At 62.5% G+C, this 57,671-nt stretch carries 47 protein-coding genes, 1 tRNA gene and 2 pseudogenes (1 of these 50 running past the window's edge); 18 read left to right on the forward strand and 32 right to left on the reverse strand.

The window, feature by feature from the left end; genetic code table 11:
- The first annotated feature begins 25 nt into the window (after positions 1 to 25).
- Complete coding sequence (locus N008_RS00910) at positions 26 to 1,684, forward strand: amidohydrolase (RefSeq protein WP_044013061.1); 1,659 nt, start codon at positions 26 to 28, stop codon at positions 1,682 to 1,684.
- A 180-nt stretch (positions 1,685 to 1,864) separates the two neighbouring features.
- Here N008_RS00910 and N008_RS00915 read toward each other — a convergent pair whose 3' ends face one another.
- From N008_RS00915 to N008_RS00950, 8 genes are all read right to left on the reverse strand, one after another.
- Positions 1,865 to 2,380, reverse strand: coding sequence for a DinB family protein (locus N008_RS00915; protein ID WP_044013064.1), 516 nt, complete (start codon positions 2,378 to 2,380; stop codon positions 1,865 to 1,867).
- 114 nt (positions 2,381 to 2,494) lie between these two features.
- Positions 2,495 to 3,901 (reverse strand): MFS transporter, encoded by a 1,407-nt coding sequence (locus tag N008_RS00920; RefSeq protein WP_052381046.1) that lies wholly within the window; start codon positions 3,899 to 3,901, stop codon positions 2,495 to 2,497.
- 118 nt (positions 3,902 to 4,019) lie between these two features.
- A complete protein-coding gene (locus N008_RS00925; protein ID WP_044013065.1) occupies positions 4,020 to 4,613 on the reverse strand; it encodes an NTP transferase domain-containing protein in 594 nt (197 codons plus the stop codon).
- A 153-nt stretch (positions 4,614 to 4,766) separates the two neighbouring features.
- The gene (locus N008_RS00930; protein WP_052381047.1) at positions 4,767 to 5,963 is read right to left on the reverse strand and encodes an XdhC family protein; all 1,197 of its coding nucleotides are present in this window, start codon (positions 5,961 to 5,963) and stop codon (positions 4,767 to 4,769) included.
- A 175-nt stretch (positions 5,964 to 6,138) separates the two neighbouring features.
- Positions 6,139 to 8,481: a xanthine dehydrogenase family protein molybdopterin-binding subunit gene (locus N008_RS00935; protein WP_052381048.1), complete on the reverse strand. Its 2,343-nt coding sequence runs from the start codon at positions 8,479 to 8,481 to the stop codon at positions 6,139 to 6,141.
- 134 nt (positions 8,482 to 8,615) lie between these two features.
- Entirely contained in the window at positions 8,616 to 9,599 is a 984-nt protein-coding gene (locus N008_RS00940) for an FAD binding domain-containing protein (RefSeq protein WP_044013067.1), read from the reverse strand.
- Positions 9,600 to 9,688: 89 nt separating this feature from the next.
- Entirely contained in the window at positions 9,689 to 10,330 is a 642-nt protein-coding gene (locus N008_RS00945) for a (2Fe-2S)-binding protein (RefSeq protein ID WP_044013068.1), read from the reverse strand.
- A gap of 334 nt (positions 10,331 to 10,664) precedes the next feature.
- Positions 10,665 to 10,910 carry a hypothetical protein gene (locus N008_RS00950; RefSeq protein WP_044013070.1) on the reverse strand — a complete coding sequence of 82 codons (246 nt, stop codon included), beginning with the start codon at positions 10,908 to 10,910 and terminating at the stop codon, positions 10,665 to 10,667.
- A 638-nt stretch (positions 10,911 to 11,548) separates the two neighbouring features.
- Here N008_RS00950 and N008_RS00955 point away from each other — a divergent pair.
- The gene (locus tag N008_RS00955) at positions 11,549 to 12,100 is read left to right on the forward strand and encodes a TetR/AcrR family transcriptional regulator (RefSeq protein WP_052381049.1); all 552 of its coding nucleotides are present in this window, start codon (positions 11,549 to 11,551) and stop codon (positions 12,098 to 12,100) included.
- 82 nt (positions 12,101 to 12,182) lie between these two features.
- On the opposite strand, the gene uvrA is transcribed toward N008_RS00955, so the two are convergent.
- On the reverse strand, positions 12,183 to 14,729 hold the full coding sequence (uvrA, locus tag N008_RS00960) for an excinuclease ABC subunit UvrA (protein ID WP_044013072.1): 2,547 nt from the start codon (positions 14,727 to 14,729) through the stop codon (positions 12,183 to 12,185).
- Positions 14,730 to 14,893: 164 nt separating this feature from the next.
- Between uvrA and N008_RS00965 the strand changes: the two genes are divergently transcribed.
- On the forward strand, positions 14,894 to 15,313 hold the full coding sequence (locus N008_RS00965; protein ID WP_081910530.1) for an META domain-containing protein: 420 nt from the start codon (positions 14,894 to 14,896) through the stop codon (positions 15,311 to 15,313).
- A gap of 168 nt (positions 15,314 to 15,481) precedes the next feature.
- The gene (locus N008_RS00970) at positions 15,482 to 17,938 is read left to right on the forward strand and encodes a TonB-dependent receptor (RefSeq protein WP_044013076.1); all 2,457 of its coding nucleotides are present in this window, start codon (positions 15,482 to 15,484) and stop codon (positions 17,936 to 17,938) included.
- Positions 17,939 to 18,030: 92 nt separating this feature from the next.
- Here N008_RS00970 and N008_RS00980 read toward each other — a convergent pair whose 3' ends face one another.
- The 7 genes from N008_RS00980 to N008_RS01010 form a co-directional block, all read right to left on the reverse strand.
- Positions 18,031 to 18,456: a BLUF domain-containing protein gene (locus N008_RS00980; RefSeq protein ID WP_052381050.1), complete on the reverse strand. Its 426-nt coding sequence runs from the start codon at positions 18,454 to 18,456 to the stop codon at positions 18,031 to 18,033.
- A gap of 303 nt (positions 18,457 to 18,759) precedes the next feature.
- Positions 18,760 to 20,106: a dicarboxylate/amino acid:cation symporter gene (locus tag N008_RS00985; RefSeq protein WP_052381051.1), complete on the reverse strand. Its 1,347-nt coding sequence runs from the start codon at positions 20,104 to 20,106 to the stop codon at positions 18,760 to 18,762.
- A 400-nt stretch (positions 20,107 to 20,506) separates the two neighbouring features.
- Positions 20,507 to 20,594: transfer RNA gene (locus N008_RS00990), tRNA-Ser, on the reverse strand.
- An 81-nt stretch (positions 20,595 to 20,675) separates the two neighbouring features.
- Positions 20,676 to 21,725: an asparaginase gene (locus N008_RS00995; protein WP_044013080.1), complete on the reverse strand. Its 1,050-nt coding sequence runs from the start codon at positions 21,723 to 21,725 to the stop codon at positions 20,676 to 20,678.
- Between the two features lie 225 nt (positions 21,726 to 21,950).
- Entirely contained in the window at positions 21,951 to 22,718 is a 768-nt protein-coding gene (locus N008_RS01000) for a TatD family hydrolase (protein WP_044013082.1), read from the reverse strand.
- A 332-nt stretch (positions 22,719 to 23,050) separates the two neighbouring features.
- Positions 23,051 to 24,229, reverse strand: a complete 1,179-nt coding sequence (locus N008_RS01005; protein ID WP_081910532.1) for a glycosyltransferase — start codon at positions 24,227 to 24,229, stop codon at positions 23,051 to 23,053.
- Positions 24,230 to 24,395: 166 nt separating this feature from the next.
- Positions 24,396 to 25,034 (reverse strand): polysaccharide deacetylase family protein, encoded by a 639-nt coding sequence (locus N008_RS01010; RefSeq protein ID WP_044013084.1) that lies wholly within the window; start codon positions 25,032 to 25,034, stop codon positions 24,396 to 24,398.
- Between the two features lie 75 nt (positions 25,035 to 25,109).
- Between N008_RS01010 and N008_RS01015 the strand changes: the two genes are divergently transcribed.
- Positions 25,110 to 25,490 carry a hypothetical protein gene (locus tag N008_RS01015; protein WP_197062919.1) on the forward strand — a complete coding sequence of 127 codons (381 nt, stop codon included), beginning with the start codon at positions 25,110 to 25,112 and terminating at the stop codon, positions 25,488 to 25,490.
- Between the two features lie 9 nt (positions 25,491 to 25,499).
- Here the strand turns inward: N008_RS01015 and N008_RS01020 are convergent, their stop codons facing one another.
- Together N008_RS01020 and N008_RS01025 are read right to left on the reverse strand one after the other, a co-directional pair.
- Positions 25,500 to 26,630, reverse strand: coding sequence for a glycosyltransferase family 4 protein (locus tag N008_RS01020; protein WP_044013087.1), 1,131 nt, complete (start codon positions 26,628 to 26,630; stop codon positions 25,500 to 25,502).
- Positions 26,631 to 26,844: 214 nt separating this feature from the next.
- Positions 26,845 to 28,236, reverse strand: a complete 1,392-nt coding sequence (locus N008_RS01025) for a polysaccharide biosynthesis C-terminal domain-containing protein (RefSeq protein WP_044013089.1) — start codon at positions 28,234 to 28,236, stop codon at positions 26,845 to 26,847.
- Between the two features lie 318 nt (positions 28,237 to 28,554).
- On the opposite strand from N008_RS01025, the gene N008_RS01030 reads away from it, so the two are divergent.
- The 3 genes from N008_RS01030 to N008_RS01040 all read left to right on the forward strand — a co-directional run bounded on the left by N008_RS01030 (position 28,555) and on the right by N008_RS01040 (position 32,149).
- Positions 28,555 to 29,622 (forward strand): hypothetical protein, encoded by a 1,068-nt coding sequence (locus N008_RS01030; protein ID WP_044013091.1) that lies wholly within the window; start codon positions 28,555 to 28,557, stop codon positions 29,620 to 29,622.
- Positions 29,623 to 29,737: 115 nt separating this feature from the next.
- On the forward strand, positions 29,738 to 31,204 hold the full coding sequence (locus tag N008_RS01035; RefSeq protein ID WP_044013092.1) for an O-antigen ligase family protein: 1,467 nt from the start codon (positions 29,738 to 29,740) through the stop codon (positions 31,202 to 31,204).
- A 129-nt stretch (positions 31,205 to 31,333) separates the two neighbouring features.
- Positions 31,334 to 32,149 carry a class I SAM-dependent methyltransferase gene (locus tag N008_RS01040; RefSeq protein WP_044013094.1) on the forward strand — a complete coding sequence of 272 codons (816 nt, stop codon included), beginning with the start codon at positions 31,334 to 31,336 and terminating at the stop codon, positions 32,147 to 32,149.
- Between the two features lie 122 nt (positions 32,150 to 32,271).
- Here the strand turns inward: N008_RS01040 and N008_RS01045 are convergent, their stop codons facing one another.
- The 6 genes from N008_RS01045 to N008_RS01070 all read right to left on the reverse strand — a co-directional run bounded on the left by N008_RS01045 (position 32,272) and on the right by N008_RS01070 (position 38,132).
- Complete coding sequence (locus tag N008_RS01045; RefSeq protein WP_231569762.1) at positions 32,272 to 33,504, reverse strand: PP2C family protein-serine/threonine phosphatase; 1,233 nt, start codon at positions 33,502 to 33,504, stop codon at positions 32,272 to 32,274.
- 95 nt (positions 33,505 to 33,599) lie between these two features.
- Complete coding sequence (locus N008_RS01050; RefSeq protein ID WP_052381055.1) at positions 33,600 to 34,793, reverse strand: ABC transporter permease; 1,194 nt, start codon at positions 34,791 to 34,793, stop codon at positions 33,600 to 33,602.
- Between the two features lie 2 nt (positions 34,794 to 34,795).
- Positions 34,796 to 35,053, reverse strand: coding sequence for a MarR family transcriptional regulator (locus N008_RS01055; RefSeq protein WP_044013096.1), 258 nt, complete (start codon positions 35,051 to 35,053; stop codon positions 34,796 to 34,798).
- Positions 35,054 to 35,120: 67 nt separating this feature from the next.
- On the reverse strand, positions 35,121 to 35,645 hold the full coding sequence (locus N008_RS01060) for a c-type cytochrome (protein WP_044013098.1): 525 nt from the start codon (positions 35,643 to 35,645) through the stop codon (positions 35,121 to 35,123).
- 247 nt (positions 35,646 to 35,892) lie between these two features.
- A complete protein-coding gene (locus N008_RS01065) occupies positions 35,893 to 37,071 on the reverse strand; it encodes a glycosyltransferase (RefSeq protein WP_044013100.1) in 1,179 nt (392 codons plus the stop codon).
- Positions 37,068 to 38,132, reverse strand: coding sequence for a YbhN family protein (locus N008_RS01070; protein ID WP_081910534.1), 1,065 nt, complete (start codon positions 38,130 to 38,132; stop codon positions 37,068 to 37,070). Before N008_RS01070 ends, N008_RS01065 begins: the two co-directional genes overlap by 4 nt.
- Before the next feature lie 96 nt (positions 38,133 to 38,228).
- Here N008_RS01070 and ruvC point away from each other — a divergent pair, with 96 nt between their 5' ends.
- Positions 38,229 to 38,858 carry a crossover junction endodeoxyribonuclease RuvC gene (gene ruvC / locus N008_RS01075; protein ID WP_044018149.1) on the forward strand — a complete coding sequence of 210 codons (630 nt, stop codon included), beginning with the start codon at positions 38,229 to 38,231 and terminating at the stop codon, positions 38,856 to 38,858.
- A 642-nt stretch (positions 38,859 to 39,500) separates the two neighbouring features.
- The gene (locus tag N008_RS01080; protein WP_044013102.1) at positions 39,501 to 39,719 is read left to right on the forward strand and encodes a KTSC domain-containing protein; all 219 of its coding nucleotides are present in this window, start codon (positions 39,501 to 39,503) and stop codon (positions 39,717 to 39,719) included.
- A 10-nt stretch (positions 39,720 to 39,729) separates the two neighbouring features.
- Here N008_RS01080 and N008_RS01085 read toward each other — a convergent pair whose 3' ends face one another.
- Positions 39,730 to 40,806 (reverse strand): tetratricopeptide repeat protein, encoded by a 1,077-nt coding sequence (locus tag N008_RS01085; RefSeq protein ID WP_044013103.1) that lies wholly within the window; start codon positions 40,804 to 40,806, stop codon positions 39,730 to 39,732.
- Positions 40,807 to 40,869: 63 nt separating this feature from the next.
- Complete coding sequence (locus N008_RS01090) at positions 40,870 to 41,661, reverse strand: PhzF family phenazine biosynthesis protein (protein ID WP_044018150.1); 792 nt, start codon at positions 41,659 to 41,661, stop codon at positions 40,870 to 40,872.
- A gap of 128 nt (positions 41,662 to 41,789) precedes the next feature.
- Here N008_RS01090 and N008_RS01095 point away from each other — a divergent pair, with 128 nt between their 5' ends.
- A complete protein-coding gene (locus tag N008_RS01095; protein WP_044013105.1) occupies positions 41,790 to 42,338 on the forward strand; it encodes an RNA polymerase sigma factor in 549 nt (182 codons plus the stop codon).
- Between the two features lie 52 nt (positions 42,339 to 42,390).
- Here the strand turns inward: N008_RS01095 and N008_RS23490 are convergent, their stop codons facing one another.
- Positions 42,391 to 42,558 (reverse strand): hypothetical protein, encoded by a 168-nt coding sequence (locus N008_RS23490; protein ID WP_197062920.1) that lies wholly within the window; start codon positions 42,556 to 42,558, stop codon positions 42,391 to 42,393.
- Between the two features lie 739 nt (positions 42,559 to 43,297).
- Here N008_RS23490 and N008_RS23495 point away from each other — a divergent pair.
- Together N008_RS23495 and N008_RS01110 are read left to right on the forward strand one after the other, a co-directional pair.
- Positions 43,298 to 44,134, forward strand: a complete 837-nt coding sequence (locus N008_RS23495) for a porin family protein (RefSeq protein WP_197062921.1) — start codon at positions 43,298 to 43,300, stop codon at positions 44,132 to 44,134.
- 71 nt (positions 44,135 to 44,205) lie between these two features.
- Positions 44,206 to 45,183, forward strand: a complete 978-nt coding sequence (locus tag N008_RS01110) for a hypothetical protein (protein WP_044013110.1) — start codon at positions 44,206 to 44,208, stop codon at positions 45,181 to 45,183.
- A 126-nt stretch (positions 45,184 to 45,309) separates the two neighbouring features.
- Here N008_RS01110 and hutI read toward each other — a convergent pair whose 3' ends face one another.
- Entirely contained in the window at positions 45,310 to 46,569 is a 1,260-nt protein-coding gene (gene hutI / locus N008_RS01115; RefSeq protein ID WP_044013112.1) for an imidazolonepropionase, read from the reverse strand.
- Positions 46,570 to 46,847: 278 nt separating this feature from the next.
- Between hutI and N008_RS21145 the strand changes: the two genes are divergently transcribed.
- Together N008_RS21145 and N008_RS01125 are read left to right on the forward strand one after the other, a co-directional pair.
- A complete protein-coding gene (locus tag N008_RS21145; protein ID WP_197062922.1) occupies positions 46,848 to 48,434 on the forward strand; it encodes a T9SS type A sorting domain-containing protein in 1,587 nt (528 codons plus the stop codon).
- Between the two features lie 149 nt (positions 48,435 to 48,583).
- Positions 48,584 to 49,105: a 2'-5' RNA ligase family protein gene (locus N008_RS01125; protein ID WP_044013115.1), complete on the forward strand. Its 522-nt coding sequence runs from the start codon at positions 48,584 to 48,586 to the stop codon at positions 49,103 to 49,105.
- A gap of 82 nt (positions 49,106 to 49,187) precedes the next feature.
- Here N008_RS01125 and N008_RS01130 read toward each other — a convergent pair whose 3' ends face one another.
- Positions 49,188 to 50,726, reverse strand: a complete 1,539-nt coding sequence (locus N008_RS01130; RefSeq protein ID WP_044013117.1) for an aldehyde dehydrogenase family protein — start codon at positions 50,724 to 50,726, stop codon at positions 49,188 to 49,190.
- A 678-nt stretch (positions 50,727 to 51,404) separates the two neighbouring features.
- On the opposite strand from N008_RS01130, the gene pncA reads away from it, so the two are divergent.
- Entirely contained in the window at positions 51,405 to 52,019 is a 615-nt protein-coding gene (gene pncA, locus N008_RS01140; protein WP_044013120.1) for a bifunctional nicotinamidase/pyrazinamidase, read from the forward strand.
- Between the two features lie 101 nt (positions 52,020 to 52,120).
- Here pncA and N008_RS01145 read toward each other — a convergent pair whose 3' ends face one another.
- Both N008_RS01145 and N008_RS21150 read right to left on the reverse strand, forming a co-directional pair.
- Positions 52,121 to 52,924: a class I SAM-dependent methyltransferase gene (locus N008_RS01145; RefSeq protein ID WP_044013122.1), complete on the reverse strand. Its 804-nt coding sequence runs from the start codon at positions 52,922 to 52,924 to the stop codon at positions 52,121 to 52,123.
- 8 nt (positions 52,925 to 52,932) lie between these two features.
- Positions 52,933 to 53,262 (reverse strand): annotated as a pseudogene (locus N008_RS21150) (BLUF domain-containing protein); the annotation flags it as partial.
- A 355-nt stretch (positions 53,263 to 53,617) separates the two neighbouring features.
- Between N008_RS21150 and N008_RS22165 the strand changes: the two are divergent.
- Together N008_RS22165 and N008_RS01160 are read left to right on the forward strand one after the other, a co-directional pair.
- Positions 53,618 to 54,369, forward strand: a pseudogene (locus N008_RS22165) (IS5 family transposase).
- Between the two features lie 72 nt (positions 54,370 to 54,441).
- On the forward strand, positions 54,442 to 55,533 hold the full coding sequence (locus N008_RS01160) for a mechanosensitive ion channel family protein (RefSeq protein ID WP_231569763.1): 1,092 nt from the start codon (positions 54,442 to 54,444) through the stop codon (positions 55,531 to 55,533).
- Between the two features lie 95 nt (positions 55,534 to 55,628).
- Here the strand turns inward: N008_RS01160 and N008_RS01165 are convergent, their stop codons facing one another.
- A protein-coding gene (locus tag N008_RS01165) for a LamG-like jellyroll fold domain-containing protein (RefSeq protein WP_081910538.1) crosses the window boundary here: on the reverse strand, positions 55,629 to 57,671 show its 3' portion. The gene runs 4,179 nt beyond the window's last position; only the last 2,043 of its 6,222 coding nucleotides appear in the window; its start codon lies beyond the right edge, outside the window; its stop codon occupies positions 55,629 to 55,631.

The following is a 57,671-nucleotide window of genomic DNA, read 5'->3' on the forward strand; positions in this document are numbered from 1 at the left end:
CCGTGGCCGCCCGTACCTTCGCTGCATGACCTCGACTCTCCGCTCCTTCGGACTGCTGGCCGCTACGGCCGCCGCCCTGGCTTCCTGCAACTCCGGCACCCGCCAGCCCGCCGACCTCATCGTCTACAATGCCACGGTGTACACCGTCGATTCGGCCTTCAGCAAGGCGCAGGCGTTTGCCGTGCAGGATGGCAAGTTTGTAGGCGTGGGCACGGCCGAGGAAATCCGGGCCAAGTACCAAAGCAAGCAGGAAGTGGACGCCCAGGGCCAGTTCATCTACCCCGGTTTCTACGACGCGCACTGCCACTTCTACCGCTACGCTCTGGGCTTGCGTGATGCGGATCTGGTGGGCACCGGCTCCTGGAAGGAAGTGATACAGAAGCTCCAGCAGCAACGCCAGCAGTACCCGCAGGCCGCCTGGCTCACGGGCCGCGGCTGGGACCAGAACGACTGGGCCAGCAAGCAGTTCCCTACCAAAGACACCCTCGACGCGCTGTTTCCGAACACGCCCGTCTTCATCATCCGGGTGGATGGCCACGCCGCCCTCGTAAACCAGAAGGCGCTGGACTTAGCGGGCGTCACGGCCCGTACGCCCATCAGCGGCGGCACCATCACCAAAAACGCCGCCGGACAGCTCACCGGGCTGCTGGTGGATAACGCCGTGAAGCTGGTGGCCGCCAAAATCCCGGAGCCCACCGCCGCCGAGGCAGAAACGGCGCTGCTGGAAGCGCAGAAGCGCTGCGTGGCCGTGGGCCTCACCAGCATGGCCGACGCCGGCCTGGAAAAAGCCAACGTGGACCGGCTCGACGCCTTACAGCAGCAGGGCAAGCTGAAAGTACGCCTTTACGCCATGCTGGCCCCCACCAAGGAAAACAAGGAGTTCTACCTCAAAAACGGCCCGGTATTCAAGGACCGCCTCACGGTGTGCTCGTTCAAGGTGTACGCCGACGGCGCCCTGGGCTCCCGCGGGGCCTGCCTGATTCACCCCTACGCCGACCGGCCGAAAGAAACCGGCTTCCTGCTGTCGTCGGTGGCCGATTTCCGCAGCCTGGCGAAGGAGCTGGCCGCCAGCAAATTCCAGATGAACACCCACGCCATTGGGGATTCCAGCAACCGCCTGCTGCTGGACATCTACGGCGAGGCGCTGAAGGGCCAGAAGGACCGGCGCTGGCGCATCGAGCACGCCCAGGTAGTGAGTGGGGCCGATATAGCCAAGTTCGGGCAGTACGGCATCGTGCCTTCGGTGCAGCCCACCCATGCCACTTCCGATATGTACTGGGCCGGGGAGCGGCTGGGCGCCGACCGCCTCAAAACCGCCTACGCCTTCAACGACCTGCGCAAGCAATACGGCCAGCTAGCGTTGGGCTCCGATTTCCCGGTGGAGGACATCAACCCACTGTATGGCTTCCACGCGGCCGTGGCCCGGCAGGATGCCAAGAACTACCCGGCCGGCGGCTTCCAGATGGAAAACGCGCTCAGCCGCCCCGACGCGTTGCGCGGCATGACCACCTGGGCCGCCCACGCCGCCTTCGAGGACAAGCAGAAAGGCAGCATCCGCCCCGGCATGGCCGCCGACTTCGTGATCCTGAAAACCGACCTGCTGGAAGCCCCCAAAGAGCAGCTCCGCACCGCCCAGGTCCAGCAAACCTGGATTGCCGGGGAGCGAGTGTTTTCGGTAAAGTAGAAAACTGTCATTGCGAGCAGCGCGAAGCAATCCTTCCTCTCTTAGCCCTGAGCACCGTTTAGCAGCAAGCCCTCCGGCGCTAGGTTCGTAACCTACTGCCGGAGGGCTTGTCAGTTTAGAAAGTGTCTGCCACGAGAGGAAAGATTGCTTCGCGCTGCTCGCAATGACAAACTACTATCATTACCAGCCCTGCTCGTCGGCGGAGGGGCCGTACATGGCGGGCAGCGGGATGTCGAGAAGGCGCAGGTATACCGAGAGCTGGCCGCGGTGGTGGATGCTATGGTTGAGGCCCATGATGCGGATGGCGGCGCCTTTGGGCCGCTCCATCAGGGTTTGCTCGCCGCGGTGCAGGCGGAAGCTGTTGGTCAGCTGCTCGTCGTCGGAGTCTTGGAGGGCCTGGCGCAGGCTAGCGCTGTACTGGTCGAAGCGTTGCAGCAGCTCCTCGGAGCTGGTGGGTGTGGGGCCGGGCTTGGGGCCGTTGGGGTCGAGGAAGTCGCGGGAGGCGTGCTGCACGAAGAGCTGGTTGAACGCCAGCAGGTTCACGATGTGGGAGGCCAGCTGCCACAGCTTCATGCTTTTGGGGTGAGGCGTGAAGTCGGCCTGCTCGTAGGGCACGCGCTCCAGCAGCTTGCGGGTGGTGGCCAGCTCATGGTCGAGTTCGGCGAGGATATTCTGTTGGAGAGAGGACGTGTGCATGAAGAACTGTGGTTGGGTGGCGTGAAAACAGCAACGAGCACCGGGGCGGCCGGTGCTCGTTGGCAAGTACTGAAATTTGCCGGGATTCGGCGGCAGCCAAAGTAACCCTGACCGTTAGTTGCCGCTGAGGCCTTCCGCCAGTTTCGGATCAGCGCCGCTCACATCGTCGCGCAGCTTCTTCCCGCGCAGGCGGAGCAGGAAAATCAAACCCAGCACGAAAAACACGATGAGCGACAGAATGCTGTTGCGCATGGAGCCCGTGAGCTGGGCGATAACGCCGAAAACGGCCGTGCCAATCACAATGCTGAGCTTCTCGGTCACGTCGAAGAAGCTGAAGAACGCCGCCGTGTTGGGCGTATTTTCGGGGATAATCTTGGAGTAAGTGGAGCGCGAAAGGCTCTGCACCGCGCCCATCGTGAGGCCGATGACGGCGGCCAGCGCGTAGAACGACCAGCCCGCCTGCACGAAATAACCGCCAATGCAGATCAGCATCCAGATAAACACAGCCCAGCTCAGGGCCCGGGTGTTGCCGATGCGCTCCGAGAGTTTCGAGAACAGGTACGCGCCCAGAATACCCACAATCTGGAGCAGCAGAATAGTCAGAATCAGGGCCGTGCTTTCAAGTTTCAGCTCTTCGTCGCCAAAGATGGTGGCCACGTACATCACCGTTTGCACGCCCATGTTGTAGGTGAAGTAAGCCAGCAGGAAGCGCTTGAGGTTAGGCAGTTGCTTGAGCTGGTCCCATACTTTGCCCAACTCGCGGAAGCCGTTAAGCAGCCAGCCCGACTCGTCGGCGGCCCCGGCGGGACGGCCAGGGTCGGCGGGCAGGGCGAAAAAGGCAATCTGAGCGAAACCGGCCCACCACAGCCCCGTGAGCAGGAAAGCCAAGCGGGTAGCAAACCCTTCTTCCAGACCTACCGCCTCGTGGCCCATAATCAGCCCCAGGCAAATCAGCAGCAGCAGCACCGAGCCGATGTAGCCCATCGAAAACCCGCGGGCCGACAGCGAATCGTACTTTTCCTCGCTGGAAATCAGGGGCAGGTAGGAGTTGTAGAACACAATAGACCCCGAAAACCCAATGGTAGCCAGCACGAACACGAAGGTGCTGAGCGTAAGCGTATCGGGCGTGAAGAAGAACAGCGCGGCGCAGGAAAAGGCCCCGAGGTAGCAGAAAATCTGCATGAACAGCTTCTTGCGCCCCGAAAAGTCGGCCAGCGACGTCAGAAACGGGCTGATGATGGCAATGAACAGGAAGGCGGCCGAAATGGCGTAGGTCAGCAGCGAGGAGCCGGGCACCTGAAACCCCAGAAAATCCACGGGGCTTTTGCCGCTGTCGGTTTTCGTGACGGCCTTCACCATGGCGCCCCAGTAAATGGGGAAGATGGAGCTGGTAATTACCAGCGGGTACACCGAGTTGGCCCAGTCGTAGAACGTCCAGCCGCGGGTGATGCGCTTATCGTCCTTGGGGATGTGGTACAGGTCCGTACCAGGAGTAGATTGGGCGGCGGTAGCGTCGCTCATACAAGGAGAGATTTAAGGTAGATTCGGGCAAGATAACGGGATTTCGGCGCCACCGTTGCCGGGTAGGCCGCTTAGCAGCACGACAACTCTGGAAAATCAGCCGATACTTTCCCCCCTGCTACTCACCCGCCAGCAGCGCCGCGTACTGCTCCGGCGTGTCCACGTCCACGGCACCCAGCGCGAAGGGCACTGCCGCCACTAGGGCCGCGTGCTGGCGCAGCAGCTGCCCCGCTCCCGCCCCGGCCGGCAACGCCCGCAGCAGCGGCAACGCTTCGGCCGCGAAATATACCGGCACGCCCTGGGTTTCGGCGTAGGCCGAGGCCACGATGGGCCGGCCGGTGCGGGCGTGCGCCGCGTGCAACTCCGCCAGCAAGGCGGGTGTCACGAAAGGCTGGTCGCAGAGCATGACGGTTACGCCGGCCGGGGCCGGCAGCAGAGTTTCGAGGAAGGCGAGGCCGGTCTGGATGGAAGCGCCCATGCCGGCGGCCCAGTCGGGGTTGCGCACCACCTGCAACGGCAGGCCCGCCAGCCCCGGCAGCAGCTCCGGATGCAGGGCGCCGGTGACGACGACCACCGGCGCGCCGGCCGCAGCGGCCACGGCCGTTTCAGCGGCACGGCGCAGCAACGTTTGGCCCTGAAACTGGAGCAGCTGCTTGGGCCGGCCAAGGCGGGATGAGGAGCCGGCAGCCAGTAGAAGAATGGCGTTGGACATTAGGGTGGTAGGTAGCCGGATGAATGGCAATCCGGCAACAAAGCCAGAGGTCTGAAAAAGCAGTAGCGCGAACTTTGCAGTTCGCGCCTCCGGGCCGTTGAACGAATCTGACGGCGCGGGGACGCGAACTGCAAAGTTCGCGCTACTGTGCGTTTACTCGCCGATGGCGCACATGGCATCCACCCGGCCCTCGGGTACCAGCGGGGCGTTGGCGTGCAGAGGCGGGTGAATGGGATGCGGAGAATCGCGCAGGAAGCCGGCGGGGCGGCCCGTGAGCACCGCCTGAATTTCGGCCACGATGGACAGGGCAATTTCCTCGGGGGTTTCGGCCCCCAGGTTCAGGCCGATGGGGCTGTGGATGCGACCCCGCAGCTGCTCGGCGGCGTCGGGCGTGTCCTTAGTGAGGTCTTCCAGCAGCCGCTCGTACTTCTTGCGCGGCCCCAGCAGCCCAATGTAGCGGGCCGTGGCAGCCGGCAGCAGGTGCTGGAGCACGGCGAGGTCGTAGTAGTAATTATGCGTCATCAGCAGCGCGAAGCTGCCGTCGTGAGTCTGCTCGCTCACTTGCGCCAGCGGCAGCACGCGAACTTCATCAGCTTCGGGAAAGCGGGCGGGCTGGGCTTGGGCGGGGCGGCCGTCCACCACCAGCACGCGCCAGCCGAGGCCGGCGGCCAAGCGCACCAGCGGCTGCACGTCGTTGCCAGCTCCGTACACGGTGAGACGCACGGGTGGGCGCAGGATTTCTAGGCTCACGCGCACGGTACCGGCACCGGCCGGGTAGTGCCGGGTAGCCGGCTGCCCGGCCGCCAAAGCGGTGCGGGCATCGGCCAGAATAGCGGCGTACAGGTCAGCAGATTCCGGCAGCGTGCCTTGGGCCATGTTATCCGAAGTCAATAGCAGGCGCTGACCCACGGCTACCTCAGACCCCGAACCAGCCGTGCTGAATACGGTGGCTACCACGGCGTTGGCCTCCACGCCTTCGGCCCAACGGCGCAGCAGCTCCACGGGGTTGTTGGGGTTCTGGAAGTCGAGGGGTTCGAGCAGAATCTGCACGATGCCCTGGCAGCCTAGCGCGGCCCCGAATTGCAGGTCGTCGTCGGGGTCGGTGGAATCGTAGGTGACGACGGTAGGACGGCCCTGCTGAATCACGCGGCGGGCGCGCTGGCGGGCGTCTCCTTCGAGGCAGCCGCCGCTGATGGCCCCGGTCAGGCGGCCTTCGTCGGTGACCAGCATGCGGGCTCCGGGACGGCGATAGGCCGAGCCGGCCACGTCCACCACCGAGGCCAAGGCGCAGGCGCGCCCCTCAGCGCGGTGCGCGTCGTAGGCGATAAGCAGGCGTTGGAGTTCAGTCATGATACACAGCAGTACGGATAGAGAAACGGCGACGTTGGCCTAGAGACAGACAAAAGCACGTCATGCTGAGCTTGTCGAAGCATCTCGCGTGCTGACATTGAGTTACTATTCCAACATCAGCACGCGAGATGCTTCGACAAGCTCAGCATGACGTGCTTTAGATCATCGGCTCTACCTACGCCTGTACTGGTTTCGTGGCCAATACTTTATCAGGCGTAATTGGCAAGCTGCGGACCCGCTTACCGGTGGCGTGGAACACGGCATTGGCTACGGCGGCGGAGACGCCTACCATCGAAATTTCGCCGATACCTTTCACGCCCATGGCGTTGATGTAGGGGTCTTTTTCGTCGATGAATTCCACCGTCATTTCCGGAATGTCGGCGTTGACGGGAATGTGGTAGTCGGCCAGGGAGGCGTTGGTGTAGCGCGAGTAGTTCTGGTCGCGCACGGTGCCTTCCATCAGCGCCGCCCCGATGCCGAAGATGCTGCCCCCGATGATCTGGGAGCGGGCGGTTTTGGCGTTGAGGATGCGGCCGGCCCCGTGCACGCTCACCCAGCGCGTGACGCGCACGGTGCCCAGGTCGGGGTCAACCTTCACCTCGCAGAAGTGCGCCCCGAAGGAGTGCATGGAATGGTCGGCGGCCTGGTCCTTTTTGGCGGGGTCGGCGTTGGCGGCGGCCTGGGCGTCTTCGTAGCCGCTGCCGTAGCGGCCCTGGCCGTTGCCTTCGATGTCGGCCATTTCGGCGCGCTTCATGATGGCGGCAAACTCCTCCCCTTTCTGTGGATTGTTCTTGAGCTGCAAACGGCCCTGCTTCACCTCCACATCGGCCGCTTTGGCGCGGTACAGCGGCGACTTCTTATCCATCACCGCCACCTTAATCAGCTTCTGCCACACGTCCTGCGCGGCCATGTACACCGACGACGAAACCGTACCAGCCGCCACCGAGCCGCCCGAGTTGGGCGCGGTGGGCAGCTTGGTATCACCTAGCTCGAAACGCACCTTGTCCACGGGCAGAAATAGCGCATCGGCCGCTACCTGCGTCATGACGGTGTAGGTACCGGTGCCCAGATCGGTAGCACCCGACTGCACCACGGCGTGGCCGTCGGCGTAGAGGCGGGCGCGAGCCGTGCCCTGGGAGTTGTGGACGGGGTAGCTGGCCGTGGCCATGCCCCAGCCCACCAGCAGGCGGCCGTCGCGGGTGGCGCCGGCCTTGGGGTTGCGCTTGCTCCAGCCGAACAGCTCGGCTCCGCGGGCGTAGCACTCCTTCAGGCTCTTGCTGCTCCAGGCCTGGCCGGTGCTGTGGTCCTTCTCGGCGTAGTTGCGCAGCCGGATTTCCAGTGGATCGATGCCCAGTTGGTAGGCCAGATCATCCAGGGAACTCTCCAGCGCAAACGAGCCCGGCGCTTCACCCGGAGCCCGCGTGAAGGTGGAAGTCATGACGTTGGCGCGGGCCAATTGGTACGAGGCCTCGAAGTTCTCGCACGCATACAGCATATTGATAATCTTGCTGTTCGACTCGGCGTAGTTGTCCCAGGGCGAGGTGGTAGAGGTCTTCTCGTGGATGAGGGCCGTGAGCTTGCCGTCGCGGGTGGCACCCATTTTCAGGGTCTGCTCCTGGTCTTCGCGGTGGCCCATGCCCGTGAACATCTGCGGGCGGGTGAGCGAAAGTTTCACGGGCCGGCCCACCGCTTTGGCAGCCTGCACCGTCAGGATGGTGTGGGGCCAGCTGGAGCCCTTGCATCCGAAACCGCCGCCCAGGTACTTGGTCACGACGCGCACCTGCTCCGCCGAAAGGCCCAGCATGGTGCTGACGGCCTTCTGGGTGCGCGTCACGCCCTGCGTGGCGTCGTAGATGGTGAGGCGGTCGGGGGCTTCCCAGTGGGCCGTGGTGGCGCCGGGCTCCATGGGGTTGTGATGGTTGATGGCGTGGGTGTACTTGTGGGTAAGCTGCACCGGCGCCGCCGCAAACGCCGCCTGCGCGTTGCCGCGCACGGTGTGGGCCGGTGCTTTGCCATCCTGCACTTTCGTGGGGTCGAACAGTTTGGCCTGCGGGTCTTCGTAGGAGGCAATCGGCTTCTCAGCGGCCACCTGCACGCGCAGCAGCGCGGCGGCATACTGGGCGCGCTCCAGCGTATCGGCCACCACAATGGCTACGGGCTGGCCGGCGTAATGAATCTGGTCGGTGGTCAGCGGCAGGAAGCCCATGGGCGCGCCGATGGCCTTCTTACCCTCCGCATCGTTGGGGGTTTTGGCTAGCTTGGGCAGGTTCTGGTGCGTGAGGATGGCCAGTACGCCCGGCTGCTTCATAGCTGCCGAAGTATCGAAACCGGTGATGCGGCCCTTGGCTACGTCGCTGGTTTTGAGCACGGCATGCACGAGGCCCGGCAGCTGGTTGAACTCAGCCGAGTACTTGGCCTTGCCCGTGACTTTATCCCGCCCATCGACGCGGTTCAGGGGCTGCCCCACCGCGCCGGCTTTGGGGTTGGTTTCAAAGAAAGTTGGTTCTGCGGTATCCATGGGAATGAGGTCCGTGAGGGAGAGTAGAGGCGCGATACTTCGCGTCTCAATCGTTGCTGACGCTGGCTGTTGCGGCTTTTCAGAAGCAAGTCGTTCAACGGGGAGACGCGAAGTGTCGCGTCTCTACATTGTTCTTAGCCCGCTACTTTCATCAAAGCCTGCACCAGCGTGTTCTGGGCCAGCTCTACTTTGAACGCGTTTTCCTTGCGGGGCTGGGCGCCACGCATTGCGGCTGCCGCCGCGGCCCGGAACGTGGCTTCGGTGGCCGGCTGGCCGACGAGGGCCTTCTCGGCTTCGGGACTGCGCCAAGGCTTGGTGCCCACGCCGCCCAGCGCCACGCGGGCCGCCCGGATGGTGCCACCCTGCACGTCGAGGCCCACGGCGGCCGAGGCCAGCGCGTAGGCGTAGCTGCTCCGCTCCCGCACCTTCAGGTAGGTGGAGCGACGGGCCTGCGCGGTCATCGGGATGGTCACGGCCACAATAAGCTCACCGGACTCCAACACGGTTTCCTTCTGGGGCGTTTTGCCGGGCAGCAGATAGAAGTCTTTTACCGGCACCTGCCGTTGCTTGCCTTTCTGGTTTTCCAGCGTCAGCACGGCGTCGAAGGCGGCCAGGGCCACGCTCAGGTCGCCGGGGTAGGCGGTGGCAATGCAGCTCTCGGAAGTGCCCAGTACGGCCAGGTTATGGTTGTCGCCTTCCAGAGCCGGGCAGCCGGAGCCGGGCACGCGCTTGTTGCACGGAAACGCCGCGTCGCGAAAGTAGCCGCAGCGGGTGCGCTGCAGAATGTTGCCCCCGATGCTGGCCATGTTGCGCAGCTGCGGCGAGGCCGCCAGCAGCAATGACTCCGAAATGGCCGGAAACTGCTCCAGCACCAGCTTGTTCTCGCCCACGTCGCTCATGCGCTCCATGGCGCCGATGCGCAGCCCGTCCTTGGTCTGCTCGATGCCTTTGAAGGGCAGGGTATTGATATCGACCAGCTGCGGGGGCTCCTGCAGGTTGGCTTTCATCAAGTCCAGCAGCGTGGTGCCGCCGGCAATGTAGGCCGCCTGGGGTTTGTCTTTCAGCAGGCCCGTGGCCTCCTTGGCCGAACCAGCCTGGGTATAGCTAAAGTTGTTCATGGAATTAGTGATGAGGTGATGAAGAGATGAGGTGACAGGCAGCAAGCAGATGACGAGAATTCCCCATCACTGTTTGCCTCATCACTTCATCACGCTTTGCCAGCCACTTCCCGCACGGCGGCCACGATGTTGGGGTAGGCGCCGCAGCGGCAGAGGTTGCCGCTCATCCACTCGCGGGTCTGGTCGTCGGAGCCGGCGTGGCCTTCTTTCACGCAGGCTACGCCGCTCATAATCTGACCGGGCGTGCAGTAGCCACACTGGAAACCATCGTGCTTGAGGAACGCTTCCTGCATCGGATGCAGGTCGTCGCCCTTGGCCAAGCCTTCGATGGTGGTGATTTCCTTACCCTGCTGCATCACGGCCAGCGTGAGGCAGCTATTGATGCGCCGGCCATCGACGTGCACGGTGCAGGCGCCGCACTGGCCATGGTCGCAGCCTTTTTTGGTGCCGGTCAGGTCCATGTACTCGCGTAAAGCATCCAGCAGCGTCACGCGGGGCTCGGCCTGGATGGTGCGCACGGTGCCGTTGATTTTCAACTGCAGGGCCGTGACGCCCTCCACCGTTTTGGAGTAGGCCGTCAGGCGCTCAGCCTGTGCCACCAGCGGCGGGGCCAGTGCCAAGCCCAGGATGCCGCCGGCTTGTTTCATAAACGACCGGCGCGAGCCGTCGTTGGGTTTCGGCTCAGGAGGCGTACCGCCGGCCGGGAAATCGGAAGCAGGAAAATCAGGCATGAGGAGAAGCAATTGGAATAAAAAGTTAGCTAGCCGGCCAGTTGACATCAGCGGTAGTGGCATGGTACAAACCACTCCCCTGCCAACTAGTTTAGATCAACTACATCCCCTGATCTGCACGTGACAACGACTCCGGAACTAGTATATTCCTCTCTACGCACAGCCGAACAACGGTGTTATGTCGCTACACGAATATTCAGCGCCTTTACGGTGGGCTTAAGCGCTGTCTGCGGACAAAGCCAACGGTCGGCAGGCTTCAGGCCCGAATACTGCACACAAAAAAACCCGTCTCTGCAGCAGCAGAGACGGGTTTTCAACCACTTTTCGGAAATGCTTACTTCTGCGGAGCAGAAGTTGTAGCCTCCTTTTTTACTTTCACTTTACGAGCCTTTTTATCAGCCTTTACTTTGCCTTCCTCCGTTTTCACTTTGGTTTGGTCGTCGGCTACCTTCACTTTGGTGGTGTCGGTGGGCTGAGTGGTGGCAGGTGTGCCCTGTACGGGAGCAGGCGTACCCTGGGCCATCAGCATACCCGTGCTCAGTACTGAAAGCAAAGCGGCCGAAATAATGCGCTTCATCATAACTTTTGAAGTTTGGTGAGGCGGCAGTTTACAACATTCACTTTTACCACCCTGGCTCTTTACCATAATAGTACAATTCAGTATTTACCCCAGCGGCAATAAAAAGCCGACCATTCCACGTAGCATACAGACATTTTACTTGTAGCAAGTCTCAATATTAACAAATTGTTAACACAATTTAAAAGACAAAACACATGCCCTCAAAATCCCGTAAATTGCGTTTTCATCTAAATAAAGTACAGATTCATAAACATAATTTCCTGATTGAATTGTCTATCTCGATTGCAAGATTTGTTTTAGCTGATTCACTCAACATTGGCTACAGCTAAATCAATCTGTATAATAATATAAACAGTTTACCAATCATAACAGCCACTAGTAGGAGGAATGTTATTTTTGCACTAGTTGTTCTTCGTTGTCGGTAATGGATGCTACTGAAGCCATCAACAAAGAGCCTGAGCAGACTATTACAGCTTGAAAACTATATTTCAGGGGCTGATAGTTGCGGCCGGAATGCCGGGTATTGCGCCCTACTCTCTATTTTTGGCTTTACCGGCCACTGCCGGGCCGTTTGCATCCGGCTGGTTTCTTCCAGCCGGCCTTAGCCGCGGCCCTTGCCTACCTCACCTCACTGCACTATGAAAAGCTACCAGCGAATTGAGCAAACTGCCTTACAGCTGTTTGCCGACCGGGGCTACGACCATACTTCCACTGCCCTCATCGCCAAAGAAGCTGGCGTGTCGGAGCCGTTGATTTTCAAGTACTTCCAGAGCAAAGACAAGCTGTTTGAGAGCATCATCAAGGATGGCTACAAGCGCATCGTGGAAGCCAACCGCGGCATGCTGACCGAAGACGACGCCTCGGCGCTGGTGCAGAAGGTCATCGACCTGCCCTACAAGCTGGTGCGCGAAGAGCGGGCTTTCTGGACGCTGCAGGACAAGGCCTTCGACAAGGAAGTGGTGCAGAAGCACTTCCAGAAGTTCATGCTGCCCGTGTATTCGCTGCTCAACAAGGCCTTCATCGACCTGGGCTACGCGCAGCCGGATCTGGCCACCTACCACCTCACGCTGCTGGTGCAGGCGCTGTGGCGCCAGCTGCTGCACGAAGAAGACGCCGAGATGCTGAACCGCCTCAACACCTACATCAAGCGCATCTACACGCACCCCAGCCTGGCCGATCTGCACCAGTAGCCGCTCCCCAGGCGCACAAGAAAACGGCCGCTTCCTGACCTTCAGGAAGCGGCCGTTTTCTTGTGGCCTCGTAGCTCCTCCCCTATGGCCGGAACCGCGCCAGATAGGGTGCCGTGCGGCTTTTCTTGGATTTGGCTACTTCGGCGGGCGGGCCGGCTACTACCACCTGGCCGCCTTCGTCGCCGGCGCCGGGGCCCATGTCGAGCACCCAGTCGGAGGCGGCTACTACGCGCATGTCGTGCTCTACCACGATGACGGTGTTGCCGGCTTCCACGAGGCGGTTGAGCTGGGTGAGCAGCCGCACCACGTCGGCGGGGTGCAGGCCGGTGGTGGGCTCGTCGAGGACGTAGAGCGACTGGCCGCGCTGGGCGCGTTGCAGCTCGGTGGCCAGCTTGATGCGCTGGGCCTCGCCGCCGCTGAGCTCGGTGGCGGGCTGGCCCAGGCGCAGGTAGCCGAGGCCCACCTCGCGCAGCACCGTGAGGGCGCGCTGCACGGTGGGCTCGTCCGCAAAGAACTCCCAGGCGGCGTCCACGGTCAAACCCAGCACCTCGGCAATGTTCTTGTCGCGGTAGGTGATTTCCAGGGTCTGGGCGTTGTAGCGGGCGCCGTGGCAGACGGGGCACGGCGCGTACACGCTGGGCAGAAACAGCAGCTCCACCATCACAAATCCTTCGCCCTGGCACTTCTCGCAGCGGCCTTTGGCCACGTTGAAGCTGAAGCGGCCGGCGTCGTAGCGGCGCTTGCGGGCGGCGGGCGTGGCGGCAAACAGCTTGCGCACGTGGTCGAACAGGCCGGTATAGGTGGCCATGTTGGAGCGCGGCGTGCGCCCAATCGGTTTCTGATCCACGCGAACCAGCCGCTTGATATTCTCCAGCCCGGCCACGATGCGGCCACCGACTGAAGGAGTGGCGGCGCGTTCCAGCGGGTCAGACGTTTCATCTTCTTCCGACACCAATTCGTGGCCCAGATGCGCGGCCATCAGCTCCACCAGCACTTGGCTCACGAGGCTGGACTTGCCGGAGCCCGACACACCCGTAACGGTGGTGAGCACGCCCAGGGGAAACTGCACGTCTAGGCCGTCGAGGTTGTTACGGCGGACGCCGGCCAGCTGCAGCCAGCCTTGCGGCTCGCGAGGCGCGGCGGCCGGGGCCGTGGCGGGCGCGGGGTACAGAAAGTGCCGCGTCTGGGAGGCTTCTACGTCGGCCAGGCCTGCCGGGGGGCCGCTGTAGAGGATTTCGCCGCCCAGCTCGCCGGCGGCGGGGCCCACGTCTACCAGCCAGTCGGCCTGGCGCACCACGTCAAGGTTGTGCTCGACCACGAACAGCGAGTTGCCGGCCTGGCGCAAACTGGCCAGCGCCGAAAGCAGGGCTTCGGTGTCGGAAGGATGCAGGCCGGCGGAGGGCTCATCGAGCACATACACCACCCCAAACAGGTTGGAATACAGCTGCGTGGCCAGCCGCAGCCGCTGCAGCTCGCCCGGCGACAACGTGGGCGTGCTGCGCTCCAGCGACAGGTAGCCGAGGCCCAAATCGAGCAGCACTTCCAGCCGGGCGCACAAATCCTGCGCGATGCGGTGGGCTACTTCGGCCTGCTCGGGGTGGGTGGCATCGTGGGTTTGGCGGGCGGCGGTGCCGCGGGCGTAGGGCTGCAGCAGCGCCGCCACGCGCTTGAGCGGCAGGCTGGAGAAGTCGGCAATGTCGAGCCCGGCAAACGTGACGGCTAGGGCTTCGCGCCGCAGCCGCTTGCCGTGGCAGGTGGGGCACTCCTGGCTAAGCATATACTGCAGAGCGCGCTTTTTCATGAGCGGGCTCTGGGTGTTGCTGAAGGTGTGCAGCACGTGGCGCCGCACGCTCGTAAACGTGCCCATGTAGTTCGGCGGCTCCCGGCGCTTCACGGCCCGCTGGGTTTCCTGGGGCGAGTAGCCGGGGTACACGGGCACCACGGGCTGCTCCTCGGTGAACAGAATCCAGTCGCGCTGCTTTTGGGGCAGGTCCTGCCACGGCACGTCCACGTCGTAGCCCAGCGTCACGAGGATGTCGCGCTGGTTCTGGCCGCCCCAGGCCTGAGGCCAGGCCGCAATGGCCCGCTCCCGGATGGTGAGCGTGGGGTCGGGCACCATGCTTTGCTCTGTCACTTCGTACACGCGGCCCAAACCGTGGCAGGTGGGGCAGGCGCCCTCGGGCGTGTTGGCCGAGAAGCCTTCGGCATATACAATGCCCTGTCCGGCCGGGTAGTCGCCGGCCCGCGAGTAGAGCATGCGCACTAGGTTGGACAGCGTGGTGACCGAGCCCACCGACGAGCGGGTGGTGGGCGTGCCGCGCTGCTGCTGCAGGGCCACGGCCGGCGGCAACCCTTCAATGGCATCCACCTCAGGCACGGCCATCTGGTGGAACAGCCGCCGCGCATACGGCGACACCGACTCGAGGTAGCGGCGCTGGGCCTCGGCGTAGAGCGTGCCAAAGGCCAGGCTGGATTTGCCGGAGCCCGACACGCCGGTAAACACCACCAGCGCATCGCGCGGAATATCTACGCTGACGTTTTTGAGGTTGTGCTCCCGGGCGCCGCGCACGCGCACGTAGCCGGCTTTGGGGTCAGGGGAAACGGAATCAGAGGCAGTGGTACGGGCCATGCAGGCAAAGCGGAATGGGTGAGCCCGGTATACCACAGCGGCCCGGCCGAGGTTCGGAAATTACTGCCTCAGGGGCCGGCTCCTGAGGCTTGCAACCTTTCTATGTCCCTCGGACTCCTGTTAATTGGGCACCGGCCTGTTGTTCCACCAGTTATTTCCCTGTTATGCGAAATTTCGTCCTCTTACTTGGTGCGTTGGCGCTGCTCGGCAGCTGCAAAAAAGAAGAAAGCAGCTCCTCCATTCAGCGTACCCGCTGGATGCTGGTGCAGGTGGAAGATTTTCCCGTCACGCTATCCAGCTACTCCCCCACCTTCAGTTCCTACATTCAGTTCAACACCGATAGCAAAACGGAAGGGCTGGCCCCCTGCAACTCGTTTGGGGGCACTTATGTGCTCGGCACCGGCACCCAGCTCCGCATCACACAGCAGGCTTCCACCCGCACCACCTGCGCCGCGCAAAACATCGAAGACCGGTATCTGAACGCCTTGCCGCGCACCACGCGCTACGAAATAAGCGGCCGGGAGCTGCGCCTGTTCGACGCGGCCACTCCCACGCCCATCCTGGTTTTCAGCGCTGCCGATTAACGCCTTTATCAGGTCAGGGCCAGCACTCGCAGCGGTTTGGCAAACGCAAAAACGCTCCGGCCGGACGCCTGCGGCGTCGGGCCGGAGCGTTTTTGCGGCGGTATTTTGCCGTTTTCAAAACATCTTAGCCGCCCTATCATTCGTACGGTACTCTCCAAACCCGTACGTATGCCGCTTCGCTACTTTCTGTCGATAGTCCTCCTTCTTCTGCTACAGCTGCCAGCGCTGGCCCAAAGCACCGGCGTGCTCAGCGGCACCATTCGCGACCGGGCCACCCAGCAATTACTGCCGGGCGTGACGGTGGCGCTGGAAGGCACCAGCCTGGGCACCGCCTCCGACGAGCAGGGCCGCTTCCGGCTCACTGATATTCCGACGGGCAGCTACAACGTGCGGGTGTCGTTTGTGGGCTACGAGCCGCTGCTGCGCGCCAACGTGGTTATCACCAGCGGCAACGCCAACATTGTGAGTTTGCAGCTGGCGCCGGCGGCGCAGGCGCTGGGCGAGGTGCAGGTGACGGCCAGCCGCGCCATCCGGGTGGCTACGGCCGAAACGCCGCTGAGCGTGCAGCGCCTCAATGTAGAGGAAATCAAGAGCAACCCCGGCGGCAACTTCGACATTTCGAAAGTGGTGCAGGTGCTGCCCGGCGTGGGCGGCGGCGGCACGGGTGGCACCGCCGGCTTCCGCAACGACATCATCATCCGGGGCGGCGCGCCCAACGAAAACGTGTACTACCTCGACGGCATCGAGGTGCCCGTCATCAACCACTTCCAGACCCAGGGCAGCGCCGGCGGGCCGGCCGGCATGCTCAACGTGAGCTTTATCGAGGACGTGACGCTGAGCACTTCGGCCTTCGAGGCGCGCTACGACAACACGCTCAGCAGCGTGCTGCAGTTCCGGCAGCGCGACGGCAACCCCGACCGAATCCAGGGCAACGTGCGCCTGAGCGGCACCGAAGTGGCCGGCACGCTGGAAGGGCCGCTGGCCAAAAACACCACGTTTCTGGCTTCGGTGCGCCGCTCCTACCTGCAGGTGCTGTTTAAGCTGATTGACCTCCCCATCCGGCCCGACTACTGGGACTCGCAGTTCAAAATCACCACCAAGCTGGGCCCCAAAACCACGCTCACGGCGCTGGGCCTGGGCGCTTTGGACCACTTCGAGGTGGCCGTGCCGCGCAAGAGCACGCCCGAAAACACCTACACCATCCGCAACACGCCCACCATCGACCAGTGGAACTACACCGTGGGCGTGAGCTTGCGGCAGCTGCTGGAGCGCGGCTACCTCAACCTGGCCCTCAGCCGCACCCAGCTCAGCAACCAAGCCGATTTCTTTGAGGGCGGCACCGCGTTTCAGGGCGACGAAAGCCGGCGCGTGTTCCAGACCCGCTCCGGCGAGGTGGAAAACAAGCTGCGCCTCGACATCAACCGCAGCCTGGGCAAGTGGCAATACGCCTACGGGGCCGTGGGCCAGCTCATCAGCTACGACAACCGCTACTTCAACCGCCTGCGCCAGGCCGTGCTCAACCCCGACGGCTCGGTGCAGCAGCCAGCCGTGAACGTGCGGTTTCAGAGCGACCTGCAGTTTGCACGCTTCGGGGCGTTTGCCCAGGTGACGCGGCCGTTTCTGGCCGACGACCGGCTGACGGTGTCGGCGGGGCTGCGGGCCGATGGCAACTCGTTTACGGAGGGCGGCGCCAACCTGCTGCGCACCCTCTCGCCGCGGGTGTCGGCGTCGTACGCGCTGGCCTCGCGCTGGAACCTCAATGCCAGCATCGGGCGCTACTACAAGATTCCGCCCTCCACCCTGCTCGGCTTCCGCGACAACGCCGGCCAGCTCGTGAACAAGCCCAACCGCTACATCGGCAGCACGCACTACGTGGCGGGCCTGGAGTTTCTGCCCTCGGCCAGCCGCCGCTTCACGGTGGAAGCCTTCTGGAAGCAGTACGACCACTACCCCGTCAACACCCGCGACGGTATCAGCCTGGCCAACCTGGGCGGCGACTTTGTGGCCCTCGGCAACGAGGCCGTGACCAGCACCGGCCGTGGCCGGGCCTTCGGGGGCGAGTTTTTCTTTCAGCAGAAGCTCACGCGCAACCTGTTCGCCGTGACGTCCTACACGCTGTTCCGCAGCGAGTTTACGGGCCTCGATGGCCAGTATAAGCCCTCGGCCTGGGATACGCGCCACTTGGCCTCGGTGCTGCTGGGGCGCAAGTTCGGGCGGGGCTGGGAGCTGGGCGCGAAGTACCGGCTGGCCGGCGGCGCCCCCTACACGCCCTTCGACGACGCGGCCTCGCAGCAGAACTACCTCACCATCGGGCAGGGCGTGCTCGACTACGGCCGCCTGAACACGTTGCGCCTGGGCACCTTCCAGCAGCTGGATCTGCGCCTCGACAAGAAAATCAACCTGCGCCGTCTCACCTTCGACCTCTACGTGGACGTGCAGAACGTGCTGGCCCTGAAGTCGCCGGCGGCCCCCAGCTACACCTTCCAGCGCACCCCCGACAACGCCGACTTCGTGAGCACCGACGGCCAGCCCCTGCGCCCCGATGGCTCCAACGCCATACCCTTCCTGCTCGACAACAACAGCGGCACCGTGCTGCCCACCATCGGCTTCATCGTGGAGTTTTAGGCGGGCCGTTCTGGCAAGCACCTCCCCTCTGGCCCATAGAAAAGCCCGCGCCTCCGATGGAAGCGCGGGCTTGTTAATTCAAAGTAAACCGGCTAGCTGGCCGTTTCGCCGACGGTGGTGCGCAGCATGGAGTACAGCAGGTCGTCGGCACCGCTGAGGCTGCCGGGCAGGGTGCGCAGCAATTCGTCGGGGGTGGCGTAGCCGGCCGCAGTTGGCAGCGCATCGGCCGCCACCGTTTCAAAGGCCATCGACCAGTTGCCGAAGCTGCGGTATGGAATGTCTTTGTCGGCCAGCTTCATCACACCGGTGTGGCGGGCATCGGCCTCCACCTTGTCATAGAGCGCCTGCACGGTGGCTTTGTCGCCTTCCATGATCTGCATGAACTGGCCGCCACCATACACCAGGGCACCCGTTATCTGTAGCTGCTCGTTGTTGCGGCGGCATTGGGTCAAAAGCATCGTCAGCTCATCGTCGCTCATGGACTGCGTGGCGCTGCTTATATAGATGATGTGGTGCATTAGGCAGAACAAATAAAGAGCAGAGAGACCAAGGTTCAGAAAAGCGAACATTGGAGAAACAAGTGTTCTTTATACAAATTGTCCAACAATCGGGTTCATTCATTTCCCACAAAAGCACTGGAACAGCCTTTTTTCGTTGGCCGGCGTGGAGGCTTCGGCTGCTGCTCCACCGTTTATTCGGAACTGTGACTGAGTTTCTTGGCAATCAATTACTCAAAAAAACGCTCATCGCACCGGCAGGCTGAGCTAGGAAAATTTGTGAGCAGGATGGGATGCCGGCAGCCAGATAGAAGCAGGCAGCGGCTACTTCGGGATTTCGGCGGTGTCGGGGCGCTCGACGCGCGGCAACAAGGCGGCCGGCTCAGGCGTCAGCTCTTCGGGCACCGAGCGGCCAGCCAGGGCCAGCTGGTGGCGACGTTCATCGAACTCTCCCTCGCTCTTGGCCACTACCAGCGTGGCAATACCGTTGCCGATGACGTTGGTAATAGCGCGGGCCTCGCTCATGAACCGGTCGACTCCCAGCAGCAGGGCCACGCTTTCCACCGGAATAACCCGGGTAGCAGCCAGCGTAGACGCCAGCACGATGAACCCCGAGCCGGTGACGCCTGCTGCACCCTTGCTGGTGACTACCAAAATCCCGATAAGCGTGAGTTGCTGGGTGAGGGAAAGCGGAATATTGAAGGCCTGGGCCAGAAATATTACGGCAATCGAGAGGTAAATAGAAGTGCCATCGAGGTTGAAGGAATAGCCCGTCGGAATTACCAAGCCAGCTACGGAGCGGGAGCAGCCGTAGCGCTCCATTTTGTCGATCATGCGTGGCAGCGCCGACTCCGACGACGAGGTGCCCAGCACCAGCAGAATTTCCTCTCTGATAAAGCGTAGATACGGCATCAGCCGCAGCCCATAGTAGCGCAAAATCAGGTTCAGCACCCCAAAAACAAACAGAAACATGGTGGCATATACTACCAGCATCAGCTTGCCCAGGGGCAGCAGCGTGGCAATGCCATACTTGCCGATGGTGAAAGCCATACCGCCAAACGCGCCCAGCGGAGCCAGCTTCATGACCATGGCCAGCACCCCAAACATGGCATGCGAGAGTCGGTCAAAAGTCTTCATCAGGGGCTGGGCGTAGTCGCCCATGCGGTTGAGCGCCAGGCCAAACAGCACCGAAAACAGCAGCACCTGGAGGATGTCGCCTTTGGCGAATGCGCCCACTACGTTGTCGGGCACGATGTGCGTGAAAAATTCCACCCAGTTCATTTCGCCGGCTTGTGAGGTGAAGCGGGCGGCTTCCTGGGTCTTTTGCGAATCCTGCAGCACGGCCTGGGCCGTAGCCTGTACGCCCGCGCCGGGCTGGGTCAGGTTGGCCACTACCACCCCAATGCCCAGGGCCAGCGTCGTCACAACTTCAAAGTAGAGAAGTGCCTTTCCGCCAACACGGCCCACCTTCTTCATGCTGCCCATCCCCGCAATACCCAGCACTACTGTCAGGAAAATGATGGGCGTTATCAGCATTTTAATCAAGCTGATAAATGTATCGGCAATGGGTTTGAGGGCGGCTCCAAAGGCGGGAAACAGTGCTCCCACCGCCACGCCCAGCGCAATGGCGGTGAGCACCTGCACAGTAAGATTGGAAAACAGCTTTTTCATGAGGTGAAATGCTTGGAGGACAGTTGGTGGCAGTGGCGGCCCAGCTACATCATGCCTATAGTGCGCCGCCCGCATGAACAACTTATCTTGGGTTCTGGCAGCAGCTGTGGCTGCTATGCCTAGCAGAATTTTGAAGCATAGCCGGCAACTGACGCTTGCCGGTCTTCGGGATAAGACATAATCGGCGCAAGCTGAATGCAGGCGACAACGCCCAGGCGAGCCCGCCAAAAGTAGTGAACCTAACCCGGCCTCACGGCGCCGCCCAGCTGCCGTAGCCCAACTGGCAGTTCTCACCCGTGCGGTTTGGCACGCAGCTGGCCCCCTTGTCAACCGGCTGATGTCCAGCGTATCGAGCAGCAATAAAAAAGCCCCGTTTGCAGCTTGCAAACGGGGCTTTCTGTAGAGAGGATGGGATTCGAACCCACGATGAGCTTTAGACCCATACACACTTTCCAGGCGTGCTCCTTCAACCACTCGGACACCTCTCTGGGTGCGGTTAGGTGGCGCAAAATAACACCCGTTTTTCCGGATACACAAGCCCCGCCCGCAATTCGGGGCCAGAATCTGCCTCAGGCCGGCGTGATTTCGCCGCGCAGGTCGTGGGTGAGCAGGCGACGCGTGTCGGCCACGGGCTGCTCCAGGCCCAGCACGTACATGAGCTTGGTGATGGCCGCTTCGCGGGTGATGTCGGCGCCGCCGAGCACGCCTAGGTCGGTGAGGTAGGCGCTGGTTTCGTAGCGGCCCTGCAGCACGCGGCCTTCCTCGCACTGGCTCACGTTGAGCAGGTATACGCCCTGGTCGGTGGCGTCGCGCAGGCACCTGAGAAACCAGGGGGCGGTGGGCGCGTTGCCGGAGCCGTAGGTTTCGAGCACGGCCCCGCGCAGGCCCTCGGCCAGCAGCTGGCTGCGCACCATGCGCTCGGTGAGGCCCGGAAACAGCGGCAGAATGGTTACGTGCTCGCACAGGCGCTGGTGCACGCGCAGCGGGGCGGCCGGCAGCGGCCGCAGGTGCTTGTCGTCGAAGTCCAGCTCGATGCCGGCACGAGCCAGCGGCGGGTAGTTTTCGGAGCGGAAGGCGTTGTACTGCTGGCTTTCCACCTTCTTGGCCCGGTTGCCCCGAATCAGCACATCGTTGAAGAACAGCCCTACCTCGGGCACGCGCACCGTGCCGGCCAGCGGGTGGCGGGCGGCGGCAAACTCCAGGGCCGTAACCAGGTTGCGGCGGGCATCGGTGCGGATGCCACCCACGGGTACCTGCGCACCGGTAAAGACCACTGCCTTGCCCAGGTTTTCCAGCAGAAAGCTCAGCGCCGCCGCCGAGTAGGCCATGGTATCGGTGCCATGCAGCACCACGAAGCCGTCGTAGCGCGCGTAGTTTTCCTCGATGAGGGCCGCAATGCGCAGCCAGTCCTGAATGCTGACGTTGCTGGAGTCAATCGGCTCGCCGAGGCTTTGCACCTCCACCTGCATGTTGAGCTGGCGCAGCTCGGGCATCTTCTTGCGGATCTGCTCGAAGTTCATCGGCACCAGTTCGCCGCGCTTGTTGTAAGCCATGCCGGCCGTGCCACCGGTATAAATAACGAGAACAGCCGTTTCGGGGCGGGAATCAGAAGAAAGCAAGGGCGGGGCAGGATTGGGTTGGAGGAGCAAGGTAGGCAGGGCGGCGTCATTCCAGCAAAGCCAGTCCGTGCTTACTACAGGGCAGAAATGAGCTACGTGAACGATGTAGAAACGCAATATTTTGCGTCTCGTCGCTGCTGATGTTGTTACGTTAATCGTCTGGAGGTGATGTTCAACGACGAGACGCAAAACATTGCGTCTCTACACCGTTCATTCAGCCTTAGCCTACAGCTTGAACAGCTGCCGGGCGTTGTGGGTGGTGGCTTCCACCACTTCGGCTTCGGTTTTGCCGAGCAGCGTGGCGATGCGCCGGGCAATGAGGGGCAGGTAGGCCGGCTCGTTGCGCTTGCCGCGGTGCGGCATCGGGGCCAGGTAGGGGCAGTCGGTTTCGAGCAGCAGGTGCTCCAGCGCTATGCCGGGCAGCACCTTGTCGAGGCCGACGTTCTTGAACGTAACCACACCCCCGATGCCCAGCAGAAAGCCCAGCCGAATGGCCTCCTCGGCCTCCGCCACGGTACCCGAGAAGCAGTGATACACGCCGCGCAGCGTGCCGTCCTGCCCCGCCTCGATGAGGTCAGTGGTTTCTCGGAAGGCCTCGCGGGTGTGCAGTACCAGCGGCAGCTGATGCTTTTTGGCCAGCTCGATCTGCACGAGTAGGGCCTCCTGCTGCATGCTGAGGGTGGTTTTGTCCCAGTGCAGGTCGATGCCGCACTCCCCTACCGCCGCAAACGGCCGCTTCCCCAGCCAGTCCTCCACCTCGTACAGCTCCCGCTCGAAGTTTTTGGTGACGTGGCACGGATGCAGCCCCATCATGGCATGGCACTGCTGCGGAAACCGGGCCTCGGTTTCCAGCATGGCGTCGATGCTTTCGTGGTCGATGTTGGGCATGATGATGGTCTGCACGCCGGCCTCGAAGGCGCGGTTGAGCATATCATCCTGGTCAGGCTTGAACTGCTCGGAGTAAACGTGGGCGTGGGAATCGGTGAAATGCATTGTTTGGTGCTTGGTGCCTGGGGCTTAGGGCCTAGGGATTGGTGCCTGGGGCTTAGGGACTGGGGTGGAAACGGTGCCGGCTTAGCGGGCGCAAGTTACGGTGGGCAGCCCGGCCGGCCGAACGGCACGGCCGAGGCGCCTCACCCCCCGGCCCCCTCTCCGAAAAGGAGAGGGGGAGCCAGACGAAGAAAGCAAATCAAGAGCCGTATGTGTAGAGCAAGGGAGGATTCATATATCAAGAGCAGAACCGGTGCCCCCTCTCCTTTTCGGAGAGGGGGTCAGGGGGTGAGGCGCCCCGCCTGAACAACTCACCAAGCACTATGCCCTAAAGCCTACCGATACCTTCTCCCCTTCCAGTCAAAGGAGAGCGGCAGCAGGCGGAAGACAGCCAGGGCGGCGGTGAGGGCGGGCGTGTAGAGCTCGAACAGCGGCAGCAGGTGCAGCGGGGCGCGGCGGCCGGCGCGGCGGAAGCAGAGCGCGGCCAGCAGCCCCTGCAGCAGCATTTTGGCCAGCAGCACCAGCCCGGCGGCCAGCGGCCCGGCCAGCCAGCCCAGCGCCAGCAGCGCCGGATAGAAGCCCGCGTAGTATAGCAAGCCGCCTTTCAGCCACCACGGCAGGCTTTCCACGCCCCGGCTCCAGCGGCGGCGCTGGTGCAGCAACGCGCCAAACGTGGGCATGGGCAAACTCTCGGCCAGCACCTCGGGGCGGAACAGAATCCGGTAGCCGAAGCCATGACGCAGCGTGGCGCGGAACAGCTCAAAGTCCTCGGTTACGGAAAACGGCAGCGCCTCGTAGCCGCCGATGGCTTCGTAAGCGGCGCGCGTTACCAGCATGTTGTTGCCCATGGCCGTCACGGGCCGCCCCAGATCCGACACCACCTGCACCAGCCCCAGCGAAATCAGCCAGTCGAGACCCTGCAGCTTATCAAATAGGCGCGGGCCCTGCACCAGCGTGAGGCCCGTCACGGTGCCGATGCCCGGCTGCGCGTGCGCCAGCAACGACGACACCCAGGTGCGAGGCACGGCAATGTCGGCGTCGGTGATGAGGAAAAAATCGGTGGTGGCGGCGTGGGTGAGGTGAGCCAGCACGTTGGCCTTGCCGCGGGCTAAGCCCAGCGTTTCCCGGATGGGCACCACCCGAAACGTGCCGCCGAAGCCCTGCATGGCCTGGGTAGCTACGGCGGCGGTGCCATCGGTAGAGCCATCATCACCGAGCAGCACTTCCAGTAAGTGCGCCGGGTACTCTAGCTGCCGGATGGCCTGCAGGCAGCGCCCGATGGCCGCCGCCTCGTTGCGGGCCGCAATCAGCACACTCACGCGCGGCAACGGCTGCGGCAGCGGCCCCGGCCGGCTCCCGCGCCGCGTGGCCAGCAGCAGCGTAGAAGCCGCCAGAATCAGAAACCACCCGGAAAGAAAAAGCGTGAGGAACAGCAAAGTTGGTGATGAGGTGATGGGGTGATGAGGTGACAGGTGACAGGTGACAGGTGAGAGGTGACGAGGGAAGAACGTCATGCAGAGCGCAGCGAAGCATCTCGCGTGCTGATGTTGTTAAATCGTCGAACGATAACCGCTCCGTAGCCTAGGGTTTAAACCCTGGGCTAGTGAAACAACATCAGCACGCGAGATGCTTCACTGCGCTCTGCATGACGTTCTGAATGTCGTGCTCATCTGCAAAATCTTATAGCAACTCAAACGAATACCCCTGCTCAACACAGGCCGCCAGGTAGCGGGGCAGCACGGCGCGCAGGTTCTGGCGGGCCTTTCGGCTGTCGTGGAACACGACGATGGCGCCGGGGCGGGTGTGGGCCAGGGCGGCGCGCAGGCAGGTTTCGGGCGGATAGGTGGCGTCGTAGTCGTAGGTGAGCACGTCCCACATGATGAGGCGGTGGCTGGGGTGCAGCGCGGCGGCCTGGGCGCGGGTGAGGCGGCCGTAGGGCGGGCGCAGCAGCGGCCGGGCCTCGGGCTGCGGCAGCAGCGCATCCAGCGCCTGCTGGCAACGGCCCACCTCCTGCAGATACTGCGGCAAGGGCGTCCGCCAGCCACTCACGTGGTGGAAGGTGTGGTTGGCGAGGCGGTGGCCAGCGGCCAGCACCTGCCGGGCAATGTCGGGGTGCTTTTCCAGGTTGTCGCCGACGCAGAAGAACGTGGCGCGGGCGTTGTGCCGGGCCAGCTGCTCCAGCACGAAGGGCGTTTCCTCCGGAATAGGGCCGTCGTCGAAAGTGAGGTAGAGCGGCTTCTCCCCCACCCGCACCGGCCCGCGCCACTCGGTGTGCGGCAGCCAGCGTTGCATGATTTCGGGGAGGCGGTGGATACGCATGGGGTTTCTATATTTGAGTGCAACTAATCATGCGCTATGCTACGGCAAAAGTACAGTCACAAAAAAGCTACTGAAATGTATCTCGCCGGCGCAAGCCCGGAAAGCGTAGCTAAGATGCTGCTAGAAGAAGGTGCCTCAGAACAGGAAGCTCCGCAATTGGCTGCAGAGTATTTACGCAGCTTCTTATTGTATCAAGTTGATATTCAAAAGAAACTACTAAAACGTGGCAGTCTGTTTCAAACTATTGGCTTGGTATTCACCATTTGTGGATTGGTTCTTAGCTTTCTGGCGTCCATATCAACTGACACAAACGGGTCCAACATCATTTTCTATGGCATTATCCTTTCAGGGATTGGCATCTGGGTGAAAGGGTTCATCGATAAGCGGCAATCGTCGGATATTATTTCGCAAGTTGAAAACAGCCTTGCCTCTGCAGAAATTTATCGTGCCTCATAGCTCCAGCAGTTACTTCTTCGCCGCCGCCAGCACTGCCTCCCACAGCACTTCGGCGCTGTGCTGCCAGGAGTAGCGCTGCACGTTTTGCAGGCCTTTTTCTATTAGCGAGGCACGTAGCGTGGGCTCCTGGTGCAGACGCACCAGCGCGTCGGTGATGGCGCCAGCATCCTGCGGGTCGGCGAGCAGGGCCGCGCCGCCGGCCACTTCGGGCATGGAGCTGCAGTCGGAGGTCAAAACCGGCGAGGCGCAGGCCTGGGCTTCGATGATGGGAATGCCGAAGCCTTCGAGCAGGGGCACGTAGACGGTGGCGTAGGCGGCGGCGTAGAGCTGCACCAGCTCTTCTTCCGTTACGCGGCCGGTCAGGTGCACGTCGTGGCGGAACTGCAGCTGCTGGTACACGTCGAACATGGGGCCCGCTTTCCAGGCCGTGCGGCCCACGATGAGCAGCTTGGTGGTGGCGCCGGTGCGCTGCTTGAACGCGTCGAAGGCCCGCAGCAGATTCGTCAGGTTTTTGCGCGGGTGCAGGGCGCCCACAAACAGGAAGTACGGTTTGCCGGCCGCGTACCGCTCCCGCGTGGCCGTCTGCACGGCCGGCGGCTGGGGTTGGAAGTGCGCATCGGCCGCGTTGCCGGCCACCCGGATTTTGCCGGGCTCGATGCCGTAGGTGCGCACCAGGTCCTGCCGCGTCGCCTCCGACACCGCCACTAGCTGCGCCGAAGCCCGGGCAAAGCGCGGCGCGAAAAACTGGTAGTACCGGTGTTCCAGCCCGCTCATGTGCTCGGGAAAATGCTCGAAGGCCAGATCATGAAACACCGTGACGCGGGGCACGCGGGTAGCCAGGGTGGTGTAGCCGTCGGGGCTGAGGAACACGGCCGGGCGGTGCCGCCGCAGCCACAGCGCCACGGCCCCCTCAAACCACGCCACCCACAAAAACGGGTGCCGCGCCGACGGCAGCAGCACGTGCGGCACCACATTGGGCCCCGTCAGGTACCGCGCATCAAAGGCCCGGTCAAAGAGCAGGTGAAACGTGTGCTCGGGGTGCGCCGCCACCAGCTGCTTCAGCGTCTCGAACGTGAAGCGCCCAATGCCCTCCAGCTGGCCGCCGGGCAACAGAAAACGGGTGTTTACGGCGATGTGCAATTTGGTGATGAGGTGATGAGGTGACAGGTGACAGGTGACAGGTGACAGGTGACAGGTGACAAAGGTAGCTGTCATCCTGAGCAGAGCGAAGGATCGTATGGGATAAGAAGAGTGGTTTTACCGCTTGCCGTTCAGACGTGATAAGGTCCTTCGCTCTGCTCAGGATGACAGGGTTTCACCCCATCACCACTCACCTCATCACTTCATCACCCCATCACCGCCCCAGCAACTGCCGTAGCTCAGCTACGCGCACGATTCGGGTCAGGAACAGGATGGCCACGAAGCTCAGGCCGGCCAGCACCGACTCGGGGAGCCAGTGCAGCTGCAGGCTCATTTGCAGGCCCGCCCACACGGCGCACAGCAGCCCGAAGGCCAGCGCCAGCCGGGCCAGCCACGCCCACGGCACCGGCACGCCGGTGCGCCGGTGCACCAGCCACAGGTAGCCCACCGACACAAATACGGCGCACACCAGCGTGTTGATAGCGCCGGCCACCGCCCCCAGGCGCGGCAGCAGCACCAGGTTCAGGCCCACGTTCAGGACAATGCTCAGGCCCACCAGCCAGCTCACTGGCCGCTCGTGGTTGGTGCTGGTGAGCAGGGTGCTGTAGATGGCGAAGAAGGCGTGCACCAACACACTCACGAACAGAATCTTGAGGCAGAGCGCCATGCGGGCCACTTCCGGTGGCGTGCTGTGCGTGAACTGCCAGAACAGGATTTCGCCCCGAAACAGCACGAAGCCGCAGATCAGCAGCATGGGCACCGTAACCACGCGCTGCCCGAACCAGAGCAGGTCCTTCTGCTCCTGGGGCCGGCCGGTGGCGTGGGCGAACTTGGCGAAAAACAGCGGCAGCACCGTCCAGAGGTACATCATCATGGTATCCAGCCAGCGGTAGGAAGCGGCGTAGTAGCTGGCCTCCTGCGCCGACACCAGCCGCTCCAGCATCAGCATGTCAATCCGCTCGTTCAGCCCATATACCAGCGTGATGAAGGCCAGCGGCAGACTAGCACGCAGCACCGTGCGGGCCTGGCCCAGCTGCAGCCGAAACCGCACCCGCCCGTAGAGCCGCGCAATGACACCGTAGAGCACCACAAATGTGAAGCCCACCGCCAGCGTGCGGGCGCCCACATAGCGGTCCAGGGAAATGCCGATGGGCACCAGCAGCAGCACCAGCCCCAGCAGCAGAAACTTCTCCAGCACCGACAGCAGCGCATCGGTATTGAAGCGCTGGTGGGCCTGCAGCACGCCCCGCAAAAACAGCGTGTACTGCGCCAGCAGCAGACCGCCCGCCGTGAGGCCGAGCAGCGTGAGCGTGTGGCCGCGGTAGCCCAGCAGCCACCCAATGCCCAGCGTAACCAGCAGAAACAGCCCCGACAGCCAGCCCTTCAGGGGCAGCAGCGTCGGGAAGTACTCGGTGAGGAAGTCGGGGTTGGCGGCGACGCGCTTGGTGGTGAGCTGGGTGGTACCCAGGTCGGATACCTGCGCCAGAATGGTGGCCAGCGTGAACAACGCCGTGAACGTGCCGAACGCCGCGTGGCCCAGCCGGTCCTGCACCAGGCTTTCCACCATCACCCAGCCCGGCTTCACCAGCAGGTTGAGCAGCACCACGAAGCTGATATTTCCGAAAAAGCGTTTGATACAGGCCGGGAATAGAAGATGGGCCGCGAAATTACAAGGAATGTAGCATAGGCTTCCGCCGGTGCCAGACTTCCGCCTGCCCGCTCTGTACAAAAGGCGGAATGCCACCAGCCTACAGATTTTCACCGTCCACTCTATAGTTCTTCCTTTTTGGAAAGCGAGTTGGAGCTGAAGCCGGCACAGGCTGAAGCCTATGCTACATGTAATGCCTGATTACACTAGCTTTGCTGCGTTGTGGTGTGGCCGGCAGGCCGGCAATACCGCAGTAGCTTGTCTTTTCGCCCCTCTATGTCATCCCGCTCCTATTCGCTGCTGGGCCTGTGGCCGGTTATCAATCGTTGGAAGTATCTGGTGCTCGGCGCGGTGGCGCTGGCCTTTGTGGTCAGTGCGGTGGTGGCCCTGCTGATGCCCAACGTCTACAAGTCCACCTCGGTGTTCTATCCCACCAACCCCAATACTACCGACCCCGACCGGATTGTGACGGAGGGCGGCAAGCTGGAGCTAGGCGGCCGCAATGAAGACCTGGACCGGGTCATCACCATCGGGCAGTCGCAGCCGGTGGCCGAGGGCATCATCCGCCGCTTCAAGCTGCACGAGCACTACGGCGTGGGCCAGGCCGGCGACGACATTGCTGACAACGCCGCCCTCAACGAGTTCAGCAGCAACCTCAACATCGTCCACAACGACCGGGACGCCATCGAGCTGACCTTCCTGGACACCGACAAGGTGCTGGCCGCCCGCATCGTGAATGCCATGGTGCAGAGCATCGACTCCGTCAACCAGCAGCTCACGTTTGCCAACCGCCGCAAGGTGCTGGGCCTCTACGACCAGCGCCGCAGCTTCCTGGAGCGCGAGTACCAGAGCACCTACGATAGCCTGCTGGCTGGCCGCCGCCGCTACGGCGTGTATGGCCTGGCCCTGGAATCCCGGTATCTGGCCAAGGAAATCATCGAAACCGAAAACGCGCTGCGCCGGGCCGAAGGCGAAGGCAACAGCAGCAAGGCCGCTGGCCTGCGCCGCGCCCTGCGTGCCCTCACCCGCGCCGACGGCGGCAATATCTTCAACCTGGAAAGCTACACGGCCGGCAACGACCGGATGAACACGCTCTACGCCCGCTTCAACGACATCCAGACCCGCCTCATCAAGGCCCGTGGCGACTACGAATCGGCCAGCCTGAGCATCAGCGGCAAGATTTCCAGCATCTATGTGGTGCAGGAAGCCTACCCCGCCACCCGCAAAGCCGCGCCGGTACGATGGTTTATCGTGCTGTCATCAGTACTCGTGACCTTCGCCTTCGCCGTCATCTTCATCACCCTGCTGGAGCTATACCGCGGCAATCTGTCAATTAAGAACTAGTTATTAGGGCTTATGGAACAGGGCCTGGGGGTTAGGTTATTCATCAGCTTAACGTCCTATCACTGAACCCCAGGCCCTATTCCCTAAGCCCCAAGCCCCAAGCCCCAAGCCCTAAATGAAACCCCTGTCCTCTCTGCGGCCGCACTTCACCGACCAGCGCCTGTTTATGGCGTTTGTGGGGCTGTTGCTGAGCTGTGGGGCGGCGGCGATGCTGCGCTCGTCGGGGTGGCTGGCGTTGCCGGTGGCGGCGCTGGGGGTGGCGGTGCTGCTCGTCGACTGGCGCTGGGTGTACTACATTCTACTGGCCACGCTGGCCTTTTCGGTGGAAGTGGCGCTGCCCGGCGGCCTGAGCATGGACGTACCCTCGGAGCCGCTGCTGCTGGTGCTGCTGGTGTGCTTTGTGGTGAGCGTGCTGCTGGGCCGGAGCCAAGTGCCGGCCCGCGTCTGGACGCACCCGCTGGTGGTGCTGATGGGGCTGGCGCTGCTGTGGTCGGTGGTAAGCACAGCGTTTTCCGTGAACACGCTCAAGTCGGTGAAGTACCTGCTGGCCAAGACGTGGTACATCGTGCCCTTCGTGTTCGTGACGCTGGCCGTGGTGCGCCGCCCCCAGGATATCTGGCGGATAGTAGCGCTATTTGCCGCGGGCGTGTGCGCTACAGTGGTGTACACCATGCTGCGCCACGCCGCCAAGGGCTTCGGCTTCGATTCCATCAACTGGGCCATTCAGCCCTTCTACCACAACCACGTGCTGTACGCGGCCACGGCGGCGCTGCTGGTGCCACTGGCCTTCTACGCCGCCCGCGACGCCACTTCCCGCGGCGCACGCTGGCTCTGGTACGCGGTGGTGCTGGTGGCGGTGGGCGGCGTGCTGCTCTCCTACACCCGCGCCTCCATGCTGTCGTTGGTGGTGGCCGGGCTGTACTACGGCATCATCCGGCTGCGCCTGACGCGGGTGGTGCTGGTGGTGGCCAGCGTGGGCACGCTGCTCACCACGGCCTATTTCGTGCGCGACAACACGTATATGCTGTACGCGCCGGAGTTCGAGAAAACCATCTTCAACGGCGGTAACTTCGAGAAACACCTGGAGGCCACCTACAAGCTGCAGGACGTGTCGGGCATGGAGCGGGTGTACCGCTGGGTGGCGGCGGCCCACATGATTGCCGACAAGCCCCTGACCGGCAGCGGCCCCTCCACGTTCTACCCTGAGTACAAGCGCTACACCGTGCGCAGCTTCCGCACCTACGTGAGCGACAACCCGGAAAAGTCGACCACCCACAACTACTTCCTGCTGCAGCTGGCCGAGCAGGGCGTGCCGGGCTTTCTGCTGTTTGTGGCGCTGGTGTTCACGGCGTTGCTGCTCGTGGAGCGCCTCTACCACCGCGCCCAGACCGCCCAGCACCGCCGCCTCGTGATGGCCGCCGGCTTGTCGCTGGTCATTACGGTATTCCATCTGCTGCTGAATGAATTGGTGGAAGTCGATAAAATCGGCTCCTTCTACTACATCTCCATGGCTATCCTGATCCGGGTGCAGCTGTGGATGGAAGACGACGAGCAGGCCCAAACGGCACCGCCGCAGCTCTAGCGACTTATCCCGCTTGTATGCCCTTATTCTATACATGCCGGGCCTGAGTATAGCGGCAGTTGTCGTTTAGCATGTACCTTCGCCGAGCCGGCAAGGCCTGAAACTATTTCCTTTCTTTTGCGACTGACAATGACGGTTAACGAATTCTTTGAGCTGTTTCTGGACGAACTACGCAGCAATCAGCACCTGACCAGCTACTATAAGTTTCTAGAGAATCCGGCCAGCTTCGAGTTCCGCAAGTCCTACGTCACGCAGCGCCTGCACTACATCCTCGACCACTTGCCCAGCACCGAGGCCGCCATCTGGGACTGCGGCTGCGGCTATGGCACCACGGCTATTTTCCTGGCCCTCAACGGCTACAAGGTGCACGGCACCACCCTGGAGTTCTACTTCAAGCACATTCCGGAGCGCTTGAAATACTGGTCGCAGTTCGGCGACGTGTCGGGCTTCACCTACAGCTACGAAAACCTGTTCGATTCGCCCCCAGCGCCGGCCTCCTACGACCACGTCATCATCCAGGATACGCTGCACCACCTAGAGCCGCTGCAGGATGCGCTGCGCATCTTCCACTCGGCCCTGAAGCCGGCCGGCAACCTGATTATCGTGGAGGAAAACGGCGGCAACGTGGCGCAGAACCTGAAGCTGTACCTGCGCCGCGGCAACAAGCGCATCATCGAAATCTACGACGAGCAGCTGCAGAAAAACATCCTGCTCGGCAACGAGAACATCCGCGACCTGGCCACCTGGCGCCGCGAGCTGGCCAAGCAGCACCTGCACATCTACCCCGCCGACGTGCAGTACATCCGCCTGTTTCCGCCGTTCATGTTCAAAGACGGCAACTCCCAGCAGCTCATGGCCCGCGAAGGCCGCCTCTGGCGCAGCAACTCGTTGCTCAAGGAAAACCTGTTCTTCGGCCTCAACTTCGTGGCGGGGAAGGCGAAGTAAGGCCCCTAAGAGTAGGGCCGCAAGGCCGTCATGCAGAGCGGAGCGAAGCATCTCGCTAGTGTAGTAATTCCACACTGGCGAGATGCTTCGCTCCGCTCTGCATGACGGCCTTGCGGCCCTATTTAAACCGGCAACTCAGAATCGTCACGTCGTCGGCGAACTGGCTGCCGTTGACGTTGTAGGCGTTTTATGGAGGCCAGCAGCGCTTCGTGCAGGCGCTTGAGGGGTAGGTAGCGATTCTGAGCCAGCAGAGCCAGGATGCCTTCTTCGCCGAATTCTTCCTGGTTGGCGTCGAACACCTCGGTCAGGCCATCGGTGTAGTTGAGCAGCAGGGCGCGGCCGGGAATATGCACCTCCCCCACTTTCAGACCCGGCAGTTCGTCCATTACGCCCAGCATGATGGTGCCTTCGCGCAGGCGCTCCACCTGGCCCGAGTCGAACACCAGCAGCGGGTCGTTGTGGCCGGCATTTACGTATTGCAGCACGCGGCTGGCGCGGTCGTAGACACCAAAGAACACGGTGATGAACTTGTCGCCGCCGGCATTGCGGAAAATCAGGTTGTTGAGCTCCTGCGCGATGGTAGCCAGATCAACCTGCTGGCGGAGCAGCGTGCGCAGCCCGGCCTGGAAGTTCGACATCAGCAACGATGCCGCCACGCCTTTGCCCGATACGTCGGCCACGCAGAACAGGAAGCGGTTGGCGTCGATGTCCACCACATCGTAGTAGTCGCCGCCGACGGCCGTGTGGGGCACATAGGACGCGGCCACGGCCACGTGGGCGTCGTTGGGCAGCTTGCGCGGAAACAGCATGGTCTGCACTTCCTGCGCAATTTCAATCTCCTTGCGCATGGCGGCCGCCGCCACCCGCTGCCGGCCCAGGCGGCGGTTGTCGATGGCGCCGAGCAGAATGTTGCTGAGCGTTTCCAGGAACTTGGCCGCCTCGCCGCTGGCGTAGTCCTCGTGCACGTTGCCGATGAACACGTAGGCCACCACCTCGTCGTTGCGCACCACCGGAATCACCGCTTCCAGCATGCTCCACTCCGTACCCAGGCCCATACCGGCCAGGGCAGCCGGCTGCCCACCCGTGCCGCGCAGCACCGATTCGGGCAGCGGAACGCGCCGGAAATCAGGCAGCATTGCCCCAAACGACACCACGCACTGCCACTGGCCCTCTTCCTTCACGTAGAGCACCAGCCGCCGGATGTTGAGCTGGCCGAGCAGCGTGAACTGGAAGATTTTGTAGAGGGCCCCCTCACTATGGTCCTGGTTGATGGCCTGCGTGATTTCCAGCAAGGCCCCTAATTCCCGGTCTTTCAGGAAAAGGCGCTTTTCAGGGGTGAGCGTAGAGTTGGGCATAGTTTGTTGGTTTATATGGCTGAATTGTTAAATGGCTTAATGGTTATTCGTGCAACGGCATGGTAGAACGACCAACCATTTAACAATGCAGCAATTCAACCATTTAAAGGCGTTTTAGGATCGTAGGCGTCGCGGAGGCCGTTGCCGAGCAGGTTGAAGCTGAGCACCAGCAGGCTGATGGCCAGGCCGGGCAGCAGCGTCAGCCAGAGGCCGGCTTCGGTGCCCAGCAGCTGGAAGCCTTCGTTCACCATCAGCCCCCACGACGGGGCCGGCGGCTGCACGCCCAAGCCTAGAAAGCTCAGGCCGGCTTCGAGCAGAATGGCCGCCGCAAAATTACTGGTTGCAATGACAATCAGCGGCCCGGTCATGTTGGGCAGCAGGTGCCGGATGATGAGGCGGCTTTGCGGGAGGCCCAGCACGCGGCCGGCTTCCACGAAGGTTTTTTCGCGCAAGCTCAGCATCTGACCACGCACCACCCGGGCCACGTCCACCCACATGGTGAGGCCCACGGCCACAAATGAGGTCCAGACGCCCTTGCTGTCGAGGGCCAGCGAAATGGCAATGACCAGCATGATGCCCGGAATGCTCCACACCACGGTCATTACGCCCAGCAGCAGCGAGTCGAGCCAGCCGCCCACGTAGCCGGCCACGGCGCCGACGGCCATGCCCAGCACCACCGAAATCAGCACCGCCACCAGCCCAATGCCGAGACTGACGCGGGTGCCCAGCAGCAGCCGGCTCAACTCGTCGCGGCCCGATTTGTCGGTGCCCAGCCAGTAGGTGCGCGGCCCGATGCGCTCCTGCGCCACCAGCTGCTGCAGCTCGGCGCGGGTGCCGGGCTGCCCCGCTACCTCGGCCAGCGAATAGCGGCGGGCCTTGTCGGCCAGAGCTGAGTGGTTTTGGTAGGGCTCGATGAACACGGAGTCGCCCTGGAAGCGGTAGCCGCCGATGGGCACTTCCTGGTAGCGCGGGGCGCGGCCCGAGGCCCAGGTCCGGAAAATGTTGTCGGATGCCGAGCGCAGGGAGTCCCGGATGGGCAGGCGCAGCACCGTGGCTTGGAAGCCGGGCGGCTCTTTCTGCAGCTGCACCAGGCTGTTGTTGGCGTTAGGCGAGTTGTCGGGCAGCACCCAGTAGCCCAGCACCGCAATCAGGGAGCACAGCACAATGAAGCCCAGCCCAGCCATGGCCGGGCGGTTGCCGAGCAGCCGCTGCCGCACATAGTAGCCCGGCGACCGGGCCGCGGCGCCGGCCGTGGTTGCTTGCGTGCGTGTGAGCGTGGAGCCGGCCACGGCTAGCGGGTGTTGTGCTGCAACAGGCCTTCCTTGGAAGCCAGAAACAGGCAATCCTGGCTGAGCGCCCCGAACGAGCTTTCCTCGTAGGCCAGCTCGGTGTCGGGGTCGGGCCAGTAGCTGCGGATGAGGCCGCGCTCGAGCAGGCTGCGCAGGTGCTGGGTCAGCTCGGCAGCCGGCAGGCCGGTTTTCTGGCGCAGGGCGGCAAAGGGAGTGACGAAATACAGCTCGTCGAGAATATCGAATTCGGGGTCAGTCACGGAGAGGAGGGCAAAGGCGGAAACAGGAGCCAAAGGTAGCAGCCCGCCCGCAATTCAGCGGTTTTTGTCAGTCGACCACTACCAAACCTGGGCCGGCAGTTTCGGCGAAGGCATCCTGCGAACGAACATAGAGCAGAATCTGCCGGATTTCGTCGTCGCTGAGCTGGAAGCTGGGCATCTGCTGCTTCTGGTACTGATTGAAAATCTTCACAGCGTACTCGTCGCCGCTGGCTACCACTTTGCTGGAGTTTTTAATCCAGGGAATCAGCCAGCTTTCGGGGCGGCGTTTGGCGAGCCCCGCCAGCGCCGGGCCCACTACCACGTCGTTGATGGCGTGACACTGGGCACAGTTGCCCTTGAAGAGGGCGTCGCCGGCGGCAATGGCGGCCGGGTCGGCGCCGGGCGGCAGCGGGGCGTTTGCCGTAGCGGAGTCAACTGCCAAGGGCGCTTCCGTCGGCTCCAAGACGTCGTTTGCCAGGCTTGGCGTTTCCTCATGCAGCAGCCCGGTCATGCTCAGAATAAACACCCCAATCGTGACGACCAACAGCGCCATAGCCGCCGGAAACACCAGTTCCAACCAGTTTCGGTTCATCGGTATAATGAAATAGGACAGGTAACCGCCGCTTTACCGCTACTATTTTATAGTACTGAGTCGTGAGTATTGAGCATAGACACCTTTGCCAATCCACTGCAAAACAATCAGTTGACAAGTCCAACTACTCAATACTCATATCTAACTACTACATACTAAATAACAACGTGCGACGCAGGCAGCGCACTATTGGCCGCCCTGTTGAAGTACGCTCCCGGCGGCCACAAACCCAACCTAATTCCGGCCTTTATTTCACCGGCCGGCCTTTCCAGACGTAGCCGCCGCGCAGGCCGGCCAGCCCCACCAGCAGCGCATACGGCGCGTAGAGTAGCTGTAGCACCGGCACCCAGCGCAGCCAGCGCCGCTGCCCCAGAAACTGCAGCACCGGCGCCAGAAACCAGTAGTCGGCGCCCAGCTTGAGTGCCCAGGCGGCGGCCACCCAGGGCGCCAGCGCCGGTTGCCAGCACAGCGCCGCCAGGCCGGCGGCCAGCGCCACGTTGGCCAGCAGCACCAGCACCGCCAGCTGTTGCGAGGGCGCGTGCCGGTAATGCCGCCACTTGCTGGCCCAGCGCACCCGTTGCTGCAGCAGCGCCGCCAGCGTGGCCGGACCGGCGGTGCGCACAATGGCGGCCGGGTGCTTCAGAAACCGGATGCTGCCCGGAAAGGCCGCGTGGAGCTTGTGCAGCAGGAATTCGTCGTCGCCGCTGGGCAGGTGCTCGTTGCCAGCGAAGCCCTGCACGGCCGCAAAAGCATCGGGGCGGTAGGCCAGGTTGGCGCCGTTGCACATGGTGGGCTTGCCGGCCGCAATGCCCGCCGCTCCCGTGCCCACCAGCCCGGCAAACTCCAGCCCCGACAACTGCTGCAGCCACGTGCTGGCCCCGGTCAGCAGCACCGGCCCGCTCACGAAGCGCACCTCGGGGCCAGCCTCGGCCAGCAGGGCGGCGTAGCTACGGAGCCAGTCGGGACCCACGCGGCAGTCGGCGTCGGTGCACACCACCCACGGGGCGCGGGCCTGCGCCAGGGCCACCTGAATGGCCGCTTTTTTCCCAACTCCGGCCCCGGGCATGGCCGCCAGCCGGATAAGGCGCAACTCGTAGGATGCAGCGAAATCGGCCACCACGGCCGCCGTGTCGTCGGTGGAATGGTCGTCCACGACCAGCACTTCAAAGGAATCGGCCGGCACCGTTTGGCGGGCCAGCTGCTGCAGCAGCTGCGGCAGATTGGCGGCTTCGTTGCGGGCCGCAATTAGCACCGAAAAGCGCAGCGGTGCAGCCTGCATGTTGTTTCTGACAGGCTGCCACGCCAAGTCCTCCCTCCTATCAAAGCTCACAACCGGCAGCTGCTGCCAGGCCCGGCGGAAGCCCAGCATCCGCAGCGCGTAGAGCAGCGGCGCAGCCAGCAGCAGCAGTCCAGGTAGCGTGCTCATACGGCGGGCGGTGTTGAGGCGGCGGAATCGGCCTGGCGGCGCTTGCGCAGCACTTTCAGGCGCAGCACAAACAGCAGTCCGGTGGCACTGGGCAGGGCAATGTTGAGAATCCAGAGGCTGAGGCTGGCGCTGAGCACCGGCAAGGCCGGCTCGCCCAGCAGCCCAAACAGGTGGGTGGCCGACAGCTCGCGCACGCCCACATCGGCCAAAGCATTGAGCGAGGGCACCAGCGACTTGAGCAGGAACGTGCCCGCCACCGCCGCTGTGCCCGGCCCCAGCGCGGCCTGGGTGCCGTAAGCCTTCAGCAGCAGCCCAAACTGCGCGCAGAACACCGCGTACCGCAGCCCCGACAGCGCCAGCACCGCATGAATGGCCGGCGCCCGGTAGGTGGGCATCACGGCCAGAAACCGCCGAAACCGCCGCAGAGGCCGCACCGCCATCAGCACAGCCAGCAGCAGCCGGGAGCGGTAGAGCGGCAGCAGCACGGCCGCATTCAGCAGCACGGCCGCCACCACGGCCCCCAGCTGGCTGGCCGGGTAGCCGCGCAAATAAAACCGCAGCAGAAAGTACAGCAAGCCCGCCGAACCAGCCAGCACCGTAACCACCAGTTGGGCGTAGCGGCCCAGAAACACGGCCCCCAGCGCATCGAGGCGGCGGCTTTTGAGCTCGATGATGCGGCCGGCGTAGTCGCCAACGCGGTTGGGCGTTACGAAGCCCAGCGTGAGCCCCACCAGCACCGCCCGGAAGCTGCGCCGGAACGATACCGGCTCCAGGTGCCTAGCCAGGCGCCACCATTTCCAGGCCTCCACGCCCCAGTTCACGGGCACCAGCGCCAGGGCCAGCAGCACCGGCCCGCGCCCGCCCCCCGTGAAGGTGGCCGCCAGCAGGCCGCGCCAGGCCGCCGCCGTGGCGCCATCGGCAAACACCGAGTGGTAGAGCAGCCCCAGCGTGAGGGCCGTGATAAGCAGCTTGCCCGCCACCACCAGCCCCTGCCCCCGGCGGGCGGCAGTGGCCGGCTTTTTTTCCGGCTTTTGGACGTAGTTTTGTAGATGCCGGGGCAAGTGGAGGAGGCGCTTTCGGTTGAAGGCGGCAAGTTACCGACGAAAATCAACGCCCGCTTTGCTTCGCCCGGATTCTCTGCCCCGTTTGCCTCGCCCATGATTCTGCCCCTCGCCCCTACCGACCTGCTGCCCAAGATTATCATGGGCGTCGACCCCGGCACCAACCTGATGGGCTACGCCGTGATTGAGGTGCAGGGCCAGCGGGTGCGCATGCTGGAGTACGACGTGATTGACATGCGCAAGCTGGGCACCAACCACGCCCTCAAGCTCAAGCGCATCTTCGAGCGCATGACCGAGCTCATCGACGAGCACCTGCCTGACGAACTGGCCATCGAAGCGCCGTTTTTTGGGGTGAACGTGCAGAGCATGCTCAAGCTGGGCCGGGCCCAGGGCGTGGCCATTGCCGCCTGCCTGGCCCGCCAGATTCCGTACGTGGAATACGCGCCCACCAAGGTCAAGCAGGCCGTGACGGGCTCCGGCAACGCCAGCAAGGAGCAGGTGGCCCACATGCTCCGCCAGACCCTGAAGCTGCCGCCTATCGAAGAGGCGCCCAAGTTCCTAGACGCCACCGACGCGCTGGCCGTAGCCATGTGCCACCACTACCAGAAGGGCAACAACGTGAAAGCCGGCAGCAAAAGCTGGGGCAAGTTCCTAGCCGACAACCCCGATAAAATGGCGGCCACTACGACTATTAAGAAGCCTGTTCGTAAGAAGCCCGCGGCGTAGGGAAGATTTAGCACAATTCAACTTCTCGGACAGACTTTGAGACATGAGGAAAAGGTATTGGCTCCTGCTAGCTTTCTTGGTCGCGTTAGGTTTCCAGGAGTTGGATTCAATTCTATTTGCTAAACCACTCAAAGTCAGCGTTACTGATGATAAGCCCGGCGCCTACGTAGAACTAGAATTGTCCACAGGATGGCGGGATTATCAATATGTTACCGTCACGTATGGGTACCCAACTGGATTATTTGCCAAGGATAAACAGGAGCGCTTAGGTAGGTACACTCTATCGACGTCAGCTGGATATGTCCATTATAGTGACTTTACCCCGGAATGGCATCACCCACAGTTTCTGATCGTGCATACGCGCAATTATCCTGACTTAGTCATTAACCTAGCTCAACATCAACTGGAAGGATCAGTCCCCAATTGACTTGACAGCAGTTGTTACTCAATTAACTACAGCGTTGCCAAAATGAGGAGTATAACTATCAAAAACCTAGATTTAAGCAATGAACTTTGGTTCTTAAGGTTCATAGAATAATTTATAAACATAATAATGTTTCCTTCTGTCACCTTGAAAAGGTACTATTTCCTCTCATCACTCAGACATTCTCTACATTTTACAAAACACCCTTTACCTATTCCATGCAGCGCCGCCCCGTTCGTTCTACTTCCCTGAAAGCCGTGGGCTACGAGGCCGCCACGCAGACGCTGGAAATTGAATACCGCCACGGCGGGCTGGTGCGCTACACCGGCGTGCCGGCCGCCATTCACGCGGCGCTGCTGCAGCTGCCCAACAAGGCGCTGTTTGTGGAGCAGGTGCTGGACCGCAACGACTACGGGCGCGAGCAGTTGCGTAACTGACAACAGCGTGTTAGTCACGCCATTTATAGGCACGCATAAAACTCACCAGCGACTGCATCTCCTTTTCATGTTGCTGCAGCCATTCACGCACATACGGCTTTTCGTCGTCGGAAAGGTGAATAAGATAGGCTAAGGTGGTTGTGTGACCGGCATCCTGCAAAGCGTTGAAGAATGGGGCGTAATGCTGATAAGCAAAGCCCTGAGGCACATCCTTTCCTTTCTTCAAGCTCTGGCAAAACAGCTGAAACTGAAAGCTAAAAGTTTCGACAGGGTTACTGGACAGCTCAGGTGGAAGATTATTCATCGTGCTGAGCATAGATAGCATCAACTCCTGTGTGGCAGCGTTCTGCTTGGCATTTTTCTGCTTTTGCGAACCTTTATGCTTGGCATCTTTCGGATCCACTTCAACCGTGATAATGGTACCTCCATTATCAGTTTTTTTGACTCCGCTGCTCATCAACTTATGCAGCATAGTCAGGTGCTCATACGACCGTTTAGAATTGGGCTCAAGCATCAGGAATGCAACATTAGCCAGCACGGCAGGGATTCTTTTGCCCTCAGTGACCATAGCGTCGGCCCAAGCGCCATTGGAGTTGGCATGGTATGGATTCGCTACTATAGCCTGCTGATAAGACATCAGTGCGTCCGCTGGTTTATTCATGCTTTGTTGCGTGACGCCTAGATTGTAAAGAAGTAAAAAGTTGCCTGGAAACTCTTTTAGCCCCTCTTTGTAAACCTGCTCTGCCTCGGCAGGCTTTTCCAGAGCGTCCAAGCTATTCGCACAGGTGGCATATAGGTTAGGTCCCTTATTGCCAGGGGTGTCCAACGCTTCACGGCACAGCTCTACCGCTTCCTTATACTTGCCAATTTGATTAAATGTCAGAGCTAGTTCCGCTTTGGCGGTTATGTTATTAGGCTGCACAACCAATGCTTGCTGGTATTTGGCTATAGCGGCTTCATACTTGCCCTGGTCGTGGAGCTCTACGCCCTGTTTCACCAAGTCCTGGCTGGAGGTTTGCGCCGACGCGAACTGGCTGGAAAGGCTGAGCCCCAGGGTCAGCAGCAAACGGGTATAGCGGTTAGACATAATGGAAAAAGTATTCGGTGTGATGCTGATTTAAAGTAATAGGGTTGGCCGTCGACAGATTTATTATACCTCAATCTCGCCGCGCAAATACGTGACGGCGTGGCCGCTCATCAGCACCCGCTCGCCGCGCAGCTCACACCACAGGTCACCGCTGCGGGCCGATACCTGGCGGGCGTGCAGGTGCAGCTTGCCCAGCCGCTCGGCCCAGTAGGGCACCAGCGTGGTGTGGGCCGAACCCGTCACCGGATCCTCGGGCACGCCCACCCGGGGCCCGAAAAAGCGCGACACGAAGTCCATCCCGTCGGAGCCGGGGGCGGTGGCAATAACGGCGCGGTATTCCACTTTGATGAGGTGCGCCATGTCGGGCTTCAGGGCCCGCACTTCGGCTTCGGTGGCGAAGACGCAGACCAGGTCGGGGCCGGCTAACAGCTGCAGCGGGGTAGCGCGCAGGCCGTCGAGCAGGCCGTCGGGATGCTGCTGAATGGGGTGCGGCGGCCGGGCCGGGAAGTCGAGGGTGAGCATGCCGGCCTCGGCCTGGCTGACGCGTAGCGGGCCGCTTTTCGAGTGAAACACGATTTCAGCGCCCTCAAAGCCTAAATGCCGATACAGTACGTGGGCCGAGGCCAGGGTGGCGTGGCCGCACAGCTCCACCTCCACGGCGGGTGTAAACCAGCGTAGCTCATATTCGCCATCGGGCCGGGGCACGAAGAAAGCCGTTTCGGCGAGGTTGTTTTCGGCGGCTATGGCCTGCATGGTTTCGGCAGGCAGCCACTCGGTGAGGGGGCATACGGCGGCGGGGTTGCCGGCAAAGGGCCGGTCGGAAAAGGCATCAACCTGGTAGATGGGCAGCGTCATGGGGCGAATGTAGCAGTTTATGCCGCTTTTTTTGGGGCGCACGCAACCCTTCCTGGCAGTGGCCGGTCATGGGGGCAGAAACCGGTTACGCTGATTGTTTATTCGCTATTTCTCCGCCTACCCCGCGCATGCCGCAGCCCCTTACTGATCTACTGGCCGACTGCCGGCGCGGGAGCCCTGCTGCCCAGCGGGCGCTTTATGAGCGGCTGGCCTACCAGTTAATGGGCGTGTGCTTGCGCTACTGCCCTAGCCAGGCCGAGGCGGAGGATGCGCTGCAGCTCACGTTCATCAAAATTTTCACCCGCCTGGATCAATACCGGGAGCAGGGGCCCTTTGAAGCCTGGGCCCGCCGGATTGCCGTCAATACTTCGCTCAATGCCTATCAGCAGCACCGCCAGCGGGCCCCGCAGGTAGACTACGAGGCCGCCGCCAACGTGCCCCACCCCGACGGCACGGCTCTCGACCAGCTCTCCGCCGATGAGGTGGTGGCATTGATCAACACCCTGCCCATCGGTTACCGCACGGTGCTCAACCTATACGCCATTGAGGGCTACTCGCACCAGGAAATTGGTGAGCTGCTGGGCATTTCGGAGGGCACCAGCAAGTCGCAACTGTCGCGGGCGCGGCGGTTGCTGGAAGAACGCCTACTGGCCAACAACAACTTCACTTTGTCATGACGGAGCGCGAATCAGAAGAGTTGTACGAAGAACTACGGCGCAAGCTGGAGGGCTACGGCAGCACGCCCCCGCCCGACATGTGGGCGGCCATCCAGCGGCAGCTGCCTCCGGTAGCGCCGGTAGAGCCTGCCCGGCCACTGCCCCGCCAGGCTTTGCGGCTACGCTGGGCGCTGGCATTGCTGCTGCTGATAGGCGTGGTCGTGGTGGGCGTGCTGGCCATTCGCCCGGCTTCCCGTCCTGAAGTTGCCGCTGTTCCAGCTGCTCCCAATCTGCCAGCTGCTTCTACCAGAAAGAATGCGCCTGGCCGCCTGGCTACTGCGGCAGAGCCCTCTGCGCCAGTTACTGCTGCTCAACCAGATGGGTACGTTTCCTCTGCCAGAAACCCGGATTCTCCCGCCGATGCTGCCAATGGTCATAATGGCTCAGCCGAGACCGAATCAGCAGCGAATGCAACGCAGCAGGCTCCTCGCGCCACGGCAGCGGCTTCTACGGCAGAGGCTGAGGCGGCGTCTGTAGTAGCTTCGCCGCGGGCTGCTGCGGGACGCCGACAGCAGCGTCCCGCCCTGGCTGGTACCGTGGCTTCGGATAACCCACGGACTTCGCGCACCGCAAGCCGGCCTGCTTCGCAACTGCTGCGCGATACGCCACCGTCAAAGCTCACCATTGGTAGCGCCAGCGCAGCACCAAGCCAGCCAACCGTCCGCCACACCGGCCAATCAGCGCCTGCCAGCTCCCCCAGGCTTCCCGCTCGCTCGCTGGCAGCAGCTATACTTCCAGACTCCGCCGTTTCGTCGGCGGAAGCAAGCCGGCTGCCGACCGTTGCGGCCAACAAACCGCAGCCCGGCGCTGCCGCCATAACCCGACTTCAGCCTGATTCCGCTGGAAACCGCCGCCTGCAACCCAGCGAAGGGAGGCAGGCTGATTCCGGCAGTCTTCACGCCACGATACCCGCGCCAGAGTTGGGTATCGGTAGTCGGCAGCCTGCTCCTGAGTTGCGGCTGGCGCTGCTGTTTCCCGTTGGCAGCCTGCTCCCGCGAGTGGCGCAGCTGCCGCAGTTTGCTGCCGAATTGCCGGTCGTTCAGCCGGTGACGATGGCGCCGCAGGTGCCGCGCCCGGCCAGCCGCTGGGCGGTGGAAGTGCTGGCGGGCCCCGCCATCAGCTACCGGCAGCTGGGAGCCACGGACTCCACGAGTCTCAGCGCATTGGAGCGGCCGGCTCTCACTTTTGCTGGCCAGATGCAGGTGCGCTATGCCCTCACGCCCCGGCTGAGTATGAGTGCAGGCCTGGGCCATACTACCTATGGCACCCGCCTGAACCTGCTGCTCCAGTCCCGGCGCGATTCGGCTGGCACCCTGCAATCCGTGCAGCAGCGCGATACCTACCGCTACTTCACCTTGCCGCTGCAGGCGCAGTACCAACTGGGCGGCCAGACGCGGCTCCGCTACGGCCTGACCGCCGGGGCCGCCCTGGAAATGTACGCCGGCGGCCGCACCAGTGGCAGCACCGCCTGCACCTGCAGCCAGCAGCAGACCTGGTCGGCCACGAACAGCCCGTTTCGGCGGCTGGGCGTGAGCCTGACGGCCGGCCTGGATGTGCGCTACGCCCTCACGCCCCGCCTCCACCTGCTGCTGCAGCCCACTGGCCGCTATGCGCTGGTTTCTATTGTGGCGCCGGGCACCGTCGTGCCGGCGCCGATGCCGCCGTCCGGCGGCAATCCTCCTCCTTCTACTACCCTTCCAGCCCGCCACCCGTTTGCGGCCGGCTTGCTCACAGGCTTCTCTTTCGACCTGCGCTAAAGCCCCCCGACTGGCCAGCGGGCCGGCTGCTGCCAGGTTTTATTTCCCCACTATTTCATTGTTCCTGACCTATGAAAATTCGGTTGATGGGCCTCATGGCCATGATGTTGCTGCTGGGCAGCTGTAAGAAAGACGCCGACTTGATTGAAGTACCGAACTGCGACCTGACGGTGCCTGCGCCTCCTGTGCAGCACATTTTATCCAAGTATGCCATGCCCGAGCAGCAGTTTTATATCCGACCGGGTATCGATACTACGATTCGTACGGCCAGTGCCTACCGCATTACCATACCAGCCGGCCTGCGTCGGATCTACGGGCAACCCATGTCCGGCAGCCTGGTGCAGGTGCGGGTGCGCGAGATTACCAAGCGCAGCGAAATGATCTTCTCGCACGCGCCTACAATTTCGGATGGGCGGCTGCTAGAATCGGCGGGCATGTTCAGCATCAGACTTTCGCAGGATGGGCAGCAGGTTGTGCTGGCTCCGAATGCCAGCCTTGATGTTACCACCGTGCTGCCGCCTGCCCTGAGCACCACTGCTGGTATGGGTCTGTTTTCGGCCCTTAGCAGCCCTGCTGACTCCTCCCTGATCGGCTCTTGGTTTCCGTTGCAGCCAAGCAATATCACTCTCTTTCCTGGCTCGGGTACTGCTACCGGGTTTCAGGTATCGTTGAGCGCTGGGCTTTATAACGCCAGTGCCAACCGCCTGAACTGGATCAACTGCGACCGGTTTGTGACGGCCAGCCCGCTCACGACGGTGCAGGTACGCGCCACCCGACCCGGCATCACCAGTGCCAATACCATCGTGTATCTGGCTTTCAACACGCTCAATTCTGCCCTCAGGGTCTATCCTGCCGCTTCAGCTTCTGATACATTTGTGGCCGGCCAGGTGCCGCAAGGGTACTCCGTAACGGCCGTGGTTCTGCACATGGATGGCAACCAACTCTACTTCGGCAAGCAGACCGCCACGGTAGCAGCCAACCAGACCTTTGCCCCCACCCTGCGCGCCGTAACGGAAGCCGAAATGGTAGCTGAAATCCGGGCTTTATAGCATCTATCTGCCAGCAACACTTATCCGACTCCACTTATCCAGCCTACTCATTATCCTCTATTCGCTAATGCCCGAGGGGCGCCGCACATATGCGGTGCCCCTCGTCGTTACATCGGCTACGGTAGACTAATCTAACTTCCCGCCTATCACCACGTGCCGAACCGGATTTTCGCCGAGCCAGTACGGGATTTCCTCGTAGTTGCGCACGTCTAGCACCAGCAGATCGGCGCGCTTGCCGGGTTCTAGGCTGCCGCAGTGCTTCTGCTGGCCAATGGCCCAGGCAGCATTGATGGTGGCGGCGGCCAGGGCTTCGCGCGGCGTGAGCCCCATTTTCAGGCAGGCCATACTCAAGGCCAGCCACAGGTTTTTGCTGGGACAGGAGCCGGGGTTGAAGTCGGTGCTGATGGCTACCGGCAAGCCGGCCTCAATGAAGGCCCGGCCGGGCGCGTACCGGTCCTGGCGCAAAAACAGTGGCACCAGCGGCAGCAGTACCGCCACCGTTTGGCCCTGGGTTTGGGTGGCAATGCGGGCGGCGGCAGCCGGCGTCAGGTAGTCGGCGTGGTCGATGCTGACGGCGCCCAGCGTGGCGGCCATTTCGCAGCCGCCCAGGTCGTGCAGCTGTTCAGCGTGGATTTTCAGGCCGAATCCCAGGGCCTGGGCCTGCGCCAGATACTGCCGGGCTTCCGGCACCGAGAAGGCGCCTTCTTCGCAGAAAATATCCACGAATGGCACGTCTTCGGGGCTCAGTTGCGGCAGCACGTCGCGCACCAGCATCTGCAGGTAGTCGGCGGGGCGGCCCTTGTACTCGGGGCCGGGCACGTGGGCGCCCAGAAACGTGGGCACGACCCGCACCGGCTGGCGGCGGCCGGCCTCCTGCGCCACCCGCACCAGCCGTAGCTCGGTTTCGGCATCGAGGCCGTAGCCGCTCTTGGCTTCCACCGTCGTGACGCCGTAGCGCCGGAAGCCGGACAGATGGTGCAGCGCGTTTTCCAGCAGCTCCGCGTCGGAGGCGGCGCGGGTGGCGCGCACGGTGCTCAGGATGCCGCCGCCACTGGCCAGAATGTCGAGGTAGGTTTCGCCCTGCAGCTTGCGCTGGAACTCATGGGCGCGGTTGCCGCCGAATACGAGGTGGGTGTGGCATTCCACCAGGCCCGGCATCACTACCCGCCCGCCCGCATCCAGCACTTGCGTGGCCGCCGTCACGTGGGTTTCCTCCAGCTCCGACATGTGCCCGAGGGCCACTATCCGGTCGTTTTCGCAGGCAATGAAGCCATTTTCCAGGACGGGCCAGGCCTGCAGTTGCGCTCCGGTGAGCGGGCCTTGGGCCTCGCTGCCGGCCATCGTAAGCAGTTGGCCGCAGTTGCGAATCAGGAGAGAGTAAGGCATTGGCGGAAGGGAGAAAGGCTGGAAAGTGGGCCTGAAATTCAAATATGCACAGTTCTGCCTAACCAGCTGGCGCCCCAGCCTCTGCCTTGACTGTTTCGGATTTTCCTCGTAAATTGACTTATCACTATATTAATTATACAGCACCTTACACTTCAGCTTCTGTATCTATTTGGGAAAAGACAGTATCAATCAACCTGACATCCGGAATCGCAGTTATTCGTATTCAGTGCATTGTTTGCTTATCCTGTCGCATGGTTGCTTCTCCAGCACTTCCCATTATGAAAAAGACTCTACTCGCTTTTCTGTTGTTTATGGGGAGTGGTCAGCTGCTGGCCCAGCTACCTACCAGCAGCTTCGCCGTGACATCAGCCTGCCCGGCCAATGCAGGCAATCCGTCGGTGCTGCAGCAAGTGAATACCGATGGCTCGCTCACGCCTATTGGCACGGTCACCAGCAACGGCACGCCCCTTATCGTCAATGCCCTGGGCTCTGATGACAACGACCGGACAGCCATTTACGGGATGAATGTGGTGCAGCCGGTCACGGTGGCCAATTTCAACACGCCGCCCAACCTCTACCGCATCAGCCTGAGCACGGCCGAGGCCACCAATCTGGGTACCGTAACGCCGCCTGCCACTCCTGCTGATGTAACTACTCCAGCGCAACCCGGCGAATCCGGCTTTGTGGATACGCGCCTGACGCTCAATTTCATTGGTGACGGCGACGCCAGCTCCAACTACTACGTGGCGGGCGCCACGTTCCGGGTATTCTACGTCTTCGACTTCTCAATCCCATTTCCCTTCATACGCCCGGTGCGGGTATCAGACCTGCGGCTGTACGTGGGCGTGGTGGCGCTGCCTTCGTTCCCGGCCACGGGGCCGGTCTGGCGCCGCCTCAATACCTCCGACCCGGCTACGGCGGCCGTTATTGCCAGCTACCAGGCCGAGGTACAGACCTACCTGAACAACAACGGCACGACGCCGGTCCCACAGGGTGGCATTCAGGACTGGGTGTTTGATGTGCGCACCGGCAATCTAGTGAGCTACCTCGGCCAAGACGACCAGTTTATCACCATCAGCACGCCGGGTTCAGCACCGGTGGGCGTCACTACGCAGCCAACCACGCCTATTCCCACGCAGCAGGATATCGGTTCGATGTTTACGGACCGGGACGGCAACATTTATGCAGTAGACGCCGATGGTGGCACCATCTACAAGCTCGACCGGCTGACCGGCAACTATTCCGGCCAGTCGTACGGCGCGGCATTTGGCTGCTCCCGCGGCGACGCCGTGAGTTTGCCCGGAGCGCTGCCGCTGCCCGTTACGCTCACCGAATTCCGGGCCGAAGCGACAGGCCGGGCCGTGCGCCTGAGCTGGGCCACCGCCAGCGAGCAAAACGCCGACGCGTTTCTTGTGCAACGCCGCCACGAGGGGGCCGACTGGCGCACCATCCAGACAATCCGGGCCGGCAACCAATCCACGGGCCAGCGCTACTCCGCCCTGGATACGGCGCCGCTCAACGGGCAGCTCTACTACCGCCTGGCCATGCGCGACACCGATGGCACAGTGGCCTACTCGCCGGTGCAGGCCGTGCGGATGACTGGCAAGCTAGCCCCACAAACCTACCCCAACCCTGCCCCAGACGGTGTGCTGAACGTGCAGCTAACCGAACCCAGCACCACCGAAACCACGTTGGAGTTGCTCAGCACTACGGGTCAGGTAGTGCACCGGCTGCAGCCCGCCACCGGCCTCACCACCATCAGGCTGGATGCGCACACGTTGCCCGGCGGCCTCTACTACCTGCGCGTACGGCAGGCCAGCCAAACCAGCACCGTGCCGGTGGCCCTCACGCACCAAGGTCTCTAACTCCAGCCCTGCTCCTAGTATCTGACAATTTACGCTACGGCGCTTTCGGCCCAACAAACAGGCGGCAGAAGGCGCCGTATTGCGTGCTTTCCTTCGGCTCGTTTGCTGCCAAACCCAACCTAATAGGGCGCGTGGGGGTTAGGAGATACATGCCCGAACCTACTGCCCCGCTCATTCTCACGTTGGCGCTTGATGCTGACAGCCAACGATTCTTTGATGCGCTGCGGCAGCAGCACTTTCCACCGGAGCGCAACTTCCTGCAGGCCCACCTGACGCTATTCCACCATTTGCCCGGCTCCGATTACGCCCGCATCAGCCAGGAGTTGGCGGCGCTGGTGACTACTGAGCAGCCGTTGCCGCTGGCCGTTACGGGGCTCCGGTTTTTAGGCCGAGGCGTGGCTTACTCGCTGGAAAACAACCGCCTGCAGGTGCTGCACCAACAGCTCCAGACCATCTGGCAGGCAAGTCTCACACCGCAGGATCAGCAAAAGCTCAAGCCCCACGTAACGGTGCAGAACAAGGTAGACCCGGCCGTTGCGCGCAGCCTGCACCAGCAGCTGACCGCCGATTTTCAGCCCTTCGAGGCCACTGGCACCGGGTTGCAGCTTTGGGCTTACCGCGGCGGCCCCTGGGAGGCACTGCAGACGTTTGCTTTTGCCGCCAATACATAGAATCACGACACCTGTAAATATCAAAAGGGCGCGTAGCTTGAACTACGCGCCCTTTTGATATTTACAGGTGTGCTGTGGCCGCCTAGATTTTCTCTGGTAGCAGCGTGGCTTCCTCGAAGTTGCCCAGAATCGGCTTGTCGCCTTCCGTTACGGCTTCTACCAGCAGCGCGCCGCCTACGAAGGCGCCTTTCCAGGATTCGCCGAGGCCGCCGAATACTTCCTCCCGGTCGCCGCGGCTGCGGAGCTTGTTGATGCCCATTTTGAAGGCGCGCACTTCCTTGGCCGTGCGGGCGGCCCACTTCTCGTCGTCGGAAGCCAGGGCGCCCACCAGGGCGCCGTTGCTGATGTTCATTTCGCCCACCAGCTCTTCTACCCGGTCTACCAGCACGATGCTGTCGATGGGGCCGAAGGGCTCTTTGAAGTACAGCTCGCTCTGGCGCGGCAGGTTCACGAGGGCGCGGGGGGCGCGGTAGGCGCTCCTGTCCTGGCCGGGCAGGAACAGGCTTTCATCCAGTTTGCCCTCGTAGATGGGCGTGGCGCCGGTTTTGAGGGCGTCGGCGTAGAGGCGGTCCAGGTCTTCGGCCTGGGCGCGGTTGATAACGGGGCCGAAGGCCAGGTCGGGCAGCTTGTCGTCGGCTGAATCTACCAGCGTGGGGTTGCCTACTTTCAGGCCTTTGATGGTGTTCCAGTAGGTTTCCACGAACTGCGGAAACAGGCGGCGCTCCACCACGAAGCGCACGTAGGCCGTGCAACGCTGCTTGCCGTAGTCGTAGCCCTTCTTGAGCTGGTCGGAAAGGCCGTCCCAGTCCGAGAAGTTCCAGATGCCGTAGGTGTTCACGCCTTCCATTTCCAGCATGTAGCGCTTGTGCTCCGAGCTGAGGGCGTCGGCGATGTTGCGGCCGTTGTAGCGTCCCCCCACGAACGAGAGGCAGTCCACGGCGTCATTCTTCACCAGCACGTCGCTGAGTTCCCCACCCGAGCCGCTGACCAGCGTCACGGGCAAGCCGCAGCGACGGGCAATGGCGAAGGTCAAACTCAGGGAGATAAAACCGCCGTCAGTAGGCGTTTTGGCAATGACGGCGTTGCCGCATAGCGCCTGCACCAGCACCGCGTGCAGCAGCACCGACATGGGGTAGTTCCAGGAGGCAATGTTGCTGACCAGGCCCAGCGGCTTGCGCGTGCCCAGCATGCTTTCGATGTTGTCCACGTACCACTGCACGCCCTCAATGGCGCGGTCGATGTCGGTGAAGCCCAGCTTGTAGGTTTTGCCGATTTCCCAGATCAGCAGCTTGCCCACTAGGTCCACGTTGTCGCGCAGCTGGTTGAGGCAGTCCTGCACGCGGCGCTTGCGCTCATCCAGGTCCACGCGGGCCCAGTCGGCGGCTTCTTTTTTGGCGGCTGTCACGGCGCGCATGGCGGTGGCGTGGTCGAGCATGGGCAGGCTGCCGAGCTCGGTGCCATCCACAGGCGAGGTGAACGGGCGGGGTTTGCCGGGCTCCTGCCAGCGGCCTTCCAGCAGGTTGAGGAAGGCACCATCGGCCGCGAATACCTCGGGCGTAACGGCCTTCATCTGGTGCAGCAGGCTGCGGAACTCCACTTGGGGCGAAATGATTTTTGGCATAAGACAGGGAGAGTAGTTAAGTGGTTGGGTGCTGTCAGAACGATGCTTTCAAAAGTAGGTTTAGGGCAATTTGTTTTTGAAGCCATCCGGCGGAACCTCAGACCAAGACTGCCACCAGCCACAACATCCTAAGGTCCAATATACTGCTTTGAAGCTGGGGCTTCGAGGGGCGTCTGGCCTGTGAGGCACTGTACTATGTCAGCGGAGCCTGCAAGCCGCGGGGCGCGCTGCTGCAACTCGGTGGGCACCACGTCCTTTACCGGGTTAGTAACGGTCTTGGCCTGGATGACCTGCTTGAAAGACCAGCGGGTAACTTTCATAGAACGGGGGCCGGCCGCACCAACAGGCAGCGTTTTCTGCGCAATCGTTATCAGGAGAGTTGCCAACGCCCGCAGCAGCCACGTCGGGCCTGCGGCCTTACTCATTGCCAGTAGCCGCCAGTTTGTGGCTTTGCCCGCAACTATAGGCTACCCGCGCAAATGGGCTGTATGCTCGCGCCAAAGCGTCCGAATAGGGGCCTGACTGCAGCAGGATGGGGGTGGTTTCCGTAGTGTAGCCAAAGCCGGAAGCTGATGGCGCGAAGCTTTGTTTTGCGAAGCACCGGCAAGTTCGCGTTACATTTCTGCCGTTTTCTCATCTAGCCGCGGAGCCGGGGCTTCGCACTACCATTTTCTCCGAATGAAAGCTCTCCTGCTGATTGATATCCAGAACGATTTCGTACCTGGCGGCGCGCTGGCCGTGCCGGGCGGCGACGCGGTGATTCCGCTGGCCAATGCACTGCAGCCCCGGTTTGAGCTGGTGGTGGCCACCCAGGACTGGCACCCGGCCGGCCACGGCAGCTTTGCCAGCAGCCACGCGGGCCGGCAGCCGTTCGAGCAGACCGACCTGCACGGCCTGCCCCAGACGCTCTGGCCCGACCACTGCGTGCAGGGCACCACCGGCGCCGAGTTCCACCCTACCCTCGATCAGCACCGCATCGAGGCCATCTTCCGCAAAGGCACCAACCCCGACCTCGACTCCTACAGCGGCTTCTTCGACAACGGCCACCGCAAAAGCACTGGCCTCGCCGACTACCTGCGCGGCCGTGGCGTCCGGCAGGTGTACCTGGCCGGCCTCGCCGCCGATTATTGCGTGTACTTCTCCGCCAAAGACGCCCTGCAGGAGGGCTTTGAGGTGTTCTTCATTGAAGACGCCACCCGCGCCATTTCCGCAGAAGGCTACCAGCAGGCCCGCGCCGACCTTGAGCAACGCGGCGCCCGGTTTGTGACGGCGGCAGTAGCGCGAACTTTGTAGTTCGCGCCCCCGCGCCGTTCGAACGATAAAGCCTCCGCGCCTCTTGCAACTACCCTAACGGCGCGGGGGCGCGAACTGCAAAGTTCGCGCCCCCGCGCCGCTTACTCCTTTTGGGCCACCACCGAGTACACCATCGGCAGCTTGCCGCGCAGGTGCGGGAACTGGTAATGCCGCTCGCCCGCGTCTTCCAGGCCGGCGAAGCAGTTGTAGGGCGAGTAGTCGTACTCATCGAAGTGCCGGATTTCCAGGCCCTGGCCAAGCAGGGCACCCAGCACTTCGCTCAGGCTGTGGTTCCAGGAAACCGAGGTGGTTTCGATGGGCGCGGCGCGGTCGGCGTAAGTGCCGGTTTCTTGCTCCGTGATGGTTTCGCGGTTGAAGTAGGAGTAGTCGAAGCGGGTGAAGTTGTTGTCGAACATCCAGACTACAGGATGAAACTCCACCAGTATCAGACGGCCACCGGGCTTCAGAAAGTGGGCCACCACAGCCGCCCAGCGCTCCATATCGGGCAGCCAGCCCAGCACACCATAGGTGGTAAACACCACATCAAACTGCTGTTGCAGGTGCTGCGGCAGCGCGTACACATCGGCGCAGATGAACTGCGCATCCAGCCCTAGCTGCGCGTTCAGCTCCCGGGCTTTGGCAATGGCCACGTCCGACAGATCCACACCCGTTACGTGCGCCCCCAGCCGGCTCAGCGACAACGAATCCTGCCCGAAATGGCATTGCAGATGCAGCACGCTATGCCCTGCTACGTCGCCCAGCAGCGCTAGCTCAATGTCGTTCAGCGACGAGGCGCCAGCCAGAAAAGCAGGCACACTGTAGAACTCCGACGCCACATGATGGGTGGTTTTCGTGTTCCAGAGCGTGCGGTTGATGTCGGAGTAGTTAGCGGGATAGTCGGGCATGGGAAGTGTTAGGCATTGGCGGTATGGACAATAGCGAATTCACGCAGTACATCGAAAAACGGCCCATCCATGCTTGGCGGCCTGCTGGGCAAAAAGCTGGCGCTGCCGAGGTTGCGGTAGCCGGCCAGTTGCTCGAATTTTTCGGGGCTGGCCGTAGCAAAGCCCATCGACCAGTCGGGGAAAGAACGCTCGGGAATAGGGCCATCGGCCAGCTTGTAGATGTTCACATGGCGGATGTCGCGGGCAATGACGTCGTAGAGCTGCTGCACTGCCTGCTGCTCGCCTTCCAGCACTTGCAGAATTTCGCTGCCACTTACCAGCAGCAGGCCCGTGATGCAGCGCGCCTGGGTTTTTGCGCCGGGAGCGCAGCAACAATTCTTTTAGCTGCTGCTCGTCCAGGTCGCCGGTTGCTGCGCTACGATATACAATCCGATACATGCTAGGTATTGATAGTGGCTTTTCTGTCAGTATTGCTCAGACTTTGGTACAATTTATACTGGAAGAAATAAAAAATTTCAGCTTCACCCCAACCGCCGATCCACTGCCCGGCCCGCAGCCGCTACCTGCCCACATAGAACCTTTGGCTAGGCTGTGTCTGAAAAGGGGTGTTATGTATCTTAGGGTATGGCAGCACGGTATGAGTTAACAGATGCCCAATGGGCCGCGGTGGAAAGCGAATTGCCCCCACAACGTCTGGGGCGCCCCCGGCGCGATGACCGCCAGCAATGGAATGCCTTACTCTGGATCCTATGCACCGGAGCGCCCTGGCGGGATTTACCAGCACGCTACGGCCCCTGGCAAACGGCGTACGAACGATTTCGCCGGTGGGCCGCTGATGGCACCTTCGAGCGGGTGTTGCACCGCTTACGCCTGCGCCTGGATGCGGCCGGCTTGTTAGACCTGGACACGTGGCTGGTGGATTCGACCACGGTGCGGGCCACCAAAAGTGCGGCGGGCGGCACGAAAAAAAAGCCCAGTGCCTCGGGCGCAGCCGCGGCGGGCTGACCAGCAAGCTGCATGTAGTCTGTGATGGCGCGGGTACGCCGCTGGCCCTGCATCTGTCGGCCGGCCAGCGGCATGATGGGCCCCAGTTTGAACCGCTTTGTGAACAGGTGCGGGTGCGTCGACGCCCACGTCAACTCCTGGCCGACCGCGGCTACGACGCGGTCCACATTCGCCACTGGCTCCGTCGTCGTCGCATCCGGGCCGTCATTCCACGTCGGCAACCAGCCGCAGGCCGTCGCTGTCGGCGGCGAGGACGGCCACCCCGAATCGAGCCAACTCGCTATGCGCGGCGCAATGTGGTGGAACGCTTCTTTGGCTCGCTCAAAGAACATCGCCGCGTGGCCACGCGCTATGAGAAACACGACGCCCATTTCCTCAGCATGGCCTCGCTGGCCTGTATCCGCCGTATTTTGCAGCATCACTTTTCAGACACAGCCTAATGCGGCGGGTACATGGCAGCATTAGCCACCGGCCGCGGCCGGCCTCATGCGTCCCTGATCATGCCTTTTCAATTGCCAGACCTCCTTCCCGACCAAGTGGAAACCCTGCTCCGCACGCTGGGCATCGTGGCCGGCAGCCTGCTGGCCGGGTGGCTGCTGAAAGTGGCGGTGTTCGGGGTGCTGGCCGCCTACGTGCGGCGCGAGCCGGCCACGCTGCTGGCCAGCTCGGTGCTGCGCCACCTGCGCCAGCCCAGCGCGTGGTTTTTTCCGGTGCTGGTGCTCTCGTTCGTGCTGCCCCTCACGCCCCTGCAGGATCGGGCGCTGGAAGTGGCGCGGCGCTTCGTGGAAACGGCGCTGCTCACCACGTTTGCCTGGGGACTGGTGAAAACCGTGGACGTGGTGCAGGACTTGGTGCAACGGCACTACCACATCAACGGCGAGGACAACCTGCGGGTACGCAAGCTCTTTACGCAGCTGCAGTTCGTGAAAAAGCTCACCGTGTCGCTCATCATCTTCGTGGCCATTGCCCTCATTCTGATGAGCTTCGCCACGGTGCGTAAGATCGGGACGGGCCTGCTGACGTCGGCGGGTATTGCCAGCGTGATTGTGGGCTTTGCGGCCCAGCGCTCCATCGGCAACCTGCTGGCCGGCTTCCAGATTGCCTTCACCCAGCCCATCCGCCTCGACGACGTGCTGGTGGTGGAAGGCGAGTGGGGCCGGGTCGAGGAAATTACGTTTACGTATGTGGTGCTGCGCATCTGGGACGAGCGCCGGCTGGTGCTGCCGCTCAATTATTTCATCGAGAAGCCCTTCCAGAACTGGACCCGCACGACCTCGCAGCTGCTGGGCACCGTGTTTCTGTACACCGACTACACCCTGCCGGTGGAAGCCGTGCGCGCCGAGCTGCAGCGCGTGGTGGCCGCTCACCCGCTCTGGGACCAGCGCGTGTGTGTGCTGCAGGTCACGGACTCCAAGGAGCGTACCATCGAACTGCGCTGCCTGGTAAGTGCGGCCAACTCCAGCCAGGCGTTTGATTTGCGGTGCGCGGTGCGGGAGCAGCTCATTGGCTTCATTCAGCAGCACTACCCGCAGTGCCTACCCAAAACCCGCACCCTCACCGAGCCCACCGACCAGCCCTTCACGCCCGGCATCGTGGAGGAGTAAGGGGAACAATGGCTCATAAAAAAACCGGCCCGCTGCCAAAGGCAACGGGCCGGTTTTTTTATGAGCCTGAGCAGCATTCACGCTGCTCCCTGCCCCTACTCTACTATCAGGCGCTGCGCCTGGGCTCCGGTACGCACCACGTACACCCCCACTGGCAGGCCTTCTGGCAGCGTGAGTGTAGCTTGGCCGGCGGCATCAGCCTGAGCTGTGAACACCAGTCGGCCGAGGGCGTCGAACACCTGCACTGCCGAGTTGGCCCGCGCCCCGGTGAGGTGCGTGCGGCGGCTGGCAGGGTTTGGATACAGGGCCAGATTGGTGCGCAATGCTTCCGCAACGGCTACTGTACGCACCTGCGAGAAACTGGCCGTACCATCGTTGTCTACCTGGCGCAAACGATAGTATACTATGGCCGCAGCATAGCGGCTCAGATTCCGGTCCAGCCACTCATACTCGTGGCGCTGGGCGGTGGTGCCCTGCCCGGCTACGCGGCCAATGGCCCGGAAATCCTTGCCATCGGTGCTGCTTTCCACCTCGAAATACGCGCTGTTTTTCTCCTGAGCAGTTGTCCAGGCTAGCAGGCCATCCGCGTCCTGGGCTTTGGCGTCGAAGCGCACCAGCTCCACGGGCAGCGGCGAAGAGCCGAAGGTGCCAATAACGGTCTGGCTGAACGAGGTGACCGGAAACGTCACGGTCCCGGCCGTGGCGTTGGCCGCCGTCGCCGAAATCGGGGCGTCGAAGGCACCGTCGGCGTTGCTCTCACGCTTGAAAAGCTTCAGGTTAGCGGGCGTAGCCGCATCGGCAGCGCTGATGTCGGCCGGCGTGAGCGTGTACGTCACGTTGGCCGAGGCGAAAGTACCGCCGGTGTACTTATTCACAATCCAGTAAGCTGGCGTGTAGGTGCGCTGCAAACCAACGGCGCTGGGCTGAGTGCCCAGGGGCTGGCCGTCGAGGCGGAAAACGACAGTTTCGGAACTACCCGTAACGCCTGTAAAGGCCATGCTGACGTTGGTACCCGGGAAGTTGTAGATCGTGTTAGCCGCTACCACCTGCAGGTTGAACGTGCCCGAACTCACCGGAGCGGTGCTGGTCACGCGCGTGGCACCCGTGAGCGTACCGGTGGCGTTGGCGAGGACGTCGAGGGTCGTGGTGCCGCTGTCGTTGAACTGCATGTACGACACCAGGCCCAGTTCCGTGCCGGTGAGCGTGAGGTGGCGCATCCGGCGGAACTCGATCTGACCCAGCGCGCGGCTCCATTGGCTGACTTCATCGATGTCGCCGGGGAAGTTGTTGCTGGCTGAGGCGGCATTGTTGCCGATGAAGTTGACGCGGGTGGCAGCCGGGGTGCCGCTGGCGCCGATGCTGCCGACGTTCTCTCCATCAAGGTAAATGGTGAGTGTGGCGCCGGTGTAGGTAGCGCCCACGTAGTGCCACTCACCGGCCGAGACGGTGTTGGGGCCGGTTTGCACACTGAACGCGGCGCTGCCCGTGCCGAAGCCTGCCCCAAGGCGGCCGTTGCCGGTCACGTAAATGTAGGGCGCGGCCGAGTTGCCGGTGCCGTTGCCCAGCACGTAGTACGTGGTGTTACCCGTGCCAGTGGCCGGCTTGATCCACGCCACCTGCGAGTACGCGCCGCCGGTGCCGGTATTCAGCGTCGGGGCCGGACTGGTGCTGGCGCTGAAGTCCACGTAGCCTGGGGTGGCATCCCCACTGAAGCGCAGTGCGGTGCCTGCCACGCGAGTGCTCCGCACGATCTGGCGGTTGCCGGCCGGGGCCGGGTTACTGGGGTTTCTAGTGCTCGGGAATGAGCCGTCGAACAGAGTGAAGCTCGGCGCGGTGGCGTCGAGTACGTTACCGTTCGTCGCGCCAGCGGCCACGTCGTACACCAGCCAGAAGTAGTTCGTGCCGGTGACCAGCTGCCGGGTTCCTGTGATGGTAAAGCTGCCGTTGGGGTTGGCCGTGGCGGAGCCGAACTGGTTGGTAGTAGCGAAGGTGGAGTTGGTGCCGGTGTAGTACACGCGGGCCGCAGCAATATCAGCCGGGCTAGTACTGCCGTTCGTGGTAAACGTGAACGAGGTGGCGCTAATCGGCGCATCCGGCCCGCCCCCAATGACGATGGCAACCTGCAGAATAGCCTGGTT

The organism is Hymenobacter sp. APR13, assembly GCF_000737515.1.
Taxonomy (GTDB): domain Bacteria; phylum Bacteroidota; class Bacteroidia; order Cytophagales; family Hymenobacteraceae; genus Hymenobacter.

Excerpts from the sequence above, each read along its gene's own strand:
- N008_RS00910 (WP_044013061.1), top strand. The coding sequence starts at position 26 with ATGACCTCGACTCTCCGCTCCTTCGGACTGCTGGCCGCTACGGCCGCC.
- N008_RS00915 (WP_044013064.1), bottom strand. The coding sequence starts at position 2,380 with ATGCACACGTCCTCTCTCCAACAGAATATCCTCGCCGAACTCGACCAT.
- N008_RS00920 (WP_052381046.1), bottom strand. The coding sequence starts at position 3,901 with ATGAGCGACGCTACCGCCGCCCAATCTACTCCTGGTACGGACCTGTAC.
- N008_RS00925 (WP_044013065.1), bottom strand. The coding sequence starts at position 4,613 with ATGTCCAACGCCATTCTTCTACTGGCTGCCGGCTCCTCATCCCGCCTT.
- N008_RS00930 (WP_052381047.1), bottom strand. The coding sequence starts at position 5,963 with ATGACTGAACTCCAACGCCTGCTTATCGCCTACGACGCGCACCGCGCT.
- N008_RS00935 (WP_052381048.1), bottom strand. The coding sequence starts at position 8,481 with ATGGATACCGCAGAACCAACTTTCTTTGAAACCAACCCCAAAGCCGGC.
- N008_RS00940 (WP_044013067.1), bottom strand. The coding sequence starts at position 9,599 with ATGAACAACTTTAGCTATACCCAGGCTGGTTCGGCCAAGGAGGCCACG.
- N008_RS00945 (WP_044013068.1), bottom strand. The coding sequence starts at position 10,330 with ATGCCTGATTTTCCTGCTTCCGATTTCCCGGCCGGCGGTACGCCTCCT.
- N008_RS00950 (WP_044013070.1), bottom strand. The coding sequence starts at position 10,910 with ATGATGAAGCGCATTATTTCGGCCGCTTTGCTTTCAGTACTGAGCACG.
- N008_RS00955 (WP_052381049.1), top strand. The coding sequence starts at position 11,549 with ATGAAAAGCTACCAGCGAATTGAGCAAACTGCCTTACAGCTGTTTGCC.
- uvrA (WP_044013072.1), bottom strand. The coding sequence starts at position 14,729 with ATGGCCCGTACCACTGCCTCTGATTCCGTTTCCCCTGACCCCAAAGCC.
- N008_RS00965 (WP_081910530.1), top strand. The coding sequence starts at position 14,894 with ATGCGAAATTTCGTCCTCTTACTTGGTGCGTTGGCGCTGCTCGGCAGC.
- N008_RS00970 (WP_044013076.1), top strand. The coding sequence starts at position 15,482 with ATGCCGCTTCGCTACTTTCTGTCGATAGTCCTCCTTCTTCTGCTACAG.
- N008_RS00980 (WP_052381050.1), bottom strand. The coding sequence starts at position 18,456 with ATGCACCACATCATCTATATAAGCAGCGCCACGCAGTCCATGAGCGAC.
- N008_RS00985 (WP_052381051.1), bottom strand. The coding sequence starts at position 20,106 with ATGAAAAAGCTGTTTTCCAATCTTACTGTGCAGGTGCTCACCGCCATT.
- N008_RS01000 (WP_044013082.1), bottom strand. The coding sequence starts at position 22,718 with ATGCATTTCACCGATTCCCACGCCCACGTTTACTCCGAGCAGTTCAAG.
- N008_RS01005 (WP_081910532.1), bottom strand. The coding sequence starts at position 24,229 with ATGACGTTCTTCCCTCGTCACCTCTCACCTGTCACCTGTCACCTGTCA.
- N008_RS01010 (WP_044013084.1), bottom strand. The coding sequence starts at position 25,034 with ATGCGTATCCACCGCCTCCCCGAAATCATGCAACGCTGGCTGCCGCAC.
- N008_RS01015 (WP_197062919.1), top strand. The coding sequence starts at position 25,110 with ATGTATCTCGCCGGCGCAAGCCCGGAAAGCGTAGCTAAGATGCTGCTA.
- N008_RS01030 (WP_044013091.1), top strand. The coding sequence starts at position 28,555 with ATGTCATCCCGCTCCTATTCGCTGCTGGGCCTGTGGCCGGTTATCAAT.
- N008_RS01035 (WP_044013092.1), top strand. The coding sequence starts at position 29,738 with ATGAAACCCCTGTCCTCTCTGCGGCCGCACTTCACCGACCAGCGCCTG.
- N008_RS01040 (WP_044013094.1), top strand. The coding sequence starts at position 31,334 with ATGACGGTTAACGAATTCTTTGAGCTGTTTCTGGACGAACTACGCAGC.
- N008_RS01045 (WP_231569762.1), bottom strand. The coding sequence starts at position 33,504 with ATGCCCAACTCTACGCTCACCCCTGAAAAGCGCCTTTTCCTGAAAGAC.
- N008_RS01060 (WP_044013098.1), bottom strand. The coding sequence starts at position 35,645 with ATGAACCGAAACTGGTTGGAACTGGTGTTTCCGGCGGCTATGGCGCTG.
- N008_RS01065 (WP_044013100.1), bottom strand. The coding sequence starts at position 37,071 with ATGAGCACGCTACCTGGACTGCTGCTGCTGGCTGCGCCGCTGCTCTAC.
- ruvC (WP_044018149.1), top strand. The coding sequence starts at position 38,229 with ATGATTCTGCCCCTCGCCCCTACCGACCTGCTGCCCAAGATTATCATG.
- N008_RS01080 (WP_044013102.1), top strand. The coding sequence starts at position 39,501 with ATGCAGCGCCGCCCCGTTCGTTCTACTTCCCTGAAAGCCGTGGGCTAC.
- N008_RS01085 (WP_044013103.1), bottom strand. The coding sequence starts at position 40,806 with ATGTCTAACCGCTATACCCGTTTGCTGCTGACCCTGGGGCTCAGCCTT.
- N008_RS01090 (WP_044018150.1), bottom strand. The coding sequence starts at position 41,661 with ATGACGCTGCCCATCTACCAGGTTGATGCCTTTTCCGACCGGCCCTTT.
- N008_RS01095 (WP_044013105.1), top strand. The coding sequence starts at position 41,790 with ATGCCGCAGCCCCTTACTGATCTACTGGCCGACTGCCGGCGCGGGAGC.
- N008_RS23490 (WP_197062920.1), bottom strand. The coding sequence starts at position 42,558 with ATGGCCAGCACGCCCACCACGACCACGCCTATCAGCAGCAGCAATGCC.
- N008_RS01110 (WP_044013110.1), top strand. The coding sequence starts at position 44,206 with ATGAAAATTCGGTTGATGGGCCTCATGGCCATGATGTTGCTGCTGGGC.
- hutI (WP_044013112.1), bottom strand. The coding sequence starts at position 46,569 with ATGCCTTACTCTCTCCTGATTCGCAACTGCGGCCAACTGCTTACGATG.
- N008_RS21145 (WP_197062922.1), top strand. The coding sequence starts at position 46,848 with ATGAAAAAGACTCTACTCGCTTTTCTGTTGTTTATGGGGAGTGGTCAG.
- N008_RS01125 (WP_044013115.1), top strand. The coding sequence starts at position 48,584 with ATGCCCGAACCTACTGCCCCGCTCATTCTCACGTTGGCGCTTGATGCT.
- N008_RS01130 (WP_044013117.1), bottom strand. The coding sequence starts at position 50,726 with ATGCCAAAAATCATTTCGCCCCAAGTGGAGTTCCGCAGCCTGCTGCAC.
- pncA (WP_044013120.1), top strand. The coding sequence starts at position 51,405 with ATGAAAGCTCTCCTGCTGATTGATATCCAGAACGATTTCGTACCTGGC.
- N008_RS01145 (WP_044013122.1), bottom strand. The coding sequence starts at position 52,924 with ATGCCCGACTATCCCGCTAACTACTCCGACATCAACCGCACGCTCTGG.